The organism is Longimicrobium sp. (assembly GCF_036388275.1).
Taxonomy (GTDB): domain Bacteria; phylum Gemmatimonadota; class Gemmatimonadetes; order Longimicrobiales; family Longimicrobiaceae; genus Longimicrobium.
The window spans coordinates 1-57671 of the sequence record NZ_DASVSF010000059.1 but is presented as its reverse complement, the minus strand read 5'-3'; the positions used below and the strand labels follow the sequence as shown (position 1 = coordinate 57671).

Here is a 57671-nt window from a genome sequence, read left to right as displayed (position 1 = left end):
CGAAACCGGCTTCGCGAGCGCGGGCACGCGGGCCTCGGCCAGCGTGCGGGCCGCCTGGGCGCTGGCGATGTCTCCCGTGAGGAAGAGCACCCGCCGCTCCAGTCCGTCGCCCCGCGCCTGCAGCCGTTTCAGCAGCTCCTCGCCATCCAGCCCGGGCATGCGCAGGTCGGACACGATCACGTCGTAGCCCCGCTCGTCCGATTCCAGGATCTGGAGCGCCTGCCCGCCTTCCGCCGCCTCGTCGGCGTGGTGGCCGCGGCGGCGCAGAATGCGGACGAGCACCCGCCGTACGGGGTCCTCGTCGTCCACCACCAGCACGCGGAGCGGGGCGCCGGGGGGCTCGTCGCTACGCGCCGGCGCCGGAACCGGCGCGGGGGCGGCGGCACTCGCCGGAAGGTCGATCCGGAAGGTGGTTCCCCGCCCCACTTCGCTGTCGACCCGGATCTCGCCCCCGTGCTCCGTGACGATGCTGTGCACCAGCGAAAGGCCCAGCCCGGTCCCCTGCCCGGGTGCCTTGGTGGTGAAGAACGGGTCGAAGATGCGGTCGAGGTAATGGCCTGGGATGCCCGTTCCCGTGTCGGTGATCTCGACGGAAACCCCCTTCGGCGCGGGGCGCGTGCGCACGGCCAGGCGGCGCTCGCCGCCGCTGTCGCCCATGGCCTGCTCCGCGTTGACGACCAGGTTCAGCAGCACCTGCTCCAGCTGGCCGCGGTCGGCCGAAACGATGGGGAGCCCCTGGGCCAAGTCCTCGCTCGTTTCCACGTTCCGCGTCGTAAGCGAGTACGCCCGGGTCTTCAGGACGTGGCGAACCACGTCGTTCAGGTCGATCGGCTCGCGCGTGCCGGTTTCCTCCTGCGTGTCGCGCGCGACGGCCCGCAGGTCCGAGACGATGTTCGCCATCCGCTCCGCCTCGCGGATGATCGTGCGCAGGTCGTCGCGCTCGGACTCCGAGCGGGCGTCCAGGAGCAGCATCTGCGCAAAGCCCAGCACCGCGCTCAGCGGGTTGTTCAGCTCGTGGGCCACGCCCGCCACCAGCGTGCCGATTCCCGCCAGCCGCTCGGCGCGGCGCAGGTGCCTCTCGTGGGCGATGGCTTCGCTGGCGTCCTGGATGATGGTGAAGAAGAGGGTGCGGCCCTGGTCCTCGACCCCGCCGGCGAAGGTATCGAGAACGATGATCGCGTCGTCGGAAAGCCGCCGCCTGCGCACGCGTCCGCTCCAGCTCCCCGTGTTCCGCACCGTCGCCAGCATGTGCTCGAACTCGCGGCGCGCGTCGTCGTCCGGAAGGAACGCGTCCACGGTGGGTGCCGGGTCGGCGCTGGCATCATAGCCCAGCAGCCGACCGTGCGTACGGTTGGAGAACACCCAGTCGCCCTCGGCGGTGACGATGCTGACCCCCTGCTCGTTGAGGCCTTCGAGGGCGCTGGCCAGCAGGTGCATCTTCTGCTCGCGCGACCGCTCGTCGGTAACGTCCCGCTGCACCCCCACGAAGTGGGTGAGCGACCCCATCTCGTCCTGGATGGGGGTGATGGAAAGGCGGTTCCAGAAGGGCGTTCCGTCGCTGCGGTAGTTGAGCAGCTCGGTGCGGATGGGCTCCGCCGCCCGGAGCGCTCGTCCGATTCCGGCGACCGCTGCCGGGTCGGTGCCGGGGCCCTGCAGGAAGCGGCAGTTGGTGCCCACGACCTCGGCGGCCCGGTAGCCTGTCATGCGCTCGAACCCCGGGTTCACGTAGACGATGGGGTCGTCGGGCTGGTGCGGATCGGTGATGATGATCCCTTCATCGACCGCCGCGATGGCGCGGTCGCGCAGCCTCAGGTCCTGCTCCACCGACTTCGCCTGCGTCACGTCGACCATCACCCCCGCCAGCTCGCGCCTTCCCCCCACGTTCACCACCTTCACGATGTCGCGCAGCCAGACCGTGCGCCCGTCGGCGGCGATCATCCGGTAGTCGCACGTGCGCGGTACGTTGTTCCTTGCCGCTTCCCTGCACAGCGCCACCGCCCAGGCGCGGTCGTCTTCGTGGATGTGCCCGGACCAGAAGCCCGGGTCGCGCGTCCACATCTCCAGCGGATAGCCGAGCAGGACCTCCGCCTCCTGGCTCACGTAGGTGAACTGGAGGGTGTCGGGGTCGCCCTGCCACACGATGGCCCCCACGGACTCCAGGAGCATCTCGAACTTCCGCTCGGCGGAATACCGCGCCAGCTGCGCCCCGTGCCGCTCGACGGCGTACCGGATGGAGCGCTCCAGCATCGTCGCGTTGAGCCCGGCCTTGGCCAGGTAGTCGACGGCCCCGGCGCGCATGGCGACCACGTCGGTCCCGGTGTCGTCGCGGCCGGTGAGCAGGATCACGGGGGGCGTGGTCTCCGCCAGGGGCATGCGGCCCAGAAAATCCAGCGCGGTGTGCCTGCCCAGGCGGTAGTCCAGCAGCACCACGTCGAACTCCCCACCCGCCAGGGTGCGCAGCCCTTCTGCGCAGGTGGCGGCCCATACGAGCTCGAAGGCGGCCCCGGACACGTCCGACAGCAAGCCGCGGGTGATCACGAAGTCGTCTTCGTCGTCCTCCACCAGGAGAACGCGAATCGGGTGGCCCGGGGCGGCGGCTGGCCCGGTCATGGCGCGGGAGTCGTGCAGAGTCGCATTGAGGCCCTGGGCCACGCGCTGCGAGGATGGAGCATTCCGGCACCCGCGGAGTGAAACTACGTCCCGGCGATGTGCCGGAGGCAGGAAGGCCGCCACGCCAGGGGGCATGACCCCGGGCGATCTCGAACGGGCAGCCGGAACTGGAAGTGCGCGCATCGGCAACGCGCGACGTTCAGGTCCGCAGGTAATAATAATCCATAAGGAGCGATCCGCAATGTATTTTTGACGGCGGATTCTGGAGGGGTGCGAGTCTCCCTGAAGCCTGGGGAGTGTGTGAGTGCGAAGGTGCGAAGGTGCGAAGGTGCGAAGGTGCGAAGAAGCCTTGGATGTCATCCTGAAGGAGCGGCCACCCCGAACCCGCCGCCGCACCGCCCTCCGCAGCGACTGAAGGATCCGCCACACAGTCCGCGGGGAGCGCCATAGCCGACGCGTGCCGAAGCCCGGGGTCTCCTTCTCCTCCGTGCCCTCCGTGCCCTCCGTGTGAGAACCCCTCTGTCGAATCGAGGCCTCCACGGGCAAATGAATTCGCTGCAACAGGCACACGATGTCCACCTTCGTGGACTCCCTGCTGCCGGGTGGGTTGGGGTCGGGTGGCGCGACCTTGCTTCCTGGCAGCCTCTGTCTCTCCACCACCACTTCGGCGGGTGAGACGCGGTGGCTCGTGTGCTCAGGTTCGTGCGCCCGGCCTGGCGCGCGGGTCGTCCAGCACGGCCCGCACCTGCGTGAGGATGCTGCTGGGCGTGAAGGGCTTCTGCAGGAAGTGCGTGTCGGAGGTGTGGATTCCCCGCCTCAGCATCTCGTCGTCGGTGTAGCCCGACATGTAGAGCACGGGAACGCCGCCGATGAGCGCGCGGAGCTCCTCCGCCACCGCCGGGCCGCTCATTCCCGGCATCACCACGTCCGTGATCACCAGGTCGAAGGCCGCACCCTCGCGCCGCGCCAGCTCCAGCGCCTCGGCGCCGTCCCGTGCGTCGATCACCGTGTAGCCCTGGCGCGTCAGCACCCGGCGCGTCAGGGAGCGCACCGCCACCTCGTCCTCGATCAGCAGGATGGTTTCCCGCCCCCCCGGAAGGGGCGGGGGCGCCTCCGCCGCGGGTTGGTCCGCCGATGCCAGCAGCGGCAGGTACACCCGCACCTCGGTACCGGCGCCCGGGGCGCTGTCGACGAAGATGAACCCGTCGCTCTGCTTCACGATGCCGTAGACGGTGCTGAGCCCCAGCCCCGTGCCGGTTCCCGGCGGCTTGGTGGTGAAGAACGGCTCGAAGACCCGCTGCCGTACCTCTTCCGGCATTCCCATCCCGGTGTCGCTCACCATCATCACGGCGTACCGCCCCGGGGGGAGCGCCCCGTCCAGCCCTTCGTCCCCGCCGCCGACCTCCGCCTGGTGCGTCTCCATCACCACCCGCCCATGGGTACCCGCGATGGCGTCGCGGGCATTCACGACCAGGTTCAGCAGCACCTGCTCCAGCTGCCCGGGATCTGCCTCTACCTGCGCCGCCGCGGCGTTGGCCTTGAACCGCAGCTCGACGTCTTCGCCGATCAGCCGCTTGAGCATGGGCAGCATGCCGCCGACCAGCGCCGTAAGGTTCACTGCCTGCGGCTTCAGGATCTGCCTGCGGCTGAAGGCCAGCAGCTGGCGCGTCAGCCCGGCGGCCCGCTCGGCCGCCTCGCCGATCTGCTCGATGTCTTCGAGGACGGCGGGGTCCGCCAGGTCGGCCTTCAGCAGCTCGACCGTTCCCGAAATCACCGTCAGCAGGTTGTTGAAGTCATGGGCCACGCCCCCGGCCAGCTGCCCCACCGCGTCCATCTTCTGCGACTGGCGCAGCTGCTCCTCGAGGTTGCGGCGTTCGGTGATGTCGAACGACACCCCCACCACCCCCACCAGCTCCCCGGACGGACCCGGGATGGGGGTGTTGGTGACCTGGGCCAGGAACGACGTTCCGTCCTTTCTCCGGACCCGGAACTGCCCGGACCAGCTGACCCCGGCCATGAGTGCCTCCAGCACGCGCGCGGCCTCGGCCGCCGTCTCTTCCGAGGGCGTCACCTCCAGGACCGGCCGGCCCAGCACCTCGTGCCGCGCCCAGCCGTAGAGCTGTTCCGCGAAGTGGTTCCAGTAGGTGATCCGGCCATCCACGTCGGTGGCGATCACCGCCTGCTCCACGGTATCCAGCAGGAGCGCCTGGTGGTGCAGCGCGGCGTCGGCGGCCTCGCGCTCGCTCACGTCGAGCATGGCCCCGATGATCCGCTCCGGGCGGCCATCCGCGCGGCGCACGAGGTGGGCACGGTCGTAGACGCGGGCGTACGAGCCGTCTGCCCGGCGGAAGCGGTAGTCCGCGGACCAGAAGAGGTCGTCACCCTCCAGGAAGTCCTCGATACTGGTCCTCACCCGGGGAGCGTCGTCGGGATGCAGGTTCGACGCGAACCACTCGAACGTAGGGGGGACCTCCGCGGGTGAGTAGCCCAGGACCCCCACGGCCTTGTTCCGCGTGACCCGGTCCTCGATGGGATCCCAGTCGTAGATGATGTCGTTGGTGGCCAGGCTCACCAGGTGGTACCGCTCTTCGCTGGCCCGCAGCGCGTCGAGCGCGGCGCGCTGCTCCGTGACGTCGTCGATGACGACCACCCCCGCGATGACGGATCCCTCGGCGTCCAGCACCGGCGTGGCGCAGAGGCGAGCGATGCCCGGGCTGCCGTCGGCGCGCACCACGCGGACCTCCTCCGGCCCCACGGGCTCGCCGGTGCGGAGCGCCCGCGACAGCGGCCACTCGTCGGCCTGCACCCTGCGCCCGTCGGGGTGAAACGCCACCCATTCCCCGTACTCCCCAACGGAGGCGGACGGGCGGTACCCGTGGCCGAAGATGCGGTCGATCTCCTTGTTGCCCATCAGCAGCTGGCCGGACGGAGCTTCGGCGATCACCACGCCCACCGGAAGCTGCCGCACCACGGCTTCCAGGAGGGCGTGCTTGGTCGCCAGGCGCTCCAATAGCTCGGCCGCCTCGCGCTCCCTTGCCTTGCGTTGGGAGATGTCGCGGAAGTACACGTGGATTCCGCCCTCGTCCGCCGGATAGGCATGCACCTCGAACCAGCTGTCGAACGGGGGAAAGTATTCTTCGAACACGCGCGGGCTGCCCTCGGCGGCCACGCGGCGGTACTCCGTCTCGAACCGGCTGCCCAGCGTCGCCGGGAAGGCCTCCCACAATACGCGCCCCAGGATTTCGGACTTGCCGCGGCGCAGCTGAAGCTCGGCCCGCGGGTTTACGTACGTGAAGCGCCAGTCGTCATCGATGGACATGACGGCGTCGGTCACGCTTTCCAGGATTCCGATGATGCGCGCGTGGGCCGCGGACAGCTCCCGGCTGGAGGCATGGATGGCGGTGGTGTCGCGCAGCACCGCGAGCACGGATACGACTTCGCCGTCCGGGCCGAACTCGGGGTTGATGCGCGCGTTGTACACGCGGGCCGAGGCTCCCTCGCCCAGCACGAACTCCGCTTCGTGGGGCTGGGCGCTGCGCAGCACTTCGGCCATGGCCGTGTGGCACGCCGGCGTTCCCGGCGCCCCCCGGGTGAATTGGTCCAGGGCCAGGCCCCGCACCGATTCCGCCGCGCCGCCGTGCACCCGCAGCGCCGCCGGGTTGGCGTACAGCAGGCACAGGCCGCGGTCCAGGCGCAGGATGGCGTCGGAGGTGTTCTCGGTGACGGTGCGGAACTGCTGCTCCTGCGCGACCAGCGCGTCCTGGGCGCCCCGCAGCAGGTACGTCACCTGGCTGCGCGGGTCCACCAGGGCGTCCACCTGCCCGCCCGTGGTCGTCTCGATTTCCTGGAGAATGGCGCCCAGGCGCGAGATCAGCTCGGGCAGGCGCTCCGGCGCCGCCGCGTGCGCGCTCATCGGCGTGGCCCGGAGAGAATGCCCGCGGCGGCTCCGACGGCGCGCGTTCCGAGCCGTTGAATCCGTCGCGAATGTTCTGCAGGTGCGGCCGGGGGCGAGATGAAGCGCCGTGCGTGCATAAACAACCTTTTCTTTTGCCGACAACCGAAGAAACCAGCCTGCGGCGCCGCTGAAGACGGGGCGAGGAGCGGCAGGAATGCGGGGGTAGTGGAGGATACCAGATTCTTTCGGGGCAATCAAGGGATGAGCGAGAGCTTGAACGAAGCCTCCACAGCTCCGTTCGCGGGGATGGACGGGTTCTACTCCAGCGTGTCGCTGCAGCGCGCGACCGACGACTACGCGTTCCTGGCCGTGGAGATGAACGGGGAGGTGCTGCCGGCGGGGCACGGCTACCCGGTACGGGTGATCCTGCCGGACCTGTACGGCAAGAAGCAGCCGCGCTGGCTCAAGCGCATCACGCTGCTGGAGGACTAACGCACCACGTCGTACTGGGAGCGCCGCCTGTGGAAGGGCGGCAACCCGGTCAAGACGATGTCGCGGTTCGACCGGCGGGAGCGGCTGGCCGCGGACCGCCCCGCCGAGCTGACCGGGATGGCCTTCGCGGGGCACGCGGCGTTCGCGGAGTGGAGGTTTCTCTCGACGGCCGCGCACACTGGGAGCCCTGCGAGCTGGTGACGGGAGAGCGGCCGCACGTGTGGTCCCTCTGGCGCTACACCTGGCTCCACCCGTCCGCAGGGCGGCGCACCCTGCTCGTCCGCGCCACCGACGGTACCAGCGCGATGCAGACCGCCGGGTGCCGGGGCCGCTTTCCTGGCGGCACCTCCGGCTACGACCGCATGGAAGTGTTCAGCTCCAGCGGGTGAGCTCTGCCGCGCCCCGGCGTAACGGACGATCGTTGGCGCACATCATCCATCGATCAGGTCGACCGGCTTCCCCTTCTTGGAGAACTTCAGGTTCAGCACCTCGACGAAGACCGAGAAGCCCATCGCGAAGTAGATGTACCCCTTGGAGACGTGGACCTCGAACGCTTCGGCGACCAGCGTCATGCCGATCAGCAGCAGGAACGACAGGGCGAGCATCTGCACGGTCGGATGTGCCTGCACGAAGCGCCCCAGCGGCTCCGCGAACGCCAGCATCACCGCCATCGCGATCACCACCGCGATGACCATCACCCGGATGTCCTCCGCCATGCCCACGGCGGTGATCACGCTGTCCAGCGAGAAGATGAGGTCCATCGCCACGATCTGCGCGATCACCGCGCCGAACGTCGCCTTCACCGACGTGGGTGTCCCGGCGCTCGCCCCCTCCAGCTTGTGGTGGATCTCGGTGGTCGCCTTCGCGAGCAGGAACAACCCTCCCAGCAGCAGGATGAGGTCGCGGCCCGAGATCTCCTGCCCAAGCACGCTGAACAGGGGGCGCGTCAGGCCGATGATCCAGCTGATGACGAGCAGCAGGCCCACTCGCATCCCCAGGGCGAGGCCCAACCCGATCTTCCGTGCGCGCGGCTGCTGTTCGGGGGGCAGCTTGCCGGCGAGGATCGTGAGGAAGACCAGGTTGTCGATCCCGAGGACGATTTCGAGCAGCGCCAGCGTGGCGAGGGCGACGAGTGCTTCACTGGACAGCAGCCATTCCATTCGATTTGCCTCGGCTCATTGTGGGTTCGGTAGAGGGTCCGGCTCGCCGGCCGCCCGGCACGGCGGCAAGGAGGGAAGCGGCCGGCCGGGTGCCGGAGCCAGCTACCCCGTGTGACGCGCCGCGCGGCGACCACGCAGGATTCGCGCGACACGGTACGCGTACGCGGCCAGCACGACAACGGCGGAGCTCACCTGCCGACAGCGGGGCCGACCCGCGCCCTCTCAGGGAAGGGTGCAGGAAAGCCGCGCAACGGTGGCGGGGTCCTTCTTCCTGCCCCCTTCGCTCGTCAGGACCAGCGATCCGTCCGGGGTGAAGCCGATCCCTTCTCCCTGCTTTTCATCCAGCTCCCCCAAGTCCACGCGCAGGGGAGACGCCGCGCCGCTCCCGGCCAGCGCCGCCGCGGGAAAGATCATCGCCTCACCCAGGGTGCGCAGCACCACCCAGCGCCCATCGGCGCTCGCGTCGGCGCCGGTGATGCGCTCCGGCTTTCCCACCCTGTCCGGCGAGAGCGTGCGGAGGAGTTCCAGCGTGGCCTCGGCCCCCGCGCCGGCGGGCGCGCGGTACAGGGCGATCGGCCCGCTCTCCCCCTTGGTGACCACGTGGATCGCCCCGTTCAGCACGAACATGGCTTCCGCGTCGTGGGCACCGTCGGGGTAGCGCAGCCGGAGGGGGGCGGCGGGAGCGGTTTCGGATGCGCCGGGAGCGGGCTCCGCGACGCGGTACACGGTGACGGACCCGCGCTTCGCGTCGTTGTCGCCGATGTCCGCCACGTACAGGCAGTCGCCGCCCGCGGGGCACGGCGCCAGCGCGATGTCTTCCCAGTCTTGCACCGACGCCCCCGAGACGCGGACGCGGCCGGCGGTGCGCCCCTGCGCATCTACCGCGTACAGCAGGGGATCCCCGGAATCGTTGTGCGTCCAGAAGAGGCCCGCGTGCGTCCGGCTCACGGCCACGCCGCTGCTCTCGTGGATTTCGTCGCCCAGCGGCCGCGGCGAGCCGTCCACGGTACAGACCGCATGCGCCGGTGGCCGTGCGGCCCCCTCCTCCGGGGGCGGGGCCCCGCCCGCCGGCGGCTCGCCCAGCGCGGCCGCCACCCCCACCGCGGGTCGGCCCGCGCCTGTCGTCGCGTACGCCCCCGCGGCGATCACCAGGAAGACGATGATCAGCACCCCCCCGAACTTGAACAGTCCCCGCTCGCCTTCCATGGACCCACTCCCTTGCTATGGCCGGAACCGCGGGGCGCACGGTGCCGCCGTGCTCCGCGTTCTCCTTTCCAGACGGAGCAGCCGGCCAAAGTGTTGAGACGGGGTGCCGCCGCGGTGGCCCAACGGCGCCACGACGCGGCCGGGACGCGCCACCTCAATCCCGATCGGAAGGCGCGCGCGCCCGCAGCTCGCGCACGCGGCGGTCGAATTCAGCGCGCGCATCCGGCGCCAGCACCGCGCGCATCTCGTCGTACGAATGGTCCACGACACGCTGGATTTCGGGGAGCCGGCTGTCCCAATACGCCTCCAGGCGGTCCTCGCGCCGCTCCCGGATCGCGTCGATCCGGGCCCGCTGCTCCGCCGTCAGCTCGATCCCGGCGAAAAGGCGGTCTTCGGAAGGGGTGGCGTCCTCGTCCAGAAAGTCGAACCAGTCCAGCCCCATCGCCTCTTCCACGGCCATCCCGCCCAGCGCGCCCACCGTGAAGGTCGTCGCCAGGAGCAGCATGCCGACGGCGCGCGCCCGGCTCATCACGGCTGGCCTCCCGCGCGGATGGCCTGCAGCAGCTCCGCGCCGGTGGGCGCGCGGCCTTCCTGCGCGTACGCGGTGGAAACGTCTACCAGCCCGCGCAGGGTTTCCCGGCGCGTTTCGCGGCGCTCCAGCACCACCTCCACGGGCACCAGCAGCAGCACGGCCGCGGCGGCGATGGCCAGCAGGGGCCGCCGCCACCCCGCGATCAGGGCCAGCGGGTCGGGCCGCGCGCGGTGCAGCAGCACGCCGTCCACCCCCGCCATCGTCGCCTGCATCACCGCCTGCCAGCGGCCGGGGTCGCGGGCGGGGTCCAGCGCGGCAAGGTCCAAACGCTCTTCGTCCATCATTCCTCGCCTTTCTCCAGTTCCGGCAGCAGGCTCCGCATGGCTCTCCGTGCGTGGTGCAGGTGCGAGCGCACCGTTCCGGGCGGCAGCCCCATCCGCTCCGCGATTTCGCTGTGCGTCCATCCTTCCAGGTCGTGCAGCAGCAGCACCTCGCGCCGTCCCTGCGGCAGCTCGCCGAGCGCGGCCAGCAGCCGGTTCCGCTCGTCGCCGCGCTCCGCCTGCCGCTGCGGCGACGCCTCTTTCGATTCGATCTCCATCCCCTCCAGCGACAGCACCGGCCGCGCGCGCGCCCGCAGGTGGTCCTGCGCCCGGTTGCGGGCGATCTGGAGCAGCCAGGCGCCAAAGCGCTCCGGGTTGCGGCAGTCGTCGATGCGCTGGATGGCGCTTACGAACGCGTCCTGGCACACGTCGTCGGCGTCCGGCTCGTCGCGGGTGACGGCCAGGGCCACGGCGCGGCAGGCGCGCAGCCACCGCTGGGCCAGCGCCTCCGTGGCCGCGCGCTCTCCGCGCCGCACCCTCGCCACCAGTTGGCCATCAGTCTCGCCCGTCATTCTCCTTTACAGACGCAGGCGGCGGTGAAACTGTTGAGCCAGGGCAGTCGCTTTCCAGGAGCGGATCAGCGCAGCCGCAGCCGGAAGACGAGGGGACGGTGATCGGAGGCGTCGCTGGGCAGCACCCGTGCGCTCTCGCAGCGGGTGGCGCCGGTGACGTAGAGGTAGTCGATCCTGCGGTCCGGCGCGCTGGCGGGAAAGGTCATCGCGTCCCCTGCCCCGCATCCCTCCCACGCATCGCGGAAGCCGGCGCCGCGCAGCTGCTCGTGCACGGCGTTCTCCGGGCGCGCGTTGAGGTCTCCGCCGATCAGCACCGGCATCCCGGGCTCCACGGCCGTCCGCGCGACCTGCAGCACGGTGGCAATCTCCTGCAGCCGCCAGGCGTCGTCGCCCGTGTGGTCCAGGTGGGTATCGAGCACCGCGATCGGCCCGCCCGGCGCGTCCACCACCGCCACCAGGACCCCACGCTGCTCCCGGTTTCCCGTCGTTCGCCCCGGCGGCGCCGTGACCAGCAGGGGGATCAGCGTGTCTCGCCGGATGGGCCAGCGGGAAAGCAGGGCCACCCCGAAGTCGCCGCCCTGGAAGCCGATCGTGCGCCCGAACGCCACGGAGTAGCCGGTGAGCCGCGCCAGCACGGCGGGCTGGTCCGCGGGGCCGGAGCGCTGCGTGTTGCGGTCCACCTCCTGGAGCAGCACCAGGTCCGCCCCCGTGCCGCGCACCAGCTCCGCGACGCGCGGCAGGTTCTCGCCCCCCGCGAGGTCCTTGCCCGCGCGGATGTTGTAGACCATCACCGTCACCTCGCGCTCCGCCGGGGGAGCGGGCGGAGCCGTGGCGCAGCCGGCCAGCAGCGCGGCCAAGGCGAGGACGAGGGTTCGCGCGAGCGGGGTCATGGGCGTCGGGGAAGTGGCGAGGATGAAACGAAGCCCTCGACAAAAGATGGTCCCGGCGCCTGGCCCCCGGCCAGGGAGCCGCGCGGTGCCGCCGCGGAGAGCCCGTGCCGGCGAACGCGTGAAGAATGGCGGGGCGAGAGTCCCCGCGAACCCGGCACGCGACGGTCTTCGCGAACGGCTCCCAACCGGTCTACAACATGCAGCCGATCCCGGCAGGCCCACGACAGCCCAGGCGAGGGGGGGACTCGATGACGACACCGACGGAGCAGGTCGCGGAATCCGCGGCGGACGAGGTGCCCAGGAGGTCCGGCATCCACGCGGTCGGCGACATGCCGTGGGGCACGCACTTCTGCAGCTTCTACGAAACGCGCGCCGACCTGCTCGACACCGTCGTTCCGTACTTTCGCGCGGGGCTGGAGGATGACGAGCAATGCGTGTGGGTGACGGCCGAGGACGTCGAGACGGCCAGGGAGGCGCTGAAGCAGGCGCTTCCCGGGGTGGACCTGCACATGAACACCGGTGCCCTGCAGATCGTCTCCTGCTACGACGTATTCCTGCAGGACGGCGGCTTCGACGCGGACCGCGTGATCGCCGGGCTGCTGGCCCGGCTCGAGCGCGCGCTGGCGCGGGGCCACGCGGGGCTGCGGGTGCACGCCGACGAGGCCTGGCTCACCCGCAGCACGCGCGAGGCGTTCACCGCGTTCGAAGCGCTGATCGACGAGGAGCTCGCGGGGAAGCGGCTGCTCCTGCTCTGCACCTATCCGCTGGGCGGAAGCACGGGAAGCGAGATCTTCGACCTCGCGGCCACCCACGACTTCACCATCGCCCGGCGGTTCGGCGAGTGGGAAATGATGGAAACCATGGAGCTCGTCGCCGCCAAGGCCGAGATCCAGCGGCTGAACACCGAGCTCGAGCGGCGCGTGCAGACGAGGACGCAGCAGCTGGCCGAGGCCAGCGCGGCGCTGCGCGACAGTGAAGAGCTGTACCGCGTCCTGGCGGAGAACACCAGCGACCTGATCACCCTTCACGACGTGGAGGGCCGCCGCGCCTACATCAGCCCGTCGGCCCTGCGGGTCCTGGGCGTGGTACCCGCCGAACCGTTCGCGGGCGTGCACCCCGACGACCTTCCCGCCGTGCAGGAGGCGGTGCGCCGCTCGCTGCAGGGGGAACGGACGCTGACCACCTATCGCCACGCCGACCCGGACGGCGGCTGGCGGTGGCTGGAGGCGTCGGGCTCGCTGGTGCACTACCGGGGGATGCCGCACGTGCTGGCCGCCAGCCGCGACGTGACCGAACGCATGCGCCTGGCCGACCAGCTTCGCCAGGCGCAGAAGATGGAGGCCGTCGGCCGGCTGGCGGGCGGCGTGGCGCACGACTTCAACAACCTGCTCACCGCCATCCTGGGCTACTCCGAGCTCATCCTGTACGACGTGCCGGAAGACAGCCCGCTCGCCGCCGACGTGGGGGAGATCCGCCTGGCCGCCGAGCGCGCCCGCGGGGTCACCCGCCAGCTGCTGGCCTTTTCCCGCCGGCAGGTGCTGGAGCCCCGCGTGGTGGACGTGGGGGCGGTGGCGCGCGCCACGGAGCGCATGCTTCGCCTTCTGCTGCGCGAGGACGTGCACTTCGAAGTGCGCACGGGCCCCGTCCCCGTGCCGGTGTACGTGGACCCGGTGCAGGTGGAGCAGGTGCTGATGAACCTGGTGGTCAACGCCCGCGACGCCACCGGGCCGGGGGGCACCATCACCGTCGACGTGGGCTTCGTGGACGCCGCGGCCCACGCCGACCGCATGCCGGAATACGTTCGCCCGGGGCACTATGCCCGGATCGTCGTTTCCGACACGGGGACGGGAATGACGCCCGAGGTGGTGGCGCAGGCGTTCGAGCCGTTCTTCACCACCAAGCCCAGCGGCTTCGGCACGGGGCTGGGGCTGTCTACGGTGTTCGGGATGGTGAAGCAGGGCGGCGGCTACGTGTGGGTAGAGAGCGAGCCTGGCGCGGGAGCCGTCTTCACGGTGCTCCTGCCGATCACGGCCGAGCGCCAGGAGAGCGCCCCCGACGTGGTGCTGCCCACCCGGCACGACCTGAAGGACAAGACCGTGGTCGTGGTGGAAGACGAGGATGCGGTGCGCCACTTCGTGGTGGACGTACTGACCCGCCGCGGGGTGAACGTGCTGCACTTCGCCACCCCCGCCGAGGCGCTGAGCGTGCTCGCCGACCCCTATCGCCCCGTGGACGTGCTGGTTACCGACGTGGTGCTTCCCGGGATGTCGGGACCGGAGATGGTGGAGCGCATCCGGCCGGGACGGCCCCACCTGGGGGTGATCTACATTTCGGGCTACACCCCCGAGGAGACGGCCTTCACTCCCCTGCTCCGGCGCGGCAACGTGCTGCAAAAGCCGTTCGGGCCCGACGACCTGCTCGACCGCGTTTCCTCCGCCGCCCTCTAGCGCGCGGCGTGCGCCGGCTCCCGCGTCAGGGATTCGTCCGCACGCCGCCCGCCCGCGTCAACGCCGCGCCGCCGCCCACCACGGGCACCGTGAACGACGTTCCCGCCAGGTCCACCGTCAGCCTCGCTCCGGCGCGGGGCGAAAGGGTGAACTCGGGGTCGCTCGATAGGATCATGACCGCGAGCTGCCTCCCCGCGGGGATCACCTGGTCGTCCGGCTCCAGGTCGAAGGTCAGGTCGTAGAACCGCCCCGGGACCAGCCGCTCGCCGGGCCGCGTCGACGCGTACACGCCGCCGCGCGTGAGCGACGCATGGTTCTGGATGTCGGCCCACCCGCGCGTGACGACGCCCACGCGGCTGGCGTCGCCGATCGCAGCCGAGTCATAGGGAAGCGTCACCATCCACACGGTGAGGTTCGCCGCGGGGCCGTCGACGGCGACGCGCAGCGTGACGCGCGGCGTTCCGGAGATGCGCAGCGAATCGGTGAGCGGCGCCGTGGCGAAGAGCAGGCGATGGGTGGAGCGGGCTGCGCTTGCGTTGGCGCTTCCGCTGACGGCCGCGTCGTCGGTGATGGACTCGGTGCCGCGAGACGGGCGGAGGGCGAGCGGGGCGATGCCGTTGCCGCCGGGAGTGGGATAGAGCCGCACCGGCTCCGATCCCGGCGCCGGGAACGACGCGAACGGAACTGGCGCCGGCATTGCCCCACGCCCCGACGGACGCGCGGCGGTGCTGGAGACGATCCAGACCGGCGGATCGTTGCGGACGCCGTTGTCCACGCCGTACAGGTAGTGCGTGAACCAGCGGTTCACCATCTCCGCGGGCGGATCGCCGCCGTGGCCGCCCTGGTGAAGGTACAGCGAGACGGGGAGGCCGCGCGCCTTCATCTCGTCGTAGATCCGCACGCTGTGCGACGGCATCACGTTGTAGTCGTTCAGCCCGTGCGCCAGCAGCACCGCCGCCCGGATGTTCCTTACGTGCGGCAGCAGCTCGCGCGAGGCCCAGAACTCGTTGAAGTCACCGGTGGCGCGGTCCTGCCCCGCGGCGAAGACGCCGCCCTTGACGGTGCGGTCGCAGGTGGCGCGCGTGGCCGGCGGGCCGCTGGCCACGAAGTCGTAGAGCACGTCCACGTCCTCGCCCAGGTACCCGCCCGGCGACCGCACCAGCCCGTTGGATCGGTAGTAGTGGTAGTACGAGGTGTTCGCGGCCACGGGGACCACCACCTCGAGCCCCGCCACCCCCGTCGTCGCTGCGGCGAGCGGCAGCGTACCCTCGTACGACGTGCCGATCATCCCCACCTTACCCGTCGACCACGACGTCGCCGACACCTCAGCGGTGCCGTTCGGCGTCGAATAGCCCTTCGCGCGTCCATTCAGCCAGTCGATGACGGACTTCATCGCCGTGCGCTCCGGCGTGTCGCCGATCGTCACGCATCCCTGCGACCGCCCCGTCCCCGGCGCATCGGAGTGCACCACGGCAAAGCCGCGCGGCACCCACGTGCCCACCAGCTGGTTGGAGATGCGCGTGCGCGTGGAATCGTGCGGGGGGCCGCGCATGGCGCCGCGCGGCGGCGAGGGCTCGCCTAGCTCCTGCCGCACGTTCCAGAACGCGAAGGTGCGCGCGACGCCGGCGTAGTACGGGCTGGACCCGTACACCACCGGCACCTTCAGCCCCTCGGTTTCCGTCTGGCGCGGCCGCGTCACCCCCACGTGCACGCGATCCCGGCGGCCATCCCCGTCGGAGTCGAACTCCGTTTCTACCCACAGGTTCTGGCGAATCCACTGCGAGGCCTCGGCGAACGCCGGAACGACCTGCGCCATGCCGTTCGCGAACACGGGGCGGGCGCCCTGCTGCGCCGCGGGCGGAGTGCTCGCCGGCGCGGACGAGGTGCTCACCGGGGCCGGCGGGGTGCTCGCCGGCACCTGCGGCGCGCCGGCGCACGCGCCGCAGGCCAGCGTGAGCGCGGCCGCGATGCCGGCGCGGCGCAAAAGGATTTCAGTCATGCTCGGGGCCTCTGGTGGTACTCGCTCGGCGAGCGAGGGCGGGAGTTCGACGTCGGGCAGGCGGACGGGAGAGAACGTTATCGTTTCCGTGCGGATGTGAAAAGGGAGCCCGTGGATTCCGCTGTAACATGAACCCGGGAGCGCCGTGCGTTCCACGTCGGTGCCCCGGCGATGGAACCTCCGAGTGGGCTTCTGCCGCACGGTCCCACTCCAGGAATACGGCCTCGATGGGCCGGTGACGGCCACTGAACTCCGCGAAGCTTGCAGGGCCGAACGGCCGCTCTCATCTTTGTCCCACAAGGTGCAGGGCAGAGACCGTCCATACCTCTCGCGATCCACTCACAATCAGAACCTGTCGACAATGGACAAGCACGCTTTGCTCGAGACTACGCTCTCCCGCCAGCTGCAATGGATCGCCGCAGCTGATTTGAAGGTTTCTCCCCTGGCAACCGTAGACATTGCGATGTTCGGCGTCATCGCGGCCGTCGCTCCCACCTCGAACGGGTGGACAGGGGTGAGCATTACCCTCACCGTCCTGGCTCTGGCGGCACTCAGCGGGAGCTTGCTGCACCTGCTCGTGGCAACGTCGCCTCGTACCAGGAGCCCCATGGGATCTCTGATCTATTTCGGAGGCATCACGCAGCGGACGGAGGAGGAGTTCGTTGCAGAGATGCAAAACTTGAAGGCGGAAGAGTACGAGTTGGATCTTGCCCGCCAGACCTACAGGAATGCCTGTATCGCCGGTGAGAAGTACAAGCATGTGAAAACCGGCACGCGGTTTCTCTATGCCGCCATCGTCCCCTGGGCCCTGGCCGTGTACCTGCTAATCAGCCACAACACGCAGTAAACTCATCTCAAAGCTACGTATATTATGGACTTGGTTGCTGACGGTGGGATCGGAAGTTCACTGAAGGGACGCCGGATCGCCCGCCGGGGAACCCTGGACGGGCGCCGCGAGTGAAAGCTCGCCACGAAGACGGTACACCGCTTCGAACAGCAGTGACGACGTCAGCAGATGCACGAACGGCAGTGCCAGTCACAGGAGTTCACGGCCGGCAGCCATTGCCAGGGCGAAGAACACAAGCCCCGCAATGAGGGCAGCGAAGAATCGGGCGCGCCGATCGTGCCGCAGTTTCCGCAACCCCGGACGCAGAGTAGATACGACACGATTAGCCCGGGTACGAGAAATATTACTGGGCTGGCGTGACCGGCCTCGAGCCACGGAAACAGGACTACGGTGAGCGCTAACGATGGCGCACCCGATCACGCGAAATGTTTGGAAGGGACTCATGAGGGCACGCGTTGCGGTGAGGGAATCGCGGAAGCAGCCGTCCCTAAAGCGACGAATGATGGAACCACGCTAAATCGGCGGGGTTAGGCACACAAGAGTCACCCCGCTGGCCTGTTCCATGACCCCGAACGCAGATCGGGGCAGCCTGTAAGCCGCCCCGATAAATGGTCCTCCGTGCTCCACGCCGCTAGCGAGCGGGAGTGACGCGGTAACGCACGACCTACGGCACGTAACGGAATTCAGACCTCGCAAATGCTACAGCCCCGCAGGGGCCTCGCACATACGTGGCGGGCTCCCGGCCGGCACGACTGGCGCAGGCTTAAGACGGCGGTTCGAGTTCGAACCATTGGCAGAGGCTCCGATCCAGCATCTGCATCAGTTCCACGTCGATCACCGCCGCCTGGGGCTCCGGCAGGATGTGAATCTTTGTGACGCACCGAGACGGTTGAGGGTACGAACAGGAGGGCGCTGGATACACCCGCTCCCAGGCGGGAGAGCCAATCTCTATCTTCCACCTTCACAACTGGATCTACAGCGGCTCGTCCCGTTCCATCGTAGATAGGAACGATCACCTGGTACGACTGCGCCTTGGAATACCTTGGGGCGGTTACTACTACCCCATGGGTGGTGGCGAGAGCCGACTCGGCGTCCGGTGTGAATCGCACAATGCGGCCCCGCCAGGACCCCGCCAAGTGGTTCTCTTCGCCCGTGCACCCTTCCGATATCCCGAGCGCCAGGCGTAGCGTCTCCCGCAACCCCTTTAGATCCTTACTGCCCAGATATCCCGCACGCGCAGGCAACTGGCGGTATCTTCGTAACGCGAGGACACCCGGGTAGAAGTGGGTAACCTTCGTCAGCCCATTAGGGTTTCTGCCGTTCGGGCGTGGGTTGACCGTATGGCGCACGGCCCCGGCTCCTGCCTCTGTGTCCTTGGTGCTCCCGTAGGTCAACGTGGAGTTCGCTCCCGCTTCAGCCGGGGTCACGAGGGCATGCGGATGCCCAGTGTCGCTGTCGTCGCCCGGAAGGCCCGAATAGGGCCGGAGGCGAAACACGACTCCGGGATCGTGGCCAGGCGTGGTTTCGGTCTCGGTCATGGCTATTCGATAGTGGGCGTGGCTTCTTCCAAGGCCAGTTACCCAGATCGGACTCACAACAAAAAGCCGGGACGAATGTCCCGGCTCCCCTAGTTGCCCGTGCCAGCGCGCGGATTAGACCCGCGGCGCGAAACGCTCGAGGTTGTCTCTCGCGGCCTCACCGTTGTCTGCGAAGATCACCCTGAACGTCTCCGCGTCGGGGGTCACGTCGCTCTCGTTCTTGCGCTTTTGCGTCGATGGAGCCTTGCGCCGCGTACGCTCAGCCGCCTTCTTCGCCATCGCGTTGCCCTGGGTCGGCATAGCTATCTCCTGATGGGGAGAGGGACGGCTTCCCACCAAGGATACCTGGTGTGCGCCGCTCTTGTCAACCATCCCGGTTGCCTGGCATGTGTGGCTATCCGCCCCGATCTGTTACCCCACGAAGTGAAGTGAACCTGCGCGCAAGTTTGTTCACCTCGGACCGATGCCGGTACATGCTCCCAGCTACTTCACGCGGGGGGCGTCGCGGTGAGGTAGGGTGCGCCGCTGACGCTTCCGTGGAATCGTTCCAGGCCCTTTCCGATCACGAACCCGTGCTTCGTGACGTCGTATTCACGGGGCGCCTTGCTGTGCTGGCTCCCCCGCATCTTTCCCACCCTCCGCACCTTGCGGATCTCTCCATCGGCTTCGATGTAGCGCTGCGGACGAGCACGTCCGCTAGAAAGGAGACGACGTTGGAGGTCGGCGTTCGAGCAAACGGAGCAGGGACTCACACGCAGGAAAGATGGCACCGGGCCGGGGCTCACCATCAGCCGGGAGCTGGCCCGGTGCATGGGCGGCGACCTTACGCTGCGAAGCGAGCCCGGCAGGGGATCGGCCTTTACCCTCTGGCGTCCCGCGGCTTCGTAGCGGGGTCCACGAGCGATCGGATCCGCCCGGCGATCACGTCCAGGGCACACGGCTTCATCAGCAGATCGTCGCAGACGGCGCGCATCCGTTCCTGCTGCGTGGGCGACTGGCACGCCGTAACCGCGAGGATGGGCGTCTGCGCCGAAGGCGGGTGCCACCGCAGCCACTGGGCGGTTTCAATCCCATCGAGCACCGGCATCACGATGTCGATGAGCACCACGTCGGGTTGATTCCCCTGCACACACAGAATCGCCTCACCTCCGTGCCGCGCTTCCACCACCAGATAACCACAGGTCCGAAGGAACTCCGCGTATCCCTCACGGGTCGGCGCGTGGTCATCTACGACGAGCACCGTTCTCGTGTGCATCCACGAACTCGCACGGCGGCTGTCCGTCATGACTGCCATCGCTGTAGGACGTGGGGCGCGGGGACTGCCTCTGCTCGACGGGCGAGGCCGGCCCGCGCGTGGCTGCGGGCAATCAGGATGATCCACGCCTCTACCGAGCCCCACCCGGTGTGATAGCGGTCCGCCTGGGTCCAGACCTGCGAGAACGCCTTTTCCACTACCTCTTCGGCGTGGTGGCGGTCGCCCACCAGGTGAAGGGCGACCGCGTACACCCGGTCCGACCAGCGATCGTACAGCTCGCCGAGGGCCGCTTCGTCACGGCCCTGAACGCGTTCCACCAAGCGCAGATCCATGTTAGTTTCCGCTACGACGGCAAGCGGCGCGCGGAGGGTGCCGCGCGCCGCTTGCCGCGTCGGCTGGGCTGCGCCAATGGGAGTGCGTGCCGGGGTCCGCCCAATGGAGGCTTCGGCCCATTCGGCATCTGCCTGCTCCGCCTCCCTATGGTCCACCATGAGGGCCCATCGCTGTGGTAGTGCGGGTGCAGGGTGGCCTCTGCTCAGCGGGAGGCACGGCCCAATCTTCAACTCCACCCGCCTGCTCGCCGGCCGCTCGATGAACTGCCACTTCGCCATATGGACAGCGGATCGCGGGTCGAGCAAGAGCCGTACCGGTACTGACACAAAAAGTGCGACAGAATTGGAGGTGAAGAGCCAACCGTCGCAAGGTCTGCCCAAGCTGCAACAGGCATGGCAGGCAATGTGAAAAACTGTCGTCGTGTCAGCCTGTACGCGGATGCGTGCGAGAGCCGGTTTCTACATCGCCACCACAAATCAGCATGAGCCGTACACTCGACCACCCGGCCGAGGCGCGCCTGGCAGATCTGCTTCGCGGGCGCCTGCTCGCGGGGATCCACACCGGGCGCCTGGCCGCCGTCGACCGGCTGCCGAGCTACCGCGAGATTTCGGACGAGCCGGGGATGGTCCTGCGGGCGGTGGCGCGGGCGTACGCCTTTCTGGAAGCCGAGGGGCTGGTGGAGGTGCGGGGGCGCTCGGGCGTCTTTCTGGCGGAGCAGAAGCGCGTCGGCGGGCGCCTCCTGGCGGAAACCCGCGGAGCCGTGCCTGCATGAGCGACCGCGAACCGGCGGATGATTCCGCGGCAGCGGGGCGGATAGACCTCGATGGAGGCGGGGAGCGCGCGCGCCTCGCATTCCTGGCGAGGCCAGCCGGCGGTTGTCGGATTCTCTCGACTACGAGGCCACCCTGGTCACCGTGGCCGGGCTTGCCCTGCCCCACCTGGGCGCCTGGTGCATCGTCGACCTCCTGGAGCCCGACGGCTCCATCCGCCGCCTGGCGGTCATCCACCCCGACCCGGCCAAGCACGCCCCAGCCCGCGACCTGCACCTGCGCCCGCCGGGCCGGGGCGACCCCGTGGGCGCGCCGCGCGTCATGCGCATGCGCGAGCCGGAAATCGTGGCCGAGGGGCTGGAGATGGTTCTGGCCTGCGACCATTGCGACGAGGAGCACCGGGCGCTCCTGCTGGAGATGGGTGCCGAAACGTTCCTCACGGTGCCCATGGTGGCACGGGGCCGGATGGTGGGCGCCATCACCTTCGCCACCTCGGGCCAGGGGCACGGGGCCGGCGAGCCCGATCGCCTGATCGCCGACGACCTCGCCCGGCGCTGCGCGATGGCCATCGACACGCGCGGCTCTACGCCGAGGCGCAGACCGCCCGCGGGGTGGCGGAGCGGGCGCTCGACGATGCCAGGACGCTCGCCAGGGAGGCAGCGGCCGCCAACGAGCGGCTGATGCTGGCGTCGCTGCGGGAGCAGGAGCTGGCACAAGAGGCGCAGGCGGCGAACCGCGCCAAGTCGGAGTTCCTTTCCAACATGAGCCACGAGCTGCGCACTCCCCTCAACGCGGTGATGGCGTACACCGACCTGCTGGACCTGGGGATTTCCGGTCCCGTCACGGAGCGGCAGAAGGCACACCTGGAGCGGATCAAGACGGTGACCGCCCAAGCCGCGGCCGGTGGCGTGGAGATCCAGGTTCTCCATTGCGATGGAGAGGAGCCCTGCTATTTGGGCGACAGGCAGCGCGTGCGGCAGGTGCTGGTGAACCTCCTGGCCAACGCGGTGAAGTTCACCGAGCCGGGCGGACGGGTGACGGTGACGTGCGGCTGCACCCAGCGCCCGGACCCGGAGACGGAATTCGGCGAGGAGGGCCGCTGGACGTACATGCGGGTGCAGGACACGGGCATCGGCATTGCCCCGGACCAGCTCGCGGCGGTGTTTCGCCCCTTCGTGCAGGTGGAAACCGGCTACACCCGAGCGCGGGGAGGTACTGGGCTGGGCCTGGCGATCGCCCGCGACCTCGCCGTCCGAATGGGCGGAGCCCTGACGCTGCGGAGCGAGCCTGGTGTGGGGTCGTGCTTTACGCTCGGCTGCCGGCATGCTCCGGGGCAGCTCCGCCCTCCGACGCCTGATCTTCGCCATCAATCCGCCCTCCGCCCTCGCTTGAACGACGGCGGGTCGTGGGGCTCCGGATGCCGGGGTGCGTCCTTCCACGGCGGAGCGAGGAACGGCGGTTCCACCAGATCGGGGCCCTGTTCGCACAACTCCCGCGCCTCCCGCACCAACGCTTTCGCTGCTTCGATGGCCTCTTCGCTCCGCTGGATGGCGAGCCGCAGACGGACGTAGATATCGTCGTTCGGGTACATGGGCGGACCATGCCGCCAACGGTGTGCCGCGCCCGGAACACACGACGGGCCAGACCCCGGACCAGCGGACAGCCGAGTTGGTCGCGGGGGGCCAACCCACTTCGCTGGTGGCGCAATTCTTTCCGTTTCGATCCGGGCCGCACTGGGCCAGATCGCACGGGCGGCATCGATGCCCCTGGCCTGCCGGCGTGAGCCCTTCAAACCCGGATCGATTGCGTGCACCTGTCAGAGTTCATCGTCGCGAACCGCAAGTCCATCCTCGCCGAGTGGGAGGAGTTCGCGCGCACCTGTGAGCCGTCCAGCGCCCAGATGGGAATCACGGAGCTCCGCGATCACGCGGACGGAATTCTCACCATGATCGCCGCGGACCTGGAGACGGCGCAGGACGCGGCCGAGCAGTCGAAAAAGTCGAAGGGGAACGCGGTCGATGACACCCCCGAGGAGACGGCGGCCGAGGAGCACGGTGCCGGCCGGGCCGAGAGCGGCTTCACCGTGGCACAGATGGTCGCCGAGTACCGGGCGCTTCGCGCCAGCGTCATTCGGCTCTGGACCGAGAGCCAGGGCGAGCTCGCACCCGGGGACATCGAGCAGCTGACTCGCTTCAACGAGGCCATCGACCAGTCGCTCGCCGAATCCGTGGTCCGCTACTCCGAGCAGCTGGACCGCGCCCAGGAGATTTCCGTCGCCATCGTGGGACACGACCTCCGGGCGGGGCTCGCCGCCATCCGGGCGTCGGCGAGCGCCTTGCTGAGCACGCAGCACCTGGAGCAGACGGCCGTGACGCTTGCCTCCCAGATCGCGGAAACCGCCGACCGCACCACGCACACGGTGGGCATCCTCCTGGACTTCACCCGAAGCCGCCTGGGTGAAGGGATTCCCATTCACCGCTCCGAGGCATCCATGGGGACGCTGGCGCACGACGTGGCGGCCGGGATCGCGGCCGCGCATCCCGAGCGGCGCTTCAGCGTGGAAGGTGGCACGGAAGAGCGCGGAGAGTGGGACGTTGCGCGAATCAGCCAGGCACTGGCCAACCTGATCGAGAATGCGGTGCAACACGGCACGGCGGGTACGCCCGTCACCGTGCACGTGAACGGCGACGAGCGCGACGTTTACGTCTCCGTTCACAACCGCGGCACGGCGATCCCACGCGAGCAGCTGGACACGCTGTTCGAACTGCGCAGTGCCGCCCCTGCGGAGGAGACCTCCGCCCGTGAGCCGCAGGAGGGACTGGGGCTGGGACTCTACATCGCCGAGCGGATCGTGCGCGCGCACGGCGGCAGCATCATCGCGAAGTCGTCGGAGGTGCACGGGAACACCTTCACCGTCTGCCTTCCGCGCCACGCCCCCGCGGAACGCCGGAAGGCGGTGCGCTGAGCGAGCGATCCGGGCTGCACCCGATGACCAGGCGGGAGGGGGAGGTGATCCCCCTCCCGCTTTTCACATCTGCCGATGTGTGGCAAACCCGACACTTGCATACGCCGCAAAACCCGCTCAATGATTTCCAGCGGCGTATCTCGTGCATGTACCGATATCATCAGATGATACGGTCTCCATGCACCAGCGATCCGTTAGCTCAATGTTCCCCCAGAAACCTGCCGACGAACAGAGCCGCGACGCCGGCGGCGGATCCGCTCGTGGTGGGGGCGCGTCTTCCGGCATTGCCGGGAGTGAGACCCGGGAGCGGGAGGCGGCGCGGCGGCGCGCGGAGCTCCGGGCCCATGCGTCCGCGGAGCCCGCCGCCCCGTTCAGCGATCCGGCCAGCGACACGACGGGAATGGGGGTCGTGCACCAGGCCTTTTCGGCACTCGCCGAGAACGTGCGGGACTACGGCATCTTCCTGATGGACCCGGACGGCTGCATCACTTTTTGGGGCGAAGGCGCACGGCTGCTCAAGGGGTGGACGAAAGCCGATGCAGAGGGCGCCCACCTGCGCCTGCTGTACCCGGACGGCGGTGCGGAAGATGGCGGGGCCGAGGAGCATCTGCGAACGGCGGCCGAGAGCGGAGAGTACCAGGGCGAGGGGAACCGCGTCCGCAGCGATGGCTCGACCTTCTGGGCCGGAGTCACCCTCACCGCCCTGCGAGACACCGACGGTACGCTGCTCGGCTTCGCGAAGCTCACGCGCGACCTGACCGCGCGGCGCGCCACGGAGGCCGCCCGCAAGGCTGCCCTCGAAGCGGCGGAGGAAGCGGCCCGGGTAAAGAGCCACTTCATCGCCACCATGAGCCACGAGATCCGCACCCCCCTCAACGCGGTGATGGGCTACGCCGACCTCCTCGCCATGGAGCTGGGCGGCCCGCTCACGCGGGCGCATCACGAGCAGATCGCCAAGATCCGGGCCAGCAGCCAGCATCTGCTGGGGATGGTCGACGACGTGCTGGACCTGGCCCGCATCGAGTCGGGCCGCATGGCCGCCGCCCGTGCACGGCTGCGGCTGGGGTCGGTGGTGTCGCGGGCGATGGTCCTCGTCGAGCCGCAGGCGAGTGCCCATGGCGTGGAGCTGGTGAGCGCGATGTCCGGGTTCGTCTCGGAACAACACTGCTGGGGCGACGGCGAGCGGGTTCGGCAGATCCTGCTCAACCTGTTGAACAACGCCGTCAAGTTCACCGAGCGGGGCGGGCGCATCACCATCGGCGCGGAAGCGGCTGCCGAGGCCCCGGCGTACACCCGGCTGGAGGGTCCCGGGCCCTGGATCTACATCCGGGTCGAAGACACCGGCCGGGGAATTCCACCGGGGCGGCTGGAGGCCATCTTCGAGCCCTTCGTACAGGCGGAAACGGGCTTCACCCGGCGATTCGGGGGAGCGGGGCTGGGCCTGGACATCAGCCGGCGCCTGGCGCGGCTGATGGGTGGAGACCTCACCGTGCGGAGCGAGCCGGGCGTCGGATCGGCCTTCTTTCTCTGGCTTCCCGCCGCGGCGAACGAGGAGGCCGATTCGGGCCCCTGCACGGGGGATGACGACGGGGTCGGCGTCTTCGCGGCCATCCGGGCAGCCGTTCTTTCCGAGCTGGAGCGCATCCTCCACGTGTACGTCGCGCGCCTGCGGAGCGATCCGGGCACACCCCACGCGCGCCGCCTTTCGGAGGCGGAGCTGGAAGACCACCTGGCGAGCTTTCTTTCCGACCTGGCGCAGACCATGGGCACCACGCATCTCGCGCCCCAGCCCGGGATGCGCCGCGAGGAAACCGTGATCCAGCGCGTGATCTCGGAGCGCCACGGGCTGCAGCGTGCGCGGCTGGGGTGGACGGAGGAGGAGATCCGGAGAGAGTTCCAGGTGCTGCGCGAGGAGCTCGCGGCGGCCGTGCGGCGGCGGGTGCACCCGTGCGGCGAGGCGGAGCTGGAGACGGCGATCGGCGTGCTCACGGAAGCGGTCACGCACGCGGAAGGACTCAGCGTGGAAAGCTATCGGGGAGCCGCGGCGGAGTGATCGCTCTGCGGCCCGCCCGCGCGGCCACGCACGGCTCTTGCATTGACCAAACGGTTAGTAACTCCCATCTCGTTTAGCCGCTTCGCGATACGTGCCGCAGCGACGAAGGACACTGAATTCCACAGGCTGATCATGAGCATTCGAAAACTTGTCGTCGGGGTCGGGGGCGTTCACGAGCCCGACGCGGTGCTTCCGGACGCCGGGGCGCTGGCCACGCGCGCCGGGCTCCCGCTGGAGGTGGTGCATGCCTTCGACGTGTCCGACCCGTTCGTGGATACCTATCTCCGCTTTTCCACGATCCCCGGCGACCCGCTGCTGCACTACGCCGAGGGGCTGCAGGCGCGGCTGGAAGGACAGCTCGGCGGCCTGGCGGGTGAGTGCGAGGTTCACTGCCGGGCCGAGGCCGGCCAGGCTTCAGCCGTTCTTCACGAGGCCACCTGCGGCGGGGACTGCCTCCTGGTCGTCGGCCCGACGCGGCGCGGGCGCGTGGGGGCGGCGCTCCTGGGCACCACGGCGCAGAGGGTGCTCCACGGCGCACGGACGCCCGTCCTGGTGCTGCACGGCGAGCTCGCCCCCTGTCCACGCGTCCTCTTCTGCGTGGACGTGGGCTCGCCGGGGGCGCTCGCGATGGTGGAAGGGGGACTCGCGGTGATCCGCGCCCTCTGCACGAAGGATACGGTGGAGGCTCGCGTCCTCCTGGTGGTGGGACTGGAGCTGGACCTTCCGATTCCGGGTCTCCATGAGCGCCTGGCGAGCGCGGCGCGGGAGCGTCTGGACGCGTTCCTCGCGGAGCTCCCCGAGGGAGTCCAGGTAGAGTCGGTGATCCGGACCGGCGCTCCCGCCCGCGAAGCGGTGGCGGAGGCCGCGGAGTGGGCGGCGGAACTGGTCGTCGTGGGAAGCCACGGGCGTACCGGTGCCGCGAGAGCGCTCCTGGGCAGCGTGGCCGAGGCCATCGTGCGTGATGCGCCCTGCAGCGTCCTGGTGATTCCCCCGGAGTGAGCGTTTCCCTCGTGGAACGCCGTGGCTTCCGGCGCGCCTCAGGGAAGGAAGAACCAGCCGACGAGGGCGTACGCGAGCAGCGGGACGACGAACGCGAACACCGCGTCCATCCACGCCCCGCCGCGGGCCATCTGGGCAGTGGTCACGTAGCCGGTGCCGTAGGCGATCGCGTTGGGGGGTGACGCCACGGGAAGGATGAAGCCGCCGCTCGCCGCCAGTGTCGCCACCGTCGTCAGCAGTACGGGGCCCTCACCGATGCCCACGGCGAGGGCGGCGATCACCGGGAGGAAGGTGACCGCGGCGGCCGTGTTGCTCGCTACCTTGCTCAGCGCCACCAGGAAGGCCGCCACGGCAACCGCCACGGCCAGCGGCGGCCACCCACCCACCCCGGACAGCGCGTCGCCGATCCAGCCGGCAAGCCCCGTCCCGGCGATTCCCGCGGCCAGGCTCAGCCCTCCCCCGAACAGGAGGAGCACGTCCCAGGGAAGCCGCGCCACGGTTTCCCAGTCGAGCACGCGCGTTCCCCGCGCGGCGGGGAGCGCGAAGAGAACCACCGCGCCGGCCACCGCGATCCCGGCGTCGGAAAGCCCGGGCACCCACCGGCCGAGTGCCGGGCGCGCGATCCACAGCGCGTCGGTGAGGAGAAAGACGATCGCGACCGTCCATTCCGCCCGGGAAACCGGCCCGAGCGACGCGATTTCGCGGGCGATCAGCTCGCGGCCGCCCTCGACCTCCGCGCGGCCCAGGGGAAGCACCACGCGGGTGAGGAGGAGCCAGGTGAGCGGGAGAAGGACCAGCACGAGGGGAACGCCCACCTGCATCCACTGCAGGAATCCGATCTCCACCTCGTACGTCTTCGCGAGAAAGCCGGCCAGGAGCGCGTTGGGCGGTGTTCCGATCAGGGTGCCGAGCCCGCCGATGGCCGCGGCGTAGACGACGCCCAGCAGGACCGCCGGGGGAAAGTTGGGCTCGTCGGCGGCGCACTGCTTCACCAGCTCGATCACCGACAGGGCGATCGGAAGCACCATCAGCACGGTGGCGGTGTTGTTCACCCACATGCTGATGAACGCCGTGGCGATCATGAACCCCGCCACCAGCCCGGTGGGACGGGTGCCCGTGGCGCGCACCAGCACGAGCGCGATGCGCCGGTGCAGCCCCCACCGCTGCATGGCGGCCGCGAGCATGAAGCCGGCGAGGAACAAAAAGACCACGGGGTCCGCGTACGGAGCCGCCGCCTCGTCCACGGCGCGCGCGCCCACCAGGGGAAAGAGGAGGAGGGGGAGGAGCGCCGTCATCGCGAGCGGGAGCGCTTCCGACACCCACCACACGCCCATCCACGCGGCGACGGCCGCTACTCGCCACCCGGGCGCGTCCAGGCCCTGCGGGGCGGGTAGCATCACCAGGACCGCGAACGCGGCCGGACCCAGCAGGAGCCCGATCCGCTGCACCCGTGTCGATGCCGTCGCGGGCTCGTTCACCGCGGCACCCGGTGCCCCGCCCGTCCGGGCATCCGGCGGCCCGACGGGGTCCGGTCCCGCTTCGATCTCGTTGCGCACGTCGTTGATGGAGGAGGGGCTGGGGCTTCAGGCCGTTCTGTGCTCCGGCTCATTCCAGCCCGCTTACGCATGCGCGGTGGCTGGAGAAGCCGGTCCAGGATTGCCTTATGCCGAGTGGGGATGATGGAGCACCCGTCCGGGTGCCGCTAGAGGATCGTCCCCCCCCCGGCCAGGCCCACAACGTGCTGGACGCAACACCCAACGCACAAGGAGAGAACCAGGATATGCTGAGCACACACCAGGGTCCGGGTGCCGGACGAGCGTCGTTCCGGTCCATCGTGGTCGCGACCGACCTTTCCGACGGCTCGGACGAGGTCGTACGGGCAGCGGGCGAAGTGGCGGCGCGGTCGGCCGCCTCCCTTCACGTGGTCCACGCCATCGACGTGCCCGCCGGGGCGGGCAATGAGCCGCACGAGGAGCAGGTTCGCGAGGCGGAACGACTCCTGGACGCACTGATCAGCCGTGAAGTTCCCGCCGAGGTAGCGGCGGAGCGCCACGTCGCGGGGTTTCCCCCCGAGCGCGCGATCATGGAGTGGGCGGACCGGGCCGGCTCCGGCCTGATCGTGGTAGGGCCGCACGTTCGCCGGGCAGGGCCCGCTCGTCTCCTCGGCAGCACGGCGGAGCGGGTACTCGGCGGCGCGGGAGTTCCCTGCCTGGTGGTCCGCACCCCACTCGCCGTGCCGTCGAGCCACGTGGTCGTGGCGGTGGATCCCGCGCACGACCTGGAGCCCGTGCTGGACGCCGCCATCCACTGGGCCCTCCTCTTCGCAGGCGCAGAGGGAGCGGGGGGTGCACCGAAGCTTTCGGTGCTCCACGTTACGAACGACCCGCGCAGCGGCCCTCCACCGGCTCTGGACGAGGCCCTTCGCCGCGCGCTCTCCCGTGGTGACGAGGAGGGGCGGTTGACCGCCAGTCTCGCCATCCGCGGCACCGACGTCGTGCAGTCGATCCTGCTGTTCGCCGAGGTAGAAGCCACCGACCTGCTGGTGCTTTCCACCCGCAACCGGGGCCTGGTGGGGCGTGCGCTGCTCGGGAGCGTGAGCGCCGAGGTAACCCGGCGCGCGCCGTGCAACGTCCTCCTCGTACCCCCCCGACCGAAGTAACAGCCTAAATTCCGGCGAGGGGGACGGCCCGGGAGCGGTGCGGACTAGACCGGCGCCCCCCCACGGGCGGGGGTCGCCTCGCGCCCGGTAAGGTCCTGCGCCGCGATGCGGAACATCACGGACCGCGCGGGCATGGGATCGTCGGAGGTAAAGGATTCCGGGATCAGCGACCGGAGCAGCTCCACCCCGGTGCGCCACGCCTCCTGGCGCCACTCCGGCCCGTCGTCCGTGACCGTGTAGAGCCCGCCGTGCACGACCACGCTGCGCCAGCTGAAGATTCCCTCCACCTCGTCCACCTCGAACGCCACGGGCCGCCACAGCTCCCCGGTCGCCGTGAGCTTGGCCCCGTGCGACGTGCGCCCGTACAGCCACTCGCCGTCGAAGACGTAGTGGAGCGGCTCGATGTCCAGGTGCTCGTTCCACGAGTACGCCAGGCGCCCCACGTGGTTTCGCGCGAGGATGCTCTCGCATTCCTCGCGGCTCAGGCTTCGGATGTGCGGCTTCGGCGTGGAGCTCATATTGATCCCTGTGGACGTGGCGGACCCGCGCGCGGCGTGGCAACGGGGATTTCGCTGACCGGCCCCCACCGGCCTTTCGGCTTCGACCCCGCTGGCTCACCCGGCACATCCAACGCCACGGCCATCCGCGGTGTGGGGGACAGCTTCCAAACCTCGACGAGTACTCCAGATGATTCCGCTTCCGGACGGAGGAGAAAACCCGCCGCCTGCCCACGCCCCGTGCGACGTCGTCCTGCGGGACGGCTCCACCGCCCGCGTGCGGGTGACGGAAGCCGGCGATGCGTCACGCGTCGCTGAGTTCCTCCGCGCGCTTTCTCCCGACTCGCGGGCACTCCGCTTCTGCGGCGCGGTCGGCGAGCAGGCGCTTTCGCGAGAGGCGGAACGCCTGGTGGGAACCGCCGGCGGTGCCTTTGGGCTTGTCGCGACGGTGGGCGGTGCCGGCCGCATCATCGGCCATGCGATGTTCATCGGCCTCACGGGCGTGCACAGCAGGGTTGCCGAGGTCGCGCTGGTGATCGCCGACGAGCACCAAGGACAGGGACTGGGGACCATCCTGCTCGGCCAGCTTGCCCAGATCGCCGCCGGCCACGGCGTACGGAGCTTTACCGCCGACGTGCTCGCGCACAACCGGCGCATGCTCCACGCCTTCCAGGAATCGGGCTTTCCGGTGACGATCACGTCGGATGGCGACGACGCCAGGGTGGACTTTCCCATCGAGGTGACGGGAGAAACCCTGCGGCGGTTCGACGAGCGGGAGTGGACCGCGGCGGTGAACGCCATGCGCCCCTTCTTCGCCCCCCGCTCGGTGGCCATGATCGGGGCGTCGCGCCGGCGCGAGTCGGTGGGCGGCACGTTGCTTCACAACCTCCTGATCTACCCGTTCGCGGGCCCGGTCTTTCCCGTACATCCAGACGCGCCGGTCGTCCAGGGCATCCTCGCGTACCCGGGCGTCGAGGAGATCCCGGGCCCGGTGGACCTGGCGGTGATCGCGGTTCCGGCCGAAGCGGTCGTCGAAGCCGCGGAGGCGTGCGCCAGGAAGGGGGTTCGCGCGCTGGTGGTGGTGAGCGCGGGGTTCGCCGAGTCCGGTGCCCTGGGGCGGAGCCGGCAGGATGCGCTCCTCCAGGTCTGCCGGATGAGCGGAATGCGGCTCATCGGGCCGAACTGCATGGGGATCGTCAACTCCGACCCCGCGGTGCAGCTGAACGCCACCATCGCGCCCGTGCTTCCCGTCGCGGGGCGCATCGCGTTCATGTCGCAGAGCGGGGCGCTCGGGCAGGCGATCATGGGCTACGCGAGTGCGCGCGGGCTCGGTATCTCCACCCTGGTATCCGTCGGAAACAAGGCCGACATCTCGGGCAACGACCTGGTTCGCTACTGGGCCCAGGACGCGGGCACGGACGTGATCCTGCTGTACCTGGAGTCGTTCGGCAATCCGCGGAAGTTCTCGCGCATCGCTCGCCAGGTGGCGCGCGGCAAGCCGATCGTGGCCGTGAAGAGCGGCCGGTCGCTGGCGGGCGCCCGTGCCGCCGGCTCCCACACCGGGGCGCTGCTGGGCGCATCCGACCTGACCGTGGATGCGCTCTTCCGCCACGCGGGCGTCATTCGGGCCGACACGCTGCGCGAGATGTTCGACATCGCGTCGCTCCTGGTGTCCCAGCCGGCACCCCCGGGCCGGCGGGTCGCCCTCGTCACCAACGCGGGCGGACCCGCCATCCTGTGCGCAGATGCGTGCCAGGCCGAGGGACTGGAGATCCCGCAGCTGGCTGGCTCCACCGTTGAAGCCCTGCGTCCCGTCCTCCCGGCGCACGGCGCGCAAGCCAACCCGGTCGACCTGGGCGCCGGCGCGACGCCCATCCTGTACCGCCGCGCCATCGAGATCGCCGGGCGGGATCCTGGCGTGGATGCCCTGGTTGTGATCCTGGTGCCGACGCACTCCGCGCCGGCGGAGGACACCCTCGGGGAAGTCTCCGCCGGCGCGCACCAGCTGGCTGGCAGGATCCCGGTGCTTGCCGTCGTGATGCAGCCGGCGCCCGCGCCCATGACCCCTCATTCCGGGGAGAGGCATCCACCCGTGTACGCCCAGCCGGAGGACGCGGCCCGCGCGCTCGCGAAGGTGGCACGCTACGGCGAATGGCTGGCGGAACCCGCTTCCGACGCTCCCCGCCTGGAGGGAGTGCGCCGCAAGGAAGCTCTCGCGATCGTGGCGGGCGCGGTGAGCCGCGGCGCCGAATGGCTCCTTCCCGACGAGGCTGCACGGCTGCTTCGGTGCTACGGCCTGTCGTGCCTGGCCCCGGCGACCGGCTCCCAGGCCCAGCAGATGGCGCCGGAGGGGGTGGAGATGATCGTGGGGGTGGTGCACGACCCGCAGTTCGGACCCGTGGTCGCCTGCGGCGCGGGGGGAGTGGTGATGGAGCTCCTGAAGGACGTCTCCGTCCGCCTGACTCCCCTCTCCCGAGCGGACGCGGAGAAGATGGTTCGTGAGCTCAGGACGTACCCGCTGCTCACCGGCTACCGGGGCGCCTCGCCCTGCGACGTCGGCGCGCTCGTGGACGCCGTGCTCCGCGTGGCGGCACTCGTCGACGACCTTCCCCAGGTGGTGGAGCTCGACCTGAACCCCATCATCATCCATCCCGCCGGAGCGGCGGTCGTGGATGCGCGCGTGCGGGTCGCGCCGCCGCGCCCGTCTCCCATGCTCGGCCAGCGGTGAGAGCGCTCGCGTGAAGACGCGGGTATCCCGATTGCATCCGCCGCCCGTAACGCGCCGCTCCGTTCCGGGGCGGCGCGACGGAACCCCGCACTCCAGGCCATGACCAGGGGCCAGATGATCGGGCTGGTGGCGGCGGTGCTCGCCGGGACGGCGATGGGGCTGGGCGCGTTCACGTTCGTGTACGCCAAGGGCGCCTCGTACCTGACCAACGACCCCTCCGCCTGCGCCAACTGCCACATCATGTCCGAGCACTACTCGGCGTGGCAGAAGAGCAGCCACAGGGCCGTGGCCACCTGCAACGACTGCCACACGCCGCACGACCTGGTGGGCAAGTACACCGTCAAGGCCAGGAACGGGTTCTGGCACTCGTTCTACTTCACCACGGGCCGCTACCCCGACCCGCTGCGCATCACCGAAAGCAACCGCCGCGTAACCGAGCACGCCTGCCGGTACTGCCATACCGAGGTCACCGACGCCATCGAGCACGGCGCGGGAGCACGCGGGGGCGACGCCGGGGGTGAAATGCGCTGCGCGCGGTGCCACGACGACGTGGGCCACCTGGTCCGCTGAACGCGGGCCGCACCCTCTTCCCAGCACGACGCGGACACGGACGATGGCGACCTCTCCCGATCCCGTACCCGTACCCGTTCACGAGCCCCGGCGCAGGCGCAGCCGGTGGTGGCTGCTGGCCATCGTGGGCGGCGCGGCCGTGGCCACGCTGGGGGTGGCGGCGCTGCTCACCAACATCTTCGAGCGCAAGGCCGAGGCGCGGAACCCGTTCTACCGCGTGGTGGAGCTGAACGACACCATTACCGACCCGGCCGTGTGGGGGCGGAACTTTCCCCTTCACTACGACGCCTACCGCCGCACGGTAGACCAGAGCCGCACCCGCTACGGCGGCAGCGAGGCCCTGCCCCGCGACCCCACCGCCGGCGATCCCCGGTCGACGGTGGCCCAGAGCCGGCTGGAGGAGGACCCGCGCCTGCGCGAGTTCTGGGCGGGGTACGCGTTCTCGCACGACTTCCGCGAGGAGCGCGGCCACGCGTACATGCTCTCGGACCAGGAGTTCACCGGGCGCCAGCAGGCCGCCCGGCAGCCCGGCACCTGCCTTCACTGCCACGGGTCCGTCTACGTTCCGTACCTGCGCGCCGGGAACGGCGACCTGATCGCCGGGTTCGAGCGGATGAACCAGATGCCGTACGCCGAGGCGCGGCAGCGCGTGCGGCATCCCGTGTCGTGCATCGACTGCCACGACCCGGAGACCATGCAGCTGCGGATCACCCGGCCGGGCTTCATCGAGGGGATGCGCGCGCTCCGGGCCAGCCAGGGCGCCCACGACTACGACGTGAACCGCGACGCCACCCGCCAGGAGATGCGGACGTACGTGTGCGGCCAGTGCCACGTGGAATACTACTTCAAGGGCCCGGAAAAGCGGCTGACCTATCCGTGGGCCAACGGCCTGCGGTCCGACCAGATCCTGGCCTACTACGACAGCACGGGGCACAAGGACTGGACGCACCAGGTGAGCGGCGCTCCCGTGCTCAAGGCGCAGCACCCCGAGTTCGAGATGTTCAGCCAGGGCATCCACGCGCGCGCCGGCGTGGCCTGCGCCGACTGCCACATGCCGTACGAGCGGGTGGGGGCCATGAAGATCAGCGACCACCACGTGCGCAGCCCGCTGCTGAACATCGCGCGCTCCTGCCAGACCTGCCACCGCACCAGCGAAGACGAGCTGCGGGAGCGGGTGCACATCATCCAGGACCGCACCTACCAGATGCGCAACATCGCCCTGGACGCGGTGCTGGACCTTACGCGCGCCATCGCCGCCGCGGCGCGCCCCGGCACCCCCGCGGCGCGGCTGGACTCGGCCCGGGTATACCAGCGCCGCGCACAGTTCCTGATCGACTTCGTGGAGGCCGAGAACTCCATGGGCTTTCACGCCGACCAGGAAGCCGCGCGAACGCTGGCGCTTGCGCTGAACCACGTGCGCATCGGCCAGGCGATGCTGCGGGGCGAGCGGCCCACCACCACGAACCGCCCGCTCGCCGCACCGCAGCTGGTTACGCCGCGCCCGCAGCCGTCGGGCGGCGGCCGGGGCGGGGAGACCTCGGGGGCGGGCAGCCGGCGCTGACGCGACGGGCCGCAAGCCCCTCCCTCCAGCGGCGAAAGCCGCCTGGCCTGCTCCAGGTCCACAGGCTTTCGGTGGCATAGACGACGAGCGGGAGCCGTTTCCGGCTCCCGCTCGTTGGACGTGCGCCACGGCTCAGCCGCGGTGCACGTCCCCTTCCCTCTTCCCAACTAGCAGCCGGAAAGCGTCGTGCCCGTGATGGTTACGTCGCCCTGCGACCAGGCGTTCCCGTTCAGGGTGCCGCGGGTGGAGGTGAGGTCCCCGCCGGCCAGGATGGCTCCCCGCATGCTGGTGTCCGTCGTGGTGGCGGCGTCCTCCACCCACCAGGTCACGTTGCAGGCGGAAGCGCCCCCGGCCATCACCACCGAGAAGTTGGTGGCCGTCAACGCGCCCACTCCGCTGGTGCCCACCTTGATCAGCCAGGTGCCGTCGGAGGGCCCGTTGAGCGTCAGCGTGCCGGTCAGGGACGCCGCGTTCGAGAAGCAGTACACGCCGGGGGCCAGGGTGACCCCGGCCAGCGAGCCGGTCAGCACCGTGCCGCAGGGCACGGTCTCCCGCTGGTTGTACGCGGCGACGAAGTTGTTGTAGGCCTGGATGGAAGCCGCGGTCCCCACCTGGGCCGTGCCCCCCGTGACCGGGCAGTTGACCGGGGTGAACGAGCCGGTGGGGCTCGCCTGGAAGGTGCCCACGTCGCCGCTGATGCTGCCGTCGGTGCAGGCTACCGCCACGTTCGCGAGCACCCGGAAGCTCACCGGCGGGGGCGGGGGCGGCGGCGGCGGGGGCGGCGGCGGCGGGGGCGGCGGCGGCGGCGGCGGCGGCGGCGGCGGCGGCGGTGGCGGCGGCGGCGGCGGCGGTGGTGGCGGCGGCGGGGGAGGCGGCGGCGGCGTCACGGTGACGGTGACGGTCGCCGTACCGAACATGGAGCCCTCGGTGGCCCGCACCGTGTTGGTGAAGGTGCCGGCCGTGTTCCCCGCCGTGAAGAGCGCGGTCTGCCCCCTGGTGCCGGCCGGGATGGTGCCGCCGCCGTTGGTGACCGACCAGATGGGGTTGATGGCGACCACGTTCAGGCCCGCGTCCCTGCCCACGGCCGTGAACGTCTGCTGGTCACCGGTTTCCAGCGTCACCGGGTTGGGCGTGACGGTGATGCTGGCCAGCGGCCCGGTGGTCACGATGACCGTCGCCGTGCCGAAGAGGGCGCCCGAGGTGGCCCTGACGCTGTTGGCGAAGGTGCCCGGGACGTTGCCCGCGGTGAAGAGCCCCGTGCTGGCGCCGATGGTGCCCGGCGGGTTGGTGGTGGACCAGACCGGCGTGATGGCGACCACGTTGCCCGCGGCGTCGGTGCCCACCGCCGTGAACTGCTGCTGCGTGGCGATGGCCAGCGTGGCCGGGTTGGGCGTAACCGTGATCAGGGCCAGGGGCCCGGGGGTCACGACGACCGTGGCCGTGCCGAAGATGGAGCCCGAGGTGGCCCGTACGCTGTTGGCGAAGGTGCCGACCGTGCTCCCCGCGGTGAAGAGCCCCGTGCCGGCGTTGATGGTGCCGGGCGGGTTGGTCGTGGACCAGACGGGGGTGATGGCGACGACGTTGCCGCCCGCGTCCCTGCCCACCGCGGTGAACTGCTGCTGGGCGCCGATGGCCAGCGTCGCGGGATTGGGCGTGACGGTGATGGTCGCCAGCGGGCCGGCGGTCACCGTGATCGTCGCGACGCTCGTCAGGCCGCCGCAGGTTACCGTCACCGTGCTGGTGCCCGGCGTGGCGCCGGCGGTGAACAGCCCCTCGTCGTTCACCGTGCCGCCGCCGGCGACGGTCCAGGTCTCGCCCTCGATCCGCGTTTCGTCGAAGCCGACGCGCGTGCCGGCCGCGGAGAGCTGTACCGTGCCGTTCACCGCGACGGTCGCGGTGGGCGGCGAAACGGTGAGCGAGGCCAGGTTCTGCGTACCCGTGGCGTCGCCGCACGCCGCCGTGGCCAGCCCGGCGAACGCCAGCGCCAGGAGTGCCCTGCCGATCCCTCCGCGCCGGGCCCGTGCTGGCCCGCTGCGGTTTTTCGTGAAGATGTTCATCCAATCCCCCGACCTGATGCGAGTGACCGCGACTGCGCGCGGATGCGCGCATGTCGAACGGAGATTCCTCGAAGTTCGCTTCGATCCCAGGGGCGCCCCTGGGGACGCCCCTGGCGTGCCGCTACTCGCCGCGGACGGCGCCGGACTTGACCTCGGTCTGGTACGGCTGGAACTCGCACCCGGGCCGCACCGGCAGGTAGACCACCTCCGGACGCGCCGCACCCGTCTCGGCGAACACCGGAACGCCCTGGTGCTCGGCGATCCGTGTCACCTCGCCAGTGCCCAGCACGCGCGGCAGCCCGAACCTCACGTAGCGCCGTCCGAGGACGGTGATCTGCTCATTCTGGATGTACCAGGCGGCGCCGCCGGCGTACTGCGGCGCGGTGGCCGGGTAGGCCTGCGCGAAGGGCCGGCCCGCGACCGTGGTGTCGCCCGTGGCCTGGGTGTACTGCGCCTGCACGCTGCGCAGCGCGCCGTTCTCCACCACGCACACGTCAATCGTCCTCGCCATCGGTGCCGCGGGAGGCGCCGGTGCTGGCGGCGGCTGGATGGGGGCGGGCTCGGGGAGCGGGGGGGGCGGCGGAACCATCATCGCCATCGGACGGGCGGTGCCCAGCAGCAGGCTCAGCCCGGCACGGGCGTGCAGGTTCAGGTTGGCCTCGGGCTCGTGGCCGGGCATGTAGTCGGCTACGCCGTCCACGCGAAGCGCCAGCGGGCCCGCCAGTGCCATGCGAAGGCCCGCAAGCCCGGAAACGCCGAAGCTGGCGCTGTCGGCTTCGGGCTCGGTGCCCCCGCCGAACGCGTAGTTCGTGCGGACGGCGCCGGCCCCGAGGATGAAGTGCGTGAGGCTGGCGAGCGGAATGTTGTAGTTCAGGCGAAGCGCGAACGCCGAAACGTCCACCTGGGTAGGCTGCGCCCCCGTGCAGCAGAACGTTTCGTCGGGATCGCGGTCCTGCTGCGAAAGGTAGCCGTCGGCTTCCAGCTGCAGGCGCGGGGTGAAGAACACGCCCAGCCGCGCCCCGTACCCGAACCCGTCCTCGGGCACCACGTTCGTGCGGCCGGCGTTCGCGTCGAACGCGGTCCACTGCCCGAAGGCGCCGATCTCGATGGTCCCGGCGCGCGGTGCCCGGGCCTGCGCCGCCACGGGTGCGCTGAAGCACGACACCATCACCGCGGCCGTGATCGCGCGGATGGCCAGACTGTCACTCACCATGACTGTTCCTCTCCAAAAGGTGGAACGCTTCCCTGCTCCGCCGATGATCGCCCACGGCTGGGCAGTGGTATTAACCACATGTACAATACAAGGTAGTACTTATTTACCACTTGGTCAAGTAGAACTCGCGCACGTGCTTACCAACGGGCACACAGATCGCATATCGGGGGCCCTGTTCGGGATGCCACGCGTGCGCGTCCGGGCTGGGCGGAAGGGGAGATCCCGAAGAGAGTTCGAGGTGTCGGGAGAGGAACTCGGCCGGAACGTCAGGCCACGCCGGCGACCAGACCTCCAACGAGCAAGAAACCGCCGAGGCCGGCGCGCCGGCCGGCCACACTAGAGCGCTTCCAGCCCCGGCTGGCCGGGCCCCGCCCCCCAAGAATGGATGTTGCAGGGTCCCCGCCTGCATGGTGCGATGCACCGGCGCAGCCGCGTGCGCGAGCGGCGGGCCGGCGCGGCGGAACCGTGCGCCTTCGGGAGAGCGCCGGACCGGCGCCCGCCGCATCATCCCCGTCCCCTGATGCCGTCCCTCTGCCCCACGAACCTGGAACAGGTGTGAAAATGACCAAGGCCGCGATCGCGATTTCGCGCAGTTCCGGGCCGGCGGCGGGCGAGGAGCTGGGCGCGGCCGTGCTGCTGCAGCTGGAGGGCGAATCTCCGGACGCCCTCATCGTTTTCGCCTCGCCCGGCCAGGACCACGAGGGCCTGCTCCAGGCGCTCACCGCCTCGTGCCGCCCCGGCGTGCTGGTGGGCTGCTCGTCGGCGGGCGAGTTCACCAGCGACGAAGCCGGCGTGGGAATGACCTGCGCGGTGGGGCTCGCCGCCCCCGAGATGCACTTCGCCGCCGCCATCGGGCGCGGCCTGCGGGAGGACCGCGCGGCGGCGGCCGAGGCGCTGGCCTCCGGGTTCCGCGGCCGTGACACGCCCGGGTACCGCCACCACGCGGCACTCGTGTTCACCGATGCGCTGGCCGGCTTCGCCGACGACCTGGTGGACCGCTTGACCCTGCTCACCGGCGGCGTCTACCGCTTCTTCGGCGGCGGAGCCGGCGACGATGCGCGCTTCGAGCACACGGTGGTGTTCTGCGGCACCGAGGTGGCCAGCGACGCCGTGGTGGCGCTGGAAATCCTTTCGAACAAGCGCATCGGCATCGGCGTGCGCCACGGATGGGCGCCCGGCGGGGAGCGCATGCGCGTCACCGAGGCGGAGGGAGCGCGGGTGGGAAGCCTGAACGCCGTTTCCACGGCCGAGGTGTTCGAATCGCACGCCGCGTCCACCGGCCAGCTCTTCGACCGTGGCGAGCCCGTTCCCTTCTTCCTCCACAACGTCCTGGGGGTGGAATCGCCCGAGGGATACCGGCTGCGCGTGCCGCTGTCGGTAGGCGAGGACGGGTCGGTGGGGTGCGCGGCCGACGTGCCCTCCGGTGCCGCCGCCTGCATCATGACGACGACGGCCGCGTCCGCCGCCGACGCCGCGGCCGAGGCGACACGCGCCGCGCTGGCGCAGATGGACGGGAACGAGCCCGCGGTGGCGCTGGTCTTCGACTGCGTCGCCACACGGCTGCGGCTGGGGCAGGAGTTCGGGGCCGAGCTGGCGGCGGTGCAGCACGAGCTGGGCAGCACCCCGATGGCGGGCTTCAATACCTATGGCCAGATCGCGCAGGCGGAGGGCCAGTTCAGCGGATTCCACAACTGCACGGCCGTGGTTTGCACGATTCCCCGGTAACGGCGCGCCCGGCGCCCGCCGGGCTCCTCGAGCGGGTCGGCGAGCTCGCCACCCCGGAGGGGCGCCCGGAGGCGGCCGCCGCGCTCGCCCGCCTGCTCGGCGGCGAGCGCCTGCTGCTCTTTGCCCCGGATCCCGAGCTGGGCGTCGTCCTTCCCGCGCCCGGCTTTCCGCAGGTGCTGCGCGGCGCCGCGGCGTGGCGGGCATTCATCGAGGCGTCGGCGCGCGACGGTGGGTTCGAGGGAACCGTGCCCGGCGCCGACGGGCCCGAGCCGGCGCAGGGCTGCGCCCTCGCGGACGGCACCGCCGCGGTGCTGGTGCGCCCGGCACCCGGCGCACCCGGGCCCGGGCTCCTCCGCCCGCTCCTTCCCCTGCTGTCGGCGTACTTCCGGTCCGAGCGGCAGGTGATCGCCGACGAGGTGCGCCTGCGGGCGGCGCGCGAAGCCGCCGAACGGGAGCGGGCGCTCACGCGGACGCTGCAGGACCTGCGCGGGCGGCTCGAAGAAGCGCTCGCCGAAGCCGGCGAGGCGCGAGCGCAGGCCGGGCAGCGGGCGGAAGAGGCCGAGGCGCTGGCGACGGAGCTGCAGGCCCACGCGGAACAGCTGCAGGACCAGGCGGTGGAGCTCGAAGTGCTCAACGACGAGCTCGCGGTGCGCGCGGAAGAGGCGGAGCGTGCGCGTGCCGAGGCCGACGAGGCCAACCGGGCGAAGTCGTCGTTCCTGGCCAACATGAGCCACGAGCTCCGCACGCCGATCAACGCCGTGATCGGCTACGCGCAGCTTCTCACCATGGGCGTCACCGGGCCGGTCACGCCGGAGCAGCAGGCGCAGCTGGAACGGATCCGGGCGAGCAGTGCCCACCTGCTCACGCTGATCAACGACATCCTGGACGTCGCCAAGGTAGAGGCCGGGCACATGACCGTGGAGCACACCCGCGAACCCGTGGCCGACGTGGTCGCGGAGGCGGTCGCGCTGGTGGGGCTGCAGGCCGAGGCGGGGACGCTCGCGCTCCACGACGAATGCGGGGGGTCGCCCGCCAGCTACGTGGGCGACCGGGCCCGGGTGCGCCAGATCATCGTGAACCTGCTCTCCAACGCGGTGAAGTTCACGACGGCCGGAGGGCGGGTGACGATCCGCTGTGGCACCACCGGCCGGCCGGATACGGACGCCGAGCTCACGGGCGCGGGCCCGTGGACGTACCTGGCGGTGGAGGACACGGGCATCGGCATTCCGCCCGACCAGCTCCCGCGGATCTTCCAGCCCTTCATCCAGGCCGAGGAAGGGCACACGCGGACGAGGGGCGGAACGGGGCTGGGGCTCACCATCAGCAGGCAGCTGGCACGGCTGATGGGGGGCGACCTCACCGCGACCAGCAGCGAGGGACAGGGCTCACGCTTCGTCCTGTGGCTCCCGGCGGTCACGCCCGAGGCGGGAGCCCTGGACACCACCATCCGCGTGGACGCGCAGACCGCCTGACCGAACGCCGCGCGCCCTGCTCTACTCCGGCGGGCTCGCCGGCCGCGTGATGGAGTTCTCCAGCCAGAGGAAGAAGCTCGACCCCACGCCGGCCGCGCTGGTCGTCGTCAGGTCTCCGCCCATCAGCCGGGCCAGGCGCTGGCTGATCGCCAGCCCCAGCCCCGCGCCCTCGGCACTCGCGTTTCCCAGCTGCTCGTACGGCTCGAAGATGGCCGGCAGCTTGTCCGCCGGAATCCCCGCGCCGTTGTCCTCCACCCGCATGTACACCCAGGGCCCCGGCCCTCCGAGCTGCGCGTCGGGCGGTGCCTGCTGGGTGGAGCCGGCGCTGATGGTGACGCGGCCGCCGGCCGGCGTGAACTTCACCGCGTTGGCCAGAAGGTTCACCAGGATCTGGCGCACGCGGTTCTCATCGCCCCAGTAGCACAGCTCCGCGGCCGAGCCGCCGATGGCGTTCGTCAGCGTCAGCCCCTTCGCGTCGGCCTGGGGCGCCACCAGCAGCAGCGCCTCGTCCGCCGTCTTTCCGAGCCCGTGTGCCGCGGGGGTCACGGGCAGCCCTCCCACGTCCAGCCGCGAAAGATCCAGCACCTCCGTCGCCAGCCCCAGCAGGTGCCTGCTGCTGACCCGGATGCGTCCCAACTGCGTACGCTGCGATTCGTTCAGCGGCCCCGCGATCTCCATGTCCAGGAGCTCGGCGTACGCGATGATCGCCTGCAGCGGGGTGCGCAGCTCGTGCGAGATGGTGGCCAGGAACGCGCCCTTGGCCCGGTTCTCCGCCTCCACTTTTCGGCCGGCCTCCGTGGCCTCCTTGGCGGCCCTGAGCGCCTCCTCCGCGGCATGGGCCGCGGTAAGGTCGCGGGTGAGCTTGGCGAAGCCCTGCAGCTCCCCGTTCGCGTCGCGCAGCGCGGTGAGGGTGGCGCCGGCCCAAAAGGTGGAGCCGTCGCTTCGGATCCGCTGGCCTTCGCTGACCATCTCGCCGCGCTCCGCGGCCTGCACCAGGTGGCTCTCGGCGGTCCCGTCCTCCGCGCCTCCGTCGGGGTACAGGACGCGGAAGTGGGCACCCTCCATCTGGTCCCGCGTCCACCACTTGATCAGGCGTGCGCCCTCGCCCCAGTAGACGATGGTCCCTTCCGGGTTCATCAGGAAGATGGCGTAGTCCCGAACGTTGTCGGCGAGCGAGATGAACGCGCGCTGCGCCACCCCCGTGGCATCGAGAACGGCGTTGGGGTTCGGCGCGTCCGCCCCGCTTTCCGCGCGCTGCGTTGCCCGCAGCTCCCCGCGCTTCCAGGCTTCCTCGCGCTCCCTGGATTCGGGGGCGGGCGAGCCGGCCGTTTCCGCCGAAGGGGGCGGCACCACCGGGTCGGGCGTACGCGGATCCCCGGGCGTCTCGTCGCGCATCATTCCTGGATTCTCTCGCTGAGCGTGGACAACGCGGTGCGGACCGCCCCGACGTGCAGCCTGCGCCTATCCATCCGCATGGCGCGGAAGGCGGAGCAGGAAGGTGCTCCCCGAGCCTTCCGTGGACTCCGCGGTCAGGTCTCCCCCCATGCCGCGGGCGAGGTCACGGCTGATCGCCAGCCCCAGCCCTACCCCGCCCTCGGTGCGCGTGAGGCGGGCGTCCACCTGGAAGAAGGGCTCGAACACCCTGCGCAGTCCCTCCTCCGAAATGCCGATCCCCGTGTCCGACACGGAGATGGCGACTGCATGGGGCCCGGCCGCGCACGCGATGCCGATGCGCCCGCCCGCCGGTGTGAACTTGATGGCGTTGCTGAGCAGGTTGAGCAGGATCTGCTGAACCCTCGCCGGGTCGGCGTACACCGTGAGGGCCGGGTCGCATTCACCGGGGGCGGGGACCAGGCCCTTCGCCACGAGCTGCGGAAGCACCAGCGCCTCCGCGGCGGCGATCATTTCGCCCACGGGCACGTGCTCGGGGAAGTGCTGGGGGGCTGCCGATTCGTTGCGCGCAAAGTTGAGCACGTCGTTGATGAGCCCCAGCAGGTGCTTCGTACTGCGCTGGATGCGCTCGAGCGCCTGGCGCTGCTCCGCGGTCACGGGCCCGTGCACGCCCATGTCGATGAGCTCGGTGTAGCCGCCGATGGCGTTCAGCGGGGTACGCAGCTCGTGGCTCATCACGGACATGAACTCGCTCTTGGCGCGGTTCGCCGTCTCCGCGACCTCTCTCGCCTGACGCTCCGCCGCGAAGAGCCGCGCGTTTTCGATCGCCACGGCGGCGCGCCGCGCCAGGTCCTGGCCAAAGGCAAGGTCCTCGGGCCCAAAACGCCGCGCGGACTCGGCCTGTACCAGCGAGAGGGCGCCGATGGTGCGCCCGCGCACGGTGAGCGGAAGCGACAGGTGCGACCGGAATCCCGTCTGGCGCAGCGCCGCCAGGTGCTCCTCGTCTTCCGCCACCGCCTCGAACACGCCCTCGGGGATCTCCGGCACCAGCTCCGGTGCTCCCGAGCGCACCACCTGGGCGGTGCCGAACGGCGCGGCGGGGTCGATGGGGTATCTCGCGAGAAGCTTCTCGGCCCACGCAACCCGCTCCGGGTCGCCGTGGTGAATGGCGGCCGGCTCGATGCGGCCGTTCTCGGTGACCAACTCCACGAAGCACCAGTCCGCCACGCGCGGCACCACCAGGCGCGCGAGCGCGCCGAGGGTAGCCCCGATGTCCAGTGACTCCGCGAGCACCGCTCCCGACTCGGCCAGGACCTCCGCCCGCTCGCGGAGCCGCTGCTCGGCTTCCAGGGCCCGGGCCCGCTCCAGCGCCTGGGCCGCCTGCTCGCCCAGGGTGAGGAGAACGGCGAGCTCGTGGTCGTCGAATCGCTGCTCCTCGGAAAAGCTGAAGGACAGCCCTCCGATCACCTGGCCGCGCGCGCCGACGGGGATGGCGATGTAGGCCTCGGTACGGGCCCGGCCAAACTCGGCGGCCATCCCCGGGTAGCGCGCCTCGACCTCCGCGCGGCTGGCCATGATGCGCGGCTGGCCCTCTCGAACGGCGTCGGAAAGCGGACGCCCGGGCGTGAGCGGAAAGCGGGCCCACCGCGCGGCCACCTCGGTGTCGTAGCCGTGCGAGTGCAGGATCTGGATTTCGCTTCCCGCGCCGGCCAGGAGTCCCAGCGATCCGGCGCTCGCCCCCAGGACCTCCATGCCGTACTCCACGCAGGCGCGTGCCACCGGCGCGATGCCGGACGACTCGTTGAGCGCCGCGGCGAACGCCTGGAGCAGGCGCGACCGGTTCGCCGCGCGTTCGCTGGCGCGGAGCAGCTGCGCGTTCTCCACCGCGGTCGCCGCCCGCCGGCCCAGGTCCTCGGCGACGGCGAGGTCCGCGGGGGTGAAGCGGCGGCCCGTCTCGGCCGACACCAGCATCAGGGCGCCGACCTGCCGTTCCCTCACCGCCAGCGGCACGACGATGGCCGACGTGAAGCCGATCTCCCGCAGCAGCACCAGGTGCGTCTCGTCCTGGGCCGCGGCCACGAGCATCTCGTCGGGGATGTGCTCGTAGAACTCGGACCGGCCGGTACGCAGCACGGCCGGGATCCCCGTCGCCGCCTCGGGATCCGGGGGGTACCGGCGGGTGATCGCCTCCGCCCAGGCAACTTTCGCCGGGTCCCGGTGCGCCACCGACCGGCTCCGCCGCGGTCCGTCCCTGACCTCCACCACGCACCAGTCCGCCAGCCGCTCCACCGCCAGGTTCGCCACGCTCCGCAGCGTGGCCTCGTAGTCCAGCGACGAGCCCAGGATCTCGCTGGCGTGCGACAGGAACGCCAGCCGGTCCTGTCCCGCATGCGCTTCTTCCGTGGCGGCGCGCAGCTCCTGGTTCGTGGCCTCCAGCTGCTCGTTGAGCGAGTGCGCTTCCTCGACCTGCTGCTCCAGCTCGACCGCCTGCTCCTGGAGCAGCATCTCGATCCGCTTGCGTTCGGTGCTGTCGAGCACCATTCCCAAGGTGTGGAGCGGCGCCCCGTCATCCCCCCGGACGAGCGACACGACCAGGTCCGCCCAAACGACGCCCCCGCCCTTGCGGATGTAGCGCGTGTCGGTCCGGTAGCTGTCGCTCCCCCCGGCGATCAGCTCCTCGTAGAGCGCCCGGTTCCGGTCCCGGTCTTCCGGATGCGTGATGCCGTGGAACCCGGTGTCCCGCAGCTCCTGCAGCGAGTAGCGGAGCATCCGCGCCAGGGCGGGATTGATCGCCGCCGGCACCCGGTCCAGGCCCCCGAGCGCGATGCCGATGCCGGCGTGCTCGAAGGTGGCGCGGAACAGGGCCTCGCTCCGGCGGAGCGCGGCCTCGGCACGGTGGCGCGGGGTGACATCCACGACGTGGGCGACGATTCCCCACACCCGGCCGGCGGCGTCGGTGAGCGGCTGATAGGTGAAGTCCACGACGTGCGACTCCACCTCGCCGTCGCCGTCGTCGTCCCACTCGGCGACGACCCCGGCGCCCTCCACGGGCTCCCCGGTGGCGAATGCGCGGTCCAGCATGGCGGTGAAGCCCTGCGCGTGCAGCTCGGGAAGCGCCTCGCGGAAGGGCCGTCCGATCAGGTCGCGTCCCCCGACGATGCGTCGGTACGCGGCGGATGCGGCAACCACGACGTGGTCCGCCCCTTCGTACACGGCGGCCGCGGAGGGAAACTGCTCGACGACGGATCGGAAACGAGCGTGGTCTTCGTCGAGGAGACGGGTGGAGTTCACAGCCTTCAAGGTGTGCGGCTCGAGCCGGGCCGCCGGGAGATCGGCGGCGCCGGGTGCGCGGGCCGGTGCAAGTTGCGTGCGGCGTGGCGCACGGGTACGCCAGCGGGGGCCCGACGCTCGACGCTCAACTCCGCGGCCACGAGGACGGGGAGAGGGTACCGCGGGCGGATGGGCGTGGGTGTGGTGGGCTCGTCATCAGGCGGGAAGCTTCAGGATGAAGGTGCTTCCCACGCCGGGCGCGCTCTCCACCACGAGGTTTCCCCCCATTCCCCGCGCCAGCTGGCGGCTGATGGCGAGCCCCAGCCCGGTTCCCTCCTGCGTTCGCGTCAGGTCGGAGCGCACCTGCACGAAGGGCTCGAACACCGCCGCGAGCCGGTCTTCGGGGATGCCGATCCCCGTGTCGCGAACGCGGAAGCAGATGCACTCCCCTTCCCGCTCGCAATCGACATGGATGCGGCCCTGGGGATGGGTGAACTTGACCGCGTTGGTCAGCAGGTTCACCAGGATCTGCCGCAGCTTGTCGGCATCCGCGCGTACGGACAGGGAGGGCTCCGTCTCGCCGATGACCAGCTCAAGCCCCTTCGCCCGCGCCTGCGGCATCACCAGCGCCTCCGCGGATGCGAACGCCTCCCGCACGGGTACGTCGGTGATGTCGTACTCCACCGTGCCCGTCTCGAGCTTGGTGTAGTTGAGCACCTCGTTGACGAGCCCCAGCAGGTGCTTCTGGCTCATCCGGATGCGTTCCAGGTCCCTCCGCTGCTCCGGGGTCACGGGCCCGCGGATCCCCATCTCGATCAGCTCGGTGTAGCCGCCGATGGCGTTGAGCGGGGTCCTCAGCTCGTGGCTCATCACCGAAAGGAACTCCCCCTTGGCGCGGTTGGCCGAGTCCGCCTCGGCGCGGGCTTCGTCGTACTGGGCCAGCAGGTCGCGCAGCGCGTACTGGCGGGCACGGTTCTGGAGCGCCGCCCGCATCACGGAGATGAGCGAGCCGGGAGGCACGGGGCGGTCCAGGAGCAGCACGCTTCGGCCTGCGCAGAGCCGCGCCAGGGTGGCGAGGGGAGGCGAAGGCTTCTCCGAGTTCGCCACGAACACCTGCACGGGGCAGTCGGACCATACCGGCTGCTCGGTGAGCGCATCCACCAGCATCCGCACCGTGGCGGCCGAGGAGAGCGCTTCCTCCACCAGGAGGGCGGCGCCCGCACCCTCCCGGAACGCCGCGCAGAAGTCGTCCATCGCCGCGCAGACGGTGCAGGCGAACCCGGCCCGGCCCAGCGCCTGCTTCGCCAGCTCCGCGGTGCGGCCCACCGGGGCGAAGACCAGGATGCGGAACTCGGGCGCGCCGAAATCCGCGTTCGCGCCCAGCCCCTGGAGGGTGGGTCCGAGGCGATCGGATTCCTCAGTTGGCGGGTGGGGCATCGGCCAGGTCCATGAGCGTCGCATCCGGCCCCTCGAACGTCGGGCTCCCCGAGAGCACGCCCCGGAAGCCCGTCAGGGGCTCGCCCACTTCCATGCCGTTGGGGGTGATCTGGAACTCGCGGATCCCGTGTCCGTGCCCGCCGTACCGCTTCTTGAACACGCTGATCGCCCGCCGGATGGCGCCGTCCGCCTCGAAGTGGCGCAGGAGGAGCACCGTGTCGGCCAGGTAGCTCACGTCCACCGGACCGCCGAGCGTGGGACCCAGCACCCCGTGCTGCGCCACGATCAGGATGGAGAGCACGGTCTGGCTGCTCAGGTAGGTGAGCAGCTCGTGCATCTGGGTGATCAGCATCCGCTCGTCGGGCATGGCGCTCATGTAGCCGGTCAGGCTGTCGATGACCACCATCCGCACCGCCCGCTCCTGCACCTGCGACCGCACCAGGTCCGCGAACTCGCCCGGCGACACCTCGCCCGTGTCGATCTCGCGAAGGGTGATCATCCCCGAGTCCAGGTGCGGGCGGATGTTCATCCCGATCCCCTCGGTCCGGTGGATGAACGTTTCGGGGCGCTCGTCGAACAGAAAGAAGATGGAGCGCTCGCCCCGCTCCGCCGCCGCGAAGGCGTAGTGCGAGGCCAGGGAGCTCTTCCCGGTGCCGGAGGGCCCCAGGAACAGCGTGGAGCTCCCCTCGGCCAGACCGCCCCCCAGCATCTTGTCGATCTCCTCGATGCCGCTCTCGTGGGCCCGCCAGGCGTTGTGCAGCCGCTCCCCGGTCCGCAGCCGCGGGAACACCTTCAGGCCGCCCGTGCAGATGCGGAAGTCGTGGACGCCGTCGTCGTAGCGGATCCCCCGCACCTTGAGCACGCGCAGCTGGCGGCGCTCGTTGCCGTACGAGGTGGGCGTGTGGTCCAGGAGGATCACGCCGAAGGCCAGGTGCTGGAGCTCGCTGTGGCCCGGCATCACCGGGTGGTTGTCCAGGAACAGCACCGTCGCGCCCCGGTTGGCGAACAGCTCCTTGAGGATGAACAGCTGGCGCTGGTAGCGGCCCGCGTCGTTGGATAGGAGACGAAGCTCCGAAACGGCGTCGAACACCACGCGGGTCGGCTGGATCTCGTCGATCACCGCGCGGATGGACTGCATCATCTCGCCCAGCTCCACGTCGGCCGTGTGGAAGAGCACCTGCTCCGCGCCGAGCTCGGGGACCACGTTGTCGGCGGAGATCTCGTAGACCTCCACTCCCTCCAGCGTCCAGCCATGGGACGCGGCGAGCCGCCCGATGACCTCCTTGCTCTGGCTCATGGTGATCAGCAGGCACTTTTCGCCGCGCTCCGCGCCGGCGCGCAGGAAGTGCAGGCCGGCGAGCGACTTGCCGGTCCCGGGCTCGCCTTCGATCAGGTAGATCTCGTGGGCGGGGTAGCCCCCGCCGAGAATCCGGTCCAGGCCTTCGATCCCCGACGAGGCGCGCAGCACTTCCGGGGGCGTGATTTCGCTCATGGTCGGGATCCGGGGGAGAAACGCATGGGTGCCACTGGCGCACGTGCAGTGCCAGAGGGGCACGGAGGGGCCTGGCCCGCCGCCGGAAAAAGGTACCGCGGCCCAGCTGCACCGGTATGGCCCGCCGGTACGTGACGCGGACAGCTCGATCGTTCGGGGCACGTCGCGCGGGTCGCTGCGCACGAGCTCCACGTCGCCAGCCTCGGCCGCCTTGTCACCGCTGCCGCGGATCGCACCGAGCGTAGAGAGCCGATTGATGGTCCCGGATCGCGCCGGGACCGTGGGTCACTCTTCGGCCGGCGCCCAGCCGGAGACCTGCGCGTCGTACCGATCACGCGCCGCGTCGATCTCCACCAGGTGGTCCTGGGACCACCGGACGAGCTGCCCGACAATGTCGCGCAACGTCAGGGCGAGCGGAGTAAGGGCGTATTCCACACGCGGCGGCACCTCGGGGTACATGGTCCGCGAAACCAGCCCGTCCCGCTCCAGGCTCCGAAGCGTCACCGTCAGCATCCGCTGGCTGATGCCTTCCACCCGCCGCCGCAGCTCACTGAACCGAAGCGTTCCTGCCTCGCCGAGGACGTGGATCACGTACACGGACCACTTGTCCCCCACGCGCGCGAGTACCTCGTGGGCGCGGCAGCCCATCGACTCGTGCGCGGCGGAAATCGGGGCCGCCGCAGCACGTCTGGGACGAGGTGCGGTCGTGCGGGCAGCTGTGGCCATGGTTCCCTCCAGGTTACTGAGGCACGTGTGCGTGCGTTCTTCCAGATGCCGTGACACTCCAATATGTTGGAGACGGTTCCTCTTGGGAACTTACAACCGATCGGATACCAGCATCCGGAGCAAATATGACACCGAACTCGAAGCCACTCGAACTCGGGGTCTACACGTTCGGCAACACGCCGCGCGCAACGAGCGGTTCCACCGCGCAGGCGATCCGCCACGCTCTCGAAGCGGTGCACCTGGCCGAAGAGGCCGGCCTCGGCTTCTTCGGCTTCGGGGAGCATCACACCCGCTCGATGCCTGTATCGTCGCCGACCTCGCTGGTCATCGCCGCCGCGGCGTCGACGAAGGAAATCAAGCTCGGGACGACGGTCACCGTGCTGTCCACGGAGGAGCCGATCCGTGTCTTCCAGCAGATGGCTACGGCCGCGGCAATCGCACCCGGCCGCATCGAAATCGTCGCCGGCCGCGGATCATCGGCGATCACGTTCCCGATCTTCGATGAGGACGAGCGCGAGTACGACGTGCTCTTCAACTCCAAGCTGGATCTGCTGCTGGAGCTGAACCAGAACGAGCGTGTGACCTGGAGCGGCCCCCACCGCCGCCGGCCGCTGGAGGACATGCTCGTCGTCCCGCGGCCGGAGGAGCCGCTGCGGGTCTGGCTCGGCACCGGCGGCAGCCCGGCGTCCGTTCTGCGGGCGGTGGACCTTGGGCTGCCGATGTTCCTCGGCATCCTCGGTGGGACCCCGGAGCACTGGGCGCAGTACGGCCGCGCCTACCGCGACGCATGGGCCAGGATCGGCCACCCGAAGGAAGCGGCGGACGTCGCCGTGGCAGTGCACGGGTTCGTCGGTGAGAACGACCGCCAGACGAAGGCAACCTATCTGGAGCACGAACTCCGGATGTTCGAGACCGGCATGGCGGAGATCGGCCGCGCTGGACGGGCCCCTTCTGGCCGTGAGCGCGACATGGAGCGGGACGGAATGGTGTTCGCCGGCGGCCCCGACGAGATCGCCGACCGAATCCTTCACCTGCACGAGCTTCTCGGCCACTCGCGGCAGATCCTGCAGATGGATGTGGGCGGGATGCCGCACGCCAGCTTCCTGAAAAGCATCGAGCTGCTGGGCACCCGGGTGCTTCCGCAGGTCCGCAAGGCACTGGAGGGGCTATGATCCCCGGACAGTCACGCGCGCCACGCGCATCAACCCTTCTGAACCAGCACGAATATGCCCGCTGACCGGCTGCCTGCATCTCCCGTCCGGAGTCGCCCGCTGCACATCACGTTGTGGGCCCTCCAGGTGCTTCTGGCCGCCTTCTTCCTGATGGCCGGCATCAACCACGGCCTGAAGCCGATCGCGGAGGCCGCACAGTCCTCGCCGTGGATCACCGGCGTGCCCGTGTGGCTCGCCCGCTTCATCGGGTTCGCGGAGATCGCCGGCGGCATCGGCCTCGTGCTTCCGGCGGCGACCCGGATCAAGCCGTGGCTGACGCCGCTGGCGGCGGCCGCATTGGCCGTGGTCATGGCGCTCGCCGCCGCCTTCCACGTGACCCGCGGCGAGGCCAGCGTGCTCGCCTTCAACCTCATCCCCGCGCTCCTCGCCGCCTGCGTGGCGTGGGGGCGTTCGGGTCCGGCGCGCATCGCGCCACGTACCTGACCGTCGCACACACAACAGCCGAGAGAAACGGAAATGCGGATCGGAATCAGCGGAGCGAGCGGACAGCTCGGAGCCGCCACCGTGGCGGAGCTCGTACGCCGCGGCAGCCACGACATCGTCGGGATCTCCCGCTCCCCCGAGCGGGTGTCTGCTCCGGTGAGGGGACGGCTGGGCGACTACGACCGGCCGGAAACTCTCGCCGAAGCATATGCCGGGCTGGACCGGCTGCTGATCATCCCCACCGGCGAGATGGGTCCCGGCCGTCGTGCGGGGCAGTCGGTCGCCGCCATCGACGCCGCCGTGGAGGCCGGCGTGGGGCACATCGTGCTCATGTCGTCGGCGGGGACGCGGGCCGCCGAGGAGCCCGACATCTATGCCTCCTACTGGACCGCCGAGCAGCACCTGATTCGGACGGCGCCACGCTGGACGATCCTGCGCATGAACTACTATGCCGAGGCGCTCCTGCAGGAAGCGCGGATGTCGCTCGCCGGAGGCGTGCTGACCGGCCTCGGTGAGAATCGCGTGGCGTTCGTTTCGCGCGAGGATGTAGCCGGGGCGGCCGCAGGGATTCTCAGTAGCGAAGGACACGTCGGAGCGATCTACAACGCGACGGGGCCCGGGAGCCTTACGGGCGCCGAGCGGGCGGCGTTGGTGGCCGATGCGTCAGGGCAGCCGTTCTCCTTCCTCGTGCTTCCCGAGGCCGTGCTGCGCCAGGGGATGGAGCAGGCGGGACTCCCGGCTCCGATCGTGGGCGTGATCCTCTCGATCCAGGAGAAGTTCGTGCAGGGCGGCTTCGACATCGTGACGGGTGACGTCGAGCGCCTCTCCGGGCGGAAGCCACGCGCGTTGCAGGACCTGGTGCGAGAGGCCTTCTCCGGCCGCTGAGGCGGCGCTTCCCGACAGCGTGTGACCCGGGTGCGGCGCTCAGTCGCGCAGCCTCTCGGCGAACCCGCCGCCCTCCCCTCCCTGCGCAGCAAAGAGGGTTGTGCGACCGCACAACCCTCTTTGGCGTATTCCTCCGTCTCCGAGCGGCCAATCGCGGAGGTCTCTTCTGTCGCGTACCCGGATCCAGCAATCGTTTTTCGGATCAGGAACAACTTTGTCGATCGTTGTCGATCACGAAACATCTTCATTGGCCGGCTGCGCTGGCCATGGTGGACGTGAACAAAACGAACAATCAGAACAGGTAGCGCAGGCCCAGCTGCACCCGGTAAACGTCGGCCGTGGTGGCGGTCCGCGTGAACGTTTCGGTGATCAGCTCGCCGTTGATGTTCCGCAGGCGGAACTGGGGCTGACCCGCGGCGTTGGCCCCCGCCGGCAGCACCGGCTGCATGGTGACGAACGCGAAGCCCGTCCCGTAGCCGCTGCTCAGCAGGTTGGCGAAGTTCAGCACGTCGGCGCGCAGCTCCAGGCCGTGCCGCCGGCCGCCGATGCGCGAGGCGAGCTGCTGCGACACCGAGAAGTCCATCCGGTACACCATGGGCAGGAACACGGCGTTGCGCTCCACGTACTCGCCGCGGTGCTCCCGCAGGTAGCGGTCCTGCTGGATGAACGCCTCGAAGGCCTCGGCCTGCTGCGCGGCCGTGAACGTGAACGTCTTGGCACTCGCCCCGGAGCCCACGGTCTGCGTGTACTGCTGGAAGTTCATCTCCGAGGCGTCGCGCGGCACGTACAGCAGGTCGTTGCTGGTGCCGCCGTCGCCGTTCATGTCGCCGCCGTACACGTAGCTCGCGGTGCCGCCGTTGCGGCCCTCCCAGAACAGCGAGACCGTGGTGGCGCCGAAGCCGAACAGGTCGCGGCGCGCGGAAAGCGCGGCGAACACCCGGTGCCCCGGCGAGTTCGCCGAGAAGCCCAGGCCGGGGTTGTTGGGGTCGCCCGCGTGCGGATTGTTGTTCCACGACCCGAACGCGATGGAGCCGGCGTCCACCGTGTTCCTGGCCTCGCCGTAGCTGTACGCCACCTTCGCGAACACCCCGCGCGCGAAGGGGCGCTCCAGCGAGGCCGACAGGTTCCACGACCTGCCCTCGTCCCCGTTCTTCAGCACCACCGCGTTCGCGACGTTGCAGTTCAGGCGGTTGAAGCCGCCCGACACCGTGGGGCAGCGGCCGCTGGCCGACGTCCAGCGCGGCCGGGGGTCGGGGCCGGTGAAGGCGGTGTTGGCCGGCGCCAGGTTGGCGTTGATGTAGTACACGCCGTTCAGGTCGCGGCCGTACAGGTATTCGAAGGTGGCCACCAGCCCCAGCGGAAGCCGCTGGTCCACGGCCAGGTTGGTGCGCCACACCTGCGGGAACCGGAAGTCGGGGTCGGTCAGCGCCAGCTCGTAGCTCGAGGCCGGGGCGCCGGTGACGTTCTTGGGCTTGTAGGTGTTCGGATCGGGATTGAACGGGCGGGCGGTGGTGTTGTCGAGCTGCTCGAAGCCCGTCAGCACGCCGGTGGTGCCGATCTGGTTGCTGATCCACACGAACGCCGGACGCCCGGTGAACACGCCGGTTCCGCCGCGAACCTGCGTGGAGCGGGTGCCCAGCACGTCCCAGTTGAAGCCCAGGCGGGGCGAGAACAGGGGCGCCGGGTCCGGAAGCTTGCCCGTGCTGTACTTCACGTCGCGGCCGTTCTCGTCGCGGAAGGTCAGCAGGTCGGCCGCCTCGTTGGTGTACGCCGTGTTGCCGAACACCGGCACGTCCACGCGCAGGCCGGTGGTGAGCGTGAACCGCCCGTTGGGGCGCCACTCGTTCTGGGCGTAGCCCCCGGTATAGAAGACCTCCAGGGGCTGCACCGGCTTGTCCTGCCCCGGGATGTTGGCCCAGCGCACCTGGAAGCGCCGCAGGGACACGGGCGACGTGGTGCGGTTGGGGTTGGCCAGGTAGCCGTTGGCGTCGGCGTAGAAGTCGGCGAGCGAGTTGTACACGTACACGCTCTGCGACCCCGGGAAGAACACGTTCTCCGACTCGTACCGCTCGGCGCTGATCCCGAAGGTCTGCGTGTGGTAGGTGCCGAACCGCGTGACGTTGTTCTGGAACTGCAGGCTGCTGTAGCGAAGCTCGTTGTTGGGGGTGAAGGGTTCCGTGCCGAACGAGGTGTACACGCTTCCCTCGTTCAGGATGTCGACGAAGGGGAACAGCTCGCCCGTGGTCCCGCGGCTCTCGTCCTGGAAGGTGTAGCCCAGGATCATGTTGTTGGCCCAGTTCCCCCGGAACTGCGAGTTCCACTCCCCCACCAGCGAGCGGATGTTTTCCGTGATGCTGTAGTTGGAGCCCTGGAAGTTCAGCGCGGTCAGGTTCGTGCGCCGGGTACCGAAACCCAGCGACGACGAGTTCGAAAGCAGGACGTCGGCCTCGGAATCCAGGTGGTTGTACCGCAGGCTGAGCCGGTTCCCGTCGTTGATGTTGTAGTCCAGCTTGGCCAGGAAGCGGGTACCGGGAACTTCGTGCTCATAGCCCTGGAACGGGCCCGTCTGGTAGTCGAAGTTGGTGCCCAGGAAGGTGCTCAGGGCAGTCAGGTCCGACTCCAGCACGCGCGTGGTGCTCCCCTCGGCGGCCTCGGTCCCCGTGTTCGCCCGGAAGGTGGTGCCCGGCTCCGTCAGCGACTCGCGCTCCAGGTTCACGAAAAAGAACAGGCGGTTCTTGACGATGGGGCCCGAGAGCCAGCCGCCGAACTGCCGGAAGTCGAACTGGGCCGGCGTGAACGGGGTGGCGCCGGCCTGGTCGCCCACCAGCCCCTCGTCGCGGAAGTCGAACCGCAGCGCGCCATGCAGCTCGTTGGTGCCGCTGCGGGTAACGGTGTTCACCCCCGCGCCGACGAAGTTGCCCTGGCGCACGTCGAAGGGCGCCACGTTCACCTGCACCTGCTCGATGGCGTCCAGGGAGATGGGCGCCACGCCCGTCCGCTGCCCCGGCGCGCCCGCCAGGCCGAACGAGTTGTTGAAGTACGAACCGTCGACCGTGATGTTGTTCAGCCGGTTGTCGGTGCCCGCGAACGACAGCCCGCCGCTCGCCTGGGGGGTCAGCCGGGCGAAGTCCTCGATGCGGCGGCTGACCGTGGGCATCGCGTCGATCTGCTCGCGCGCGACCGTCGTCGCCGCCCCGGTGCGGTCGGGGCTGAACACCGCGCCCGCCCGCTGCCCCTGCACTGTCACCTCGTCCAGGACCAGGGTCGCCTCGGCCAGGCGGAACGACAGGTCGGTGGTGGAACCCAGGTTCACGGCGACCCCCTGGCGGCTCTGGGTGCCCAGCCCCAGGCGCGCCACGGTGACGGTGTACGGCCCGCCGACGCGCATTCCCGGAAGCTGGAACCGTCCATCGGCCCGGGTGGCGCCCGAGTACCGCGTTCCGGAGGGCTGGTGGACGGCGGTCACGCTGGCGCCCGCCACGGGCTCGCCGGTGCTCGAGGTCACCGTGCCGCTGAGCGACCCGGTGGTGACCTGGGCCCATGCCGCTCGGGGCACCAGGAACCCGGCCAGCGCCGCGATCAGCAGCACCACACAACGAGATGCTCGGTTCATCGGTGTCGTTCCTGTGGACGGGGTTTCAGCGAGGGGGCGGGGCGAGAGTCGGGAGGGTGCGCCGCGAGCCGCTTCGCGGGCCGGGAAACCGTGGTATGGGCCCCGATACGACCGGGACACCGGCTCCGGAGGCCGGGGACGGCGGTCACGACGGACGGTGAATCCTACAGCGGAACAAGGCAAGGGGAAAGGACCCTGATGACGGAGTGACCGCTGTTCATCCACGGGCCGACGGGGAGGTGACGATGGGCGTCGTCGCCATGCAAGGAGGAGCGCAGAACAACCGGCGCGTGGCCGTTCCATGGAGACCGAAGAATTCCACGGCGTACTCTTTACTGTCGACGCGCTGATCCTTCCGGAAGAAGCTCACGACGGTGCGGGAGCCCGCGAAGCAGCTCCAGCTGCCGCGCGCGGCCCAGGGTTCCCCCGCGGGCGCGGTCCGCCGGCCACGATCGCCACAAGCAGCCGCCTTCAACACGGAGCAGCCGACCGCTCACCGCCACACAGTCCGGCGGCGGTGAGGCTCGCCGTGTGGGGGGGGTCACCTGAAACCCCGTGCTGCTTCGATGATCCGCGAACGACAACTCGGCTGCTGAGCAGTCGCACAGCGAATGGATTCCGCAGCGGACCCCATGATGCACCCGGCTACTCGTCCCCCCGCTGACCCCGTGCCCGAGCTGCACGCCAGGCTCCAAACGCCCGTTGACACACGGCAAGCGCCGGTATTATCGTGAATTCGTTTGTTTTTCAACATTCGCGCAATCCTCCCCAAGGCTTAGAGGTCATTGGACCGTCTCCCCCCCGCCTCGATCACGAGGCGGTGATGGGAGGCTGTGGTCCTCTCGGGCCGGGCCGGTCACCGAGTGTCGAGAATGACGTGAGCTGGCAAGACCAAGGGATCCCGCGGGGCACATAGGCCCCGCGATTTCACGTGTCAGGCGAGATTTTTCCAGAGGAATACAGTCTATGCACGTGCTTCCTGGTCGGACCTCCTCCACACCGCCGGTGACGGTGAGCGCGGTCCGGGCGGAACTGCCGGCGATCGGCGACGGGCTGCCGCGGGAGCAGGCAGAGTACTGGCAGGAGACGCTGGCGGATGCCCCGGAGCCGCTGGAGCTCCCGGCGGACCGCCCGCGCCCCGCGCAGCCGGACCCCACCGGGGCCATCGTTCGGCTCGAACTGGACGAGGAGCTGGCTGCGGCCCTGAAAGCGCTCGGAATGCGTCACAGCTCGCACATCTCCACGGTCCTGCTGGAGGGGTGGGCCGCGGTGCTGGGCCGGCTGTCGGGGCAGGCGGACCTGGTGATCGGGTGCTCCGGGAATGCGCTGCCGGTGCGGGTGGACCTGTCGGGCTCGCCCACGGCCGCGGAGCTGCTGGGCCGGGTCGAGGCGCGGGTGCGGGGTGCGCTGCGGAACCAGGACGTTCCCGTTCAGCGGGTGGTGGAGCTCGTGCAGCCGGACGGCGCCGCTTCCGCCACATCGCTGTTCCGTGCGGCGTTCGTGTGGCGGGACGCACCCGCGAGCGACCCGGAGCTGCCCGGCCTGGAGCCCGGTGCGGTGGCTGCTTCGGAGCGGTGCTCGACAGGCGGGCTCGACCTGTCGCTCGAACTCGGGGAGGAGAACGGCGGGGTCGCGGGCCAGGTGGTGTTCGCGACGGCGCTGTTCGACCGCGCAACGGTGGAGCGCTACGCGGGCTACCTGCGCCGGATGCTCGCGGGGATGGCGGCGGACGAGACCCGGCCGGTGGACCGGCTGACGCTGGTGTCGGACGAGGAGCGCCGCCTGGTGGTGGAGGAGTGGAACCGCACGGAAACGCCGTACCCCGCCGACTCGTAC

42 protein-coding genes and 1 pseudogene (1 of these 43 running past the window's edge) are annotated in these 57671 nt (G+C 70.3%); 21 read left to right on the top strand and 22 right to left on the bottom strand.

What is annotated here, in order from left to right; all coding sequences use genetic code 11:
* Positions 1-2610, bottom strand: the 5' portion of a protein-coding gene (locus VF632_RS12155; RefSeq protein WP_331023161.1) for a response regulator. The gene continues 60 nt to the left of window position 1, outside the view; only the first 2610 of its 2670 coding nucleotides appear in the window; its start codon is at positions 2608-2610; the stop codon falls past the left edge of the window.
* Between the two features lie 694 nt (positions 2611-3304).
* A complete protein-coding gene (locus VF632_RS12150; protein ID WP_331023160.1) occupies positions 3305-6523 on the bottom strand; it encodes a PAS domain-containing protein in 3219 nt (1072 codons plus the stop codon).
* Between the two features lie 243 nt (positions 6524-6766).
* Between VF632_RS12150 and VF632_RS12145 the strand changes: the two genes are divergently transcribed.
* Together VF632_RS12145 and VF632_RS12140 are read left to right on the top strand one after the other, a co-directional pair.
* Positions 6767-6997, top strand: a complete 231-nt coding sequence (locus VF632_RS12145) for a molybdopterin-dependent oxidoreductase (RefSeq protein ID WP_331023159.1) — start codon at positions 6767-6769, stop codon at positions 6995-6997.
* Between the two features lie 149 nt (positions 6998-7146).
* Complete coding sequence (locus tag VF632_RS12140; RefSeq protein ID WP_331023158.1) at positions 7147-7386, top strand: hypothetical protein; 240 nt, start codon at positions 7147-7149, stop codon at positions 7384-7386.
* A gap of 42 nt (positions 7387-7428) precedes the next feature.
* Here the strand turns inward: VF632_RS12140 and VF632_RS12135 are convergent, their stop codons facing one another.
* The 6 genes from VF632_RS12135 to VF632_RS12110 form a co-directional block, all read right to left on the bottom strand.
* On the bottom strand, positions 7429-8157 hold the full coding sequence (locus VF632_RS12135) for a TerC family protein (protein ID WP_331023157.1): 729 nt from the start codon (positions 8155-8157) through the stop codon (positions 7429-7431).
* Positions 8158-8379: 222 nt separating this feature from the next.
* Positions 8380-9363: a hypothetical protein gene (locus tag VF632_RS12130; protein WP_331023156.1), complete on the bottom strand. Its 984-nt coding sequence runs from the start codon at positions 9361-9363 to the stop codon at positions 8380-8382.
* Between the two features lie 154 nt (positions 9364-9517).
* Positions 9518-9892 (bottom strand): hypothetical protein, encoded by a 375-nt coding sequence (locus VF632_RS12125; RefSeq protein ID WP_331023155.1) that lies wholly within the window; start codon positions 9890-9892, stop codon positions 9518-9520.
* Entirely contained in the window at positions 9892-10239 is a 348-nt protein-coding gene (locus tag VF632_RS12120) for a hypothetical protein (protein WP_331023154.1), read from the bottom strand. Before VF632_RS12120 ends, VF632_RS12125 begins: the two co-directional genes overlap by 1 nt.
* Positions 10236-10787 (bottom strand): RNA polymerase sigma factor, encoded by a 552-nt coding sequence (locus VF632_RS12115; protein ID WP_331023153.1) that lies wholly within the window; start codon positions 10785-10787, stop codon positions 10236-10238. The genes VF632_RS12120 and VF632_RS12115 overlap by 4 nt, the downstream gene beginning before the upstream one ends.
* A gap of 65 nt (positions 10788-10852) precedes the next feature.
* On the bottom strand, positions 10853-11677 hold the full coding sequence (locus VF632_RS12110) for an endonuclease/exonuclease/phosphatase family protein (protein ID WP_331023152.1): 825 nt from the start codon (positions 11675-11677) through the stop codon (positions 10853-10855).
* Between the two features lie 248 nt (positions 11678-11925).
* Between VF632_RS12110 and VF632_RS12105 the strand changes: the two genes are divergently transcribed.
* Positions 11926-14124 carry an MEDS domain-containing protein gene (locus tag VF632_RS12105; protein WP_331023151.1) on the top strand — a complete coding sequence of 733 codons (2199 nt, stop codon included), beginning with the start codon at positions 11926-11928 and terminating at the stop codon, positions 14122-14124.
* Positions 14125-14149: 25 nt separating this feature from the next.
* On the opposite strand, the gene VF632_RS12100 is transcribed toward VF632_RS12105, so the two are convergent.
* Positions 14150-16123, bottom strand: a complete 1974-nt coding sequence (locus VF632_RS12100; protein ID WP_331023150.1) for a Xaa-Pro dipeptidyl-peptidase — start codon at positions 16121-16123, stop codon at positions 14150-14152.
* A gap of 361 nt (positions 16124-16484) precedes the next feature.
* On the opposite strand from VF632_RS12100, the gene VF632_RS12095 reads away from it, so the two are divergent.
* On the top strand, positions 16485-16970 hold the full coding sequence (locus tag VF632_RS12095; protein ID WP_331023149.1) for a Pycsar system effector family protein: 486 nt from the start codon (positions 16485-16487) through the stop codon (positions 16968-16970).
* A gap of 1652 nt (positions 16971-18622) precedes the next feature.
* Here VF632_RS12095 and VF632_RS12090 read toward each other — a convergent pair.
* Complete coding sequence (locus VF632_RS12090) at positions 18623-18808, bottom strand: hypothetical protein (RefSeq protein WP_331023148.1); 186 nt, start codon at positions 18806-18808, stop codon at positions 18623-18625.
* A 477-nt stretch (positions 18809-19285) separates the two neighbouring features.
* Between VF632_RS12090 and VF632_RS28060 the strand changes: the two are divergent.
* A pseudogene (locus VF632_RS28060) lies at positions 19286-19396 on the top strand (ATP-binding protein); the annotation flags it as partial.
* On the opposite strand, the gene VF632_RS12085 reads toward VF632_RS28060, so the two are convergent.
* Positions 19368-19763, bottom strand: coding sequence for a response regulator (locus VF632_RS12085; protein WP_331023147.1), 396 nt, complete (start codon positions 19761-19763; stop codon positions 19368-19370). The pseudogene VF632_RS28060 and the gene VF632_RS12085 sit on opposite strands and share 29 nt — an antisense overlap.
* Before the next feature lie 26 nt (positions 19764-19789).
* The gene (locus VF632_RS12080; protein WP_331023146.1) at positions 19790-20095 is read right to left on the bottom strand and encodes an RNA polymerase sigma factor; all 306 of its coding nucleotides are present in this window, start codon (positions 20093-20095) and stop codon (positions 19790-19792) included.
* Between the two features lie 482 nt (positions 20096-20577).
* Here VF632_RS12080 and VF632_RS12075 point away from each other — a divergent pair, with 482 nt between their 5' ends.
* From VF632_RS12075 to VF632_RS12050, 6 genes are all read left to right on the top strand, one after another.
* Positions 20578-20868 carry a GntR family transcriptional regulator gene (locus VF632_RS12075; protein WP_331023145.1) on the top strand — a complete coding sequence of 97 codons (291 nt, stop codon included), beginning with the start codon at positions 20578-20580 and terminating at the stop codon, positions 20866-20868.
* A 103-nt stretch (positions 20869-20971) separates the two neighbouring features.
* Positions 20972-21547, top strand: coding sequence for a GAF domain-containing protein (locus tag VF632_RS12070; protein ID WP_331023144.1), 576 nt, complete (start codon positions 20972-20974; stop codon positions 21545-21547).
* Positions 21478-22437: a HAMP domain-containing sensor histidine kinase gene (locus tag VF632_RS12065; RefSeq protein WP_331023143.1), complete on the top strand. Its 960-nt coding sequence runs from the start codon at positions 21478-21480 to the stop codon at positions 22435-22437. Before VF632_RS12070 ends, VF632_RS12065 begins: the two co-directional genes overlap by 70 nt.
* Positions 22438-22673: 236 nt before the next feature.
* Positions 22674-23831, top strand: coding sequence for a sensor histidine kinase (locus tag VF632_RS12060; RefSeq protein WP_331023142.1), 1158 nt, complete (start codon positions 22674-22676; stop codon positions 23829-23831).
* Positions 23832-24033: 202 nt separating this feature from the next.
* Positions 24034-25884, top strand: coding sequence for an ATP-binding protein (locus VF632_RS12055; protein WP_331023141.1), 1851 nt, complete (start codon positions 24034-24036; stop codon positions 25882-25884).
* Positions 25885-26016: 132 nt separating this feature from the next.
* Positions 26017-26883 carry a universal stress protein gene (locus VF632_RS12050; RefSeq protein WP_331023140.1) on the top strand — a complete coding sequence of 289 codons (867 nt, stop codon included), beginning with the start codon at positions 26017-26019 and terminating at the stop codon, positions 26881-26883.
* A gap of 38 nt (positions 26884-26921) precedes the next feature.
* Here the strand turns inward: VF632_RS12050 and VF632_RS12045 are convergent, their stop codons facing one another.
* The gene (locus tag VF632_RS12045; protein ID WP_331023139.1) at positions 26922-28439 is read right to left on the bottom strand and encodes a DASS family sodium-coupled anion symporter; all 1518 of its coding nucleotides are present in this window, start codon (positions 28437-28439) and stop codon (positions 26922-26924) included.
* Positions 28440-28663: 224 nt separating this feature from the next.
* Between VF632_RS12045 and VF632_RS12040 the strand changes: the two genes are divergently transcribed.
* Positions 28664-29542 (top strand): universal stress protein, encoded by an 879-nt coding sequence (locus VF632_RS12040; RefSeq protein ID WP_331023138.1) that lies wholly within the window; start codon positions 28664-28666, stop codon positions 29540-29542.
* A gap of 44 nt (positions 29543-29586) precedes the next feature.
* On the opposite strand, the gene VF632_RS12035 is transcribed toward VF632_RS12040, so the two are convergent.
* On the bottom strand, positions 29587-30060 hold the full coding sequence (locus tag VF632_RS12035; protein WP_331023137.1) for a pyridoxamine 5'-phosphate oxidase family protein: 474 nt from the start codon (positions 30058-30060) through the stop codon (positions 29587-29589).
* Between the two features lie 169 nt (positions 30061-30229).
* Here VF632_RS12035 and VF632_RS12030 point away from each other — a divergent pair, with 169 nt between their 5' ends.
* From VF632_RS12030 to VF632_RS12020, 3 genes are all read left to right on the top strand, one after another.
* On the top strand, positions 30230-32767 hold the full coding sequence (locus tag VF632_RS12030; RefSeq protein ID WP_331023136.1) for a GNAT family N-acetyltransferase: 2538 nt from the start codon (positions 30230-30232) through the stop codon (positions 32765-32767).
* Between the two features lie 99 nt (positions 32768-32866).
* Positions 32867-33337 (top strand): cytochrome c nitrite reductase small subunit, encoded by a 471-nt coding sequence (gene nrfH / locus VF632_RS12025; protein WP_331023135.1) that lies wholly within the window; start codon positions 32867-32869, stop codon positions 33335-33337.
* 43 nt (positions 33338-33380) lie between these two features.
* Entirely contained in the window at positions 33381-34898 is a 1518-nt protein-coding gene (locus VF632_RS12020) for an ammonia-forming cytochrome c nitrite reductase subunit c552 (RefSeq protein WP_331023134.1), read from the top strand.
* A gap of 167 nt (positions 34899-35065) precedes the next feature.
* Here VF632_RS12020 and VF632_RS12015 read toward each other — a convergent pair whose 3' ends face one another.
* Entirely contained in the window at positions 35066-36955 is a 1890-nt protein-coding gene (locus tag VF632_RS12015; protein WP_331023133.1) for an ice-binding family protein, read from the bottom strand.
* A gap of 121 nt (positions 36956-37076) precedes the next feature.
* Positions 37077-38168, bottom strand: a complete 1092-nt coding sequence (locus VF632_RS12010) for an outer membrane beta-barrel protein (protein WP_331023132.1) — start codon at positions 38166-38168, stop codon at positions 37077-37079.
* A 561-nt stretch (positions 38169-38729) separates the two neighbouring features.
* Between VF632_RS12010 and VF632_RS12005 the strand changes: the two genes are divergently transcribed.
* Together VF632_RS12005 and VF632_RS12000 are read left to right on the top strand one after the other, a co-directional pair.
* Positions 38730-39893, top strand: a complete 1164-nt coding sequence (locus VF632_RS12005; RefSeq protein WP_331023131.1) for an FIST signal transduction protein — start codon at positions 38730-38732, stop codon at positions 39891-39893.
* Positions 39875-41365, top strand: coding sequence for a sensor histidine kinase (locus tag VF632_RS12000; RefSeq protein WP_331023130.1), 1491 nt, complete (start codon positions 39875-39877; stop codon positions 41363-41365). The genes VF632_RS12005 and VF632_RS12000 overlap by 19 nt, the downstream gene beginning before the upstream one ends.
* A gap of 21 nt (positions 41366-41386) precedes the next feature.
* On the opposite strand, the gene VF632_RS11995 is transcribed toward VF632_RS12000, so the two are convergent.
* The 5 genes from VF632_RS11995 to VF632_RS11975 form a co-directional block, all read right to left on the bottom strand.
* Positions 41387-42763 carry a PAS domain-containing sensor histidine kinase gene (locus tag VF632_RS11995; protein WP_331023129.1) on the bottom strand — a complete coding sequence of 459 codons (1377 nt, stop codon included), beginning with the start codon at positions 42761-42763 and terminating at the stop codon, positions 41387-41389.
* A 63-nt stretch (positions 42764-42826) separates the two neighbouring features.
* Positions 42827-46048 (bottom strand): GAF domain-containing protein, encoded by a 3222-nt coding sequence (locus VF632_RS11990; RefSeq protein WP_331023224.1) that lies wholly within the window; start codon positions 46046-46048, stop codon positions 42827-42829.
* Positions 46049-46243: 195 nt separating this feature from the next.
* Entirely contained in the window at positions 46244-47464 is a 1221-nt protein-coding gene (locus VF632_RS11985) for a HAMP domain-containing sensor histidine kinase (protein ID WP_331023128.1), read from the bottom strand.
* Positions 47445-48956 carry an ATPase domain-containing protein gene (locus VF632_RS11980; RefSeq protein ID WP_331023127.1) on the bottom strand — a complete coding sequence of 504 codons (1512 nt, stop codon included), beginning with the start codon at positions 48954-48956 and terminating at the stop codon, positions 47445-47447. Before VF632_RS11980 ends, VF632_RS11985 begins: the two co-directional genes overlap by 20 nt.
* A 285-nt stretch (positions 48957-49241) precedes the next feature.
* On the bottom strand, positions 49242-49604 hold the full coding sequence (locus tag VF632_RS11975; RefSeq protein WP_331023126.1) for a helix-turn-helix domain-containing protein: 363 nt from the start codon (positions 49602-49604) through the stop codon (positions 49242-49244).
* A 203-nt stretch (positions 49605-49807) separates the two neighbouring features.
* Between VF632_RS11975 and VF632_RS11970 the strand changes: the two genes are divergently transcribed.
* The 3 genes from VF632_RS11970 to VF632_RS11960 are packed head-to-tail and all read left to right on the top strand — an operon-like array spanning position 49808 to position 52222.
* Positions 49808-50854: an LLM class flavin-dependent oxidoreductase gene (locus VF632_RS11970; RefSeq protein WP_331023125.1), complete on the top strand. Its 1047-nt coding sequence runs from the start codon at positions 49808-49810 to the stop codon at positions 50852-50854.
* Positions 50855-50908: 54 nt separating this feature from the next.
* Positions 50909-51337: a DoxX family protein gene (locus tag VF632_RS11965; RefSeq protein WP_331023124.1), complete on the top strand. Its 429-nt coding sequence runs from the start codon at positions 50909-50911 to the stop codon at positions 51335-51337.
* A 33-nt stretch (positions 51338-51370) separates the two neighbouring features.
* Positions 51371-52222 (top strand): SDR family oxidoreductase, encoded by an 852-nt coding sequence (locus VF632_RS11960; RefSeq protein WP_331023123.1) that lies wholly within the window; start codon positions 51371-51373, stop codon positions 52220-52222.
* A 292-nt stretch (positions 52223-52514) separates the two neighbouring features.
* Here the strand turns inward: VF632_RS11960 and VF632_RS11955 are convergent, their stop codons facing one another.
* Positions 52515-55835 carry a TonB-dependent receptor gene (locus VF632_RS11955; protein WP_331023122.1) on the bottom strand — a complete coding sequence of 1107 codons (3321 nt, stop codon included), beginning with the start codon at positions 55833-55835 and terminating at the stop codon, positions 52515-52517.
* A gap of 1011 nt (positions 55836-56846) precedes the next feature.
* Here VF632_RS11955 and VF632_RS11950 point away from each other — a divergent pair.
* A partial coding sequence (locus tag VF632_RS11950; RefSeq protein WP_331023121.1) for a condensation domain-containing protein occupies positions 56847-57671 on the top strand: 825 nt, incomplete at its 3' end.

Coding starts and splice junctions, on each gene's coding strand:
- VF632_RS12150 (WP_331023160.1), bottom strand. CDS start 6,523: ATGAGCGCGCACGCGGCGGCGCCGGAGCGCCTGCCCGAGCTGATCTCG.
- VF632_RS12145 (WP_331023159.1), top strand. CDS start 6,767: ATGAGCGAGAGCTTGAACGAAGCCTCCACAGCTCCGTTCGCGGGGATG.
- VF632_RS12135 (WP_331023157.1), bottom strand. CDS start 8,157: ATGGAATGGCTGCTGTCCAGTGAAGCACTCGTCGCCCTCGCCACGCTG.
- VF632_RS12130 (WP_331023156.1), bottom strand. CDS start 9,363: ATGGAAGGCGAGCGGGGACTGTTCAAGTTCGGGGGGGTGCTGATCATC.
- VF632_RS12125 (WP_331023155.1), bottom strand. CDS start 9,892: ATGAGCCGGGCGCGCGCCGTCGGCATGCTGCTCCTGGCGACGACCTTC.
- VF632_RS12120 (WP_331023154.1), bottom strand. CDS start 10,239: ATGATGGACGAAGAGCGTTTGGACCTTGCCGCGCTGGACCCCGCCCGC.
- VF632_RS12115 (WP_331023153.1), bottom strand. CDS start 10,787: ATGACGGGCGAGACTGATGGCCAACTGGTGGCGAGGGTGCGGCGCGGA.
- VF632_RS12110 (WP_331023152.1), bottom strand. CDS start 11,677: ATGACCCCGCTCGCGCGAACCCTCGTCCTCGCCTTGGCCGCGCTGCTG.
- VF632_RS12105 (WP_331023151.1), top strand. CDS start 11,926: ATGACGACACCGACGGAGCAGGTCGCGGAATCCGCGGCGGACGAGGTG.
- VF632_RS12100 (WP_331023150.1), bottom strand. CDS start 16,123: ATGACTGAAATCCTTTTGCGCCGCGCCGGCATCGCGGCCGCGCTCACG.
- VF632_RS12095 (WP_331023149.1), top strand. CDS start 16,485: ATGGACAAGCACGCTTTGCTCGAGACTACGCTCTCCCGCCAGCTGCAA.
- VF632_RS12090 (WP_331023148.1), bottom strand. CDS start 18,808: ATGCCGACCCAGGGCAACGCGATGGCGAAGAAGGCGGCTGAGCGTACG.
- VF632_RS12085 (WP_331023147.1), bottom strand. CDS start 19,763: ATGCACACGAGAACGGTGCTCGTCGTAGATGACCACGCGCCGACCCGT.
- VF632_RS12080 (WP_331023146.1), bottom strand. CDS start 20,095: ATGGATCTGCGCTTGGTGGAACGCGTTCAGGGCCGTGACGAAGCGGCC.
- VF632_RS12075 (WP_331023145.1), top strand. CDS start 20,578: ATGAGCCGTACACTCGACCACCCGGCCGAGGCGCGCCTGGCAGATCTG.
- VF632_RS12055 (WP_331023141.1), top strand. CDS start 24,034: ATGTTCCCCCAGAAACCTGCCGACGAACAGAGCCGCGACGCCGGCGGC.
- VF632_RS12050 (WP_331023140.1), top strand. CDS start 26,017: ATGAGCATTCGAAAACTTGTCGTCGGGGTCGGGGGCGTTCACGAGCCC.
- VF632_RS12040 (WP_331023138.1), top strand. CDS start 28,664: ATGCTGAGCACACACCAGGGTCCGGGTGCCGGACGAGCGTCGTTCCGG.
- VF632_RS12035 (WP_331023137.1), bottom strand. CDS start 30,060: ATGAGCTCCACGCCGAAGCCGCACATCCGAAGCCTGAGCCGCGAGGAA.
- VF632_RS12030 (WP_331023136.1), top strand. CDS start 30,230: ATGATTCCGCTTCCGGACGGAGGAGAAAACCCGCCGCCTGCCCACGCC.
- nrfH (WP_331023135.1), top strand. CDS start 32,867: ATGACCAGGGGCCAGATGATCGGGCTGGTGGCGGCGGTGCTCGCCGGG.
- VF632_RS12020 (WP_331023134.1), top strand. CDS start 33,381: ATGGCGACCTCTCCCGATCCCGTACCCGTACCCGTTCACGAGCCCCGG.
- VF632_RS12015 (WP_331023133.1), bottom strand. CDS start 36,955: ATGAACATCTTCACGAAAAACCGCAGCGGGCCAGCACGGGCCCGGCGC.
- VF632_RS12010 (WP_331023132.1), bottom strand. CDS start 38,168: ATGGTGAGTGACAGTCTGGCCATCCGCGCGATCACGGCCGCGGTGATG.
- VF632_RS12005 (WP_331023131.1), top strand. CDS start 38,730: ATGACCAAGGCCGCGATCGCGATTTCGCGCAGTTCCGGGCCGGCGGCG.
- VF632_RS11995 (WP_331023129.1), bottom strand. CDS start 42,763: ATGATGCGCGACGAGACGCCCGGGGATCCGCGTACGCCCGACCCGGTG.
- VF632_RS11985 (WP_331023128.1), bottom strand. CDS start 47,464: ATGCCCCACCCGCCAACTGAGGAATCCGATCGCCTCGGACCCACCCTC.
- VF632_RS11980 (WP_331023127.1), bottom strand. CDS start 48,956: ATGAGCGAAATCACGCCCCCGGAAGTGCTGCGCGCCTCGTCGGGGATC.
- VF632_RS11975 (WP_331023126.1), bottom strand. CDS start 49,604: ATGGGCTGCCGCGCCCACGAGGTACTCGCGCGCGTGGGGGACAAGTGG.
- VF632_RS11970 (WP_331023125.1), top strand. CDS start 49,808: ATGACACCGAACTCGAAGCCACTCGAACTCGGGGTCTACACGTTCGGC.
- VF632_RS11965 (WP_331023124.1), top strand. CDS start 50,909: ATGCCCGCTGACCGGCTGCCTGCATCTCCCGTCCGGAGTCGCCCGCTG.
- VF632_RS11960 (WP_331023123.1), top strand. CDS start 51,371: ATGCGGATCGGAATCAGCGGAGCGAGCGGACAGCTCGGAGCCGCCACC.
- VF632_RS11955 (WP_331023122.1), bottom strand. CDS start 55,835: ATGAACCGAGCATCTCGTTGTGTGGTGCTGCTGATCGCGGCGCTGGCC.